The organism is Pedococcus sp. P2_E5, from assembly GCF_056403895.1.
In genome coordinates this window covers 1-53,749 of the sequence record NZ_JBFUEP010000031.1, presented here as the reverse complement: position 1 = coordinate 53,749, position 53,749 = coordinate 1, and the positions used below count along the sequence as shown (strand labels likewise).

Genomic DNA, 53,749 nt, shown 5'->3' with positions numbered 1-53,749 from the left:
CGATGACAGCGGCGATCAGGGCCACGAGCAGGCCGTACTCAACAGCGGTCGCGCCACGCTCGGAGGTGCGGGCGTGGAAGACGCTGGTCTGGAACTTCGCGATGGTCTTGAGCATTGTGAATCCCTTTCAAAGATTTGATTCCCGCGGCTCAGACCACTGCGGTACTGCGCCGAGGTAGAGACTGCCGTTCCGGGGGCCCGTGCCACATCGGCTGTTGGGGTCCAACGCGGCTGGCTGATGGTCGACGGCTCCATCAGCCGAACGGGGGATGGCACCCCGGCGGCGGGACGCTAATGGGGATTCCGCGCCGCGGCGGCGGGTCGCCGAGCTCCCGGGACCTCGATCACCTCGCGGCGACCACGAGGTCGGTGCCCTCGCCGACCCGTTGCCACCTGCTGCCGGCGCGGATGAGCACCTGGTGCTTGTCGGTCGTCACGACGAGTCCACGCTCGCCGTTGACCGTCGTAATCGACTGCGCCCCAGCGATATCCGGTCCGGCGGCTATCGCGCCACCCAGGGGGACCAGCCACGGCCTGACCACCTGTGAGGGCGTCAGCCGGCCCAGGACCGCCAGGGTGGCGTCGTCCACCCACACGAGGTCGCGGGCCAGGGTCAGCGTCGGCGCCAGTCGGAGCGGCGCCGCCAGGGAGGCCGGCAGTCCGTTGGGTTGCCGCACGACTCCGGCGACGTCCACGCGGGGGTCCGTGCCGTCCCCCTTGGTGGTGATGACCGCGAGGCGCTGCCCGTCGGGCGAGAGCCGCAGGCTCACCACCGACCGGTCCTCCAGCCAGTCGACGGCCACGACCTGCGGCAGGGCCTTGGACGCGTCCGCCGGATCGGCTGCGGCATTGATCGCCCAGACCTTCGTCGCGCCGTTGCTGCGGCCCGCCACCCACAGGACGTCCTCGCGGTCGTAGGTGGGCCGGGTGAGCCGGGTGCCGGGTGAGACGAGCTGCACCTGGGTGTGGCCACGCCACCGTGCCAGCTGGGCGCGGTCGCCGCCGACGGCCGCGACCTCCTGACCGTTGCGGGACATGGCCAGGTAGGCCCACCCCGGTTGCACGGCCGGCAAGGTTGCCGCCTCCGGCGGTGGGGTGCGCTCAACCGAGTCGCCGACGTCATCGGGATCCACGGGGACCAACGCCGTCCCCACCCGCAGGAGGGGTTTGACGTCGGGGTCGGACGGTGTGGCGAAGCCCAGGGCCGACAGGGAGTCCACGGTGCTCTCGCCATTGGGCATCTGCAGGTCGGCGCCCTCCAGCCGCAGGGCGACGCGCTCGACGCCCGGCGCCTGGGTCACCGTCGCGAGGAACTGGGCGCCGAGGTTCTGGCGTTGCCCGGGGTCGTTGCCCAGCCGGGTGGCCGCGAGGTCGACCTTGGCCGTCCCCGAGTCGATGGTGACCGCGTCGACGGCCAGCTGCGTCCCGGAGGGGATGTCGGTGCGGACCGCTCCCCTGAGGTAGCCCGGCACCCCGGCGAGCAGCGACCTGGCCAGCCGGGTCGCGAGCCCGGTGCCGAGGGGCAGCCAGCGGACGTCCGGCACCAGTCGATGGTCCCCCGCCGACACGTAGTAGATCCGGAACGGGTCGTACAGCCGGTCGAGGTCGGCTTGGCTCAGCCAGGTGCCGAAGTTGTCCGGCATCCTGCTGATCCGCCACTCACCACTGGAGCGGGCGAGTCCGAAGGTGACCCGCACCTGCGAGCTGGGCGGCAGCTCCTCGTAGCGTCCCGACCCGTCGATCCGCGCGATGGCGTTGGCGACGGCCGTGACCGTGTCGTCGGAGGACGGTTTGTAGGTGAGCTCGGAGTCGGAGCCGAAGACGACGACCGAGGAGTCGGGCCGCCAGGAGCCCTGGGGTCCGGACCCGAGGTAGGACCGGGCCGCCTGGTACCCGTCGTCGCTGGCTGCCGCAGCCCTGATGAACCCCTGCACCACCTGCTGCGGCGAGGACCCGGGCGCCACCGGGTTGACCTCCACGCGCACCTCGTTCTCCTGCACCGAGCCGACCTCCAGCCCGGGCTGGATGGCCGAGCTGGTGGACAGTCCCCCGCACGCACCCACGGCGAACACCGCACACAGGGCCAGGCTCGCGGCATACCGGCGCCTCATCGCGGGCTCCACGGCGCGGTGGGGGTATGCCGCGTGCTCGCCACGGGAGGCGAGGCACTGCCCTGCGTGGGGACGCCGTGCGGCTTCGCGGCCGCCGCCGGCGGCTCGGGGACGTCGCTCGGCCGCAGCGGCAGCGGAGCCTCGGCGATCGGCCGGTCGGCGTGCCGGGGCAGGGTGAGCCGGAAGCAGGACCCCTCCCCCGGTTCGCCCCACGCCTGGAGCCAGCCGTCGTGCAGCCGGGCGTCCTCCAGGGAGATGGCCAGGCCCAGACCGGTCCCACCGGTCGTGCGGGCGCGGGCCGGGTCGGCACGCCAGAAACGGTTGAAGACCAGCGCGCCCTCACCAGGGCGCAACCCGACGCCGTGGTCGCGCACGGTGACGGCAGCCGCAGTCTCGTTGACGGCGACGGCGATCTCCACGGGCCGGCCCTCCCCGTGCTCGAGGGCGTTGACGATGAGGTTGCGCAGGATGCGTTCGACGCGACGGGCATCCACCTCCGCGTCACACCGACCGTTCGCGGTCACGGTGATGGCGCTGCCCCAGCGGTCGGCGATGGGCTGGGCCGACTGCACGGCCCGCGCGACGGTCGCCCGCAGGTCGGTGACCTCGGAGTCGAGCGCCGCCGCTCCCGCGTCGAACCGGCTGATCTCGAGCAGGTCCGCCAGCAGCTCCTCGAACCGGTCGAGCTCGTTGTGCAGCAGCTCGGCCGAACGCGAGACCGCGGGGTCGAACGCCCTGCGGGAGTCGTGGATCAGGTCAGCGGCCATCCGGATGGTGGTCAGCGGTGTGCGCAGCTCGTGCGAGACGTCCGAGACGAACCGCTGCTGGACCCGGGACAGGCCCTCCAGCTGGCGGATCTGGGTCTGCAGGCTGTCGGCCATCTCGTTGAACGACTTCGCCAGGCGGGCCAGGTCGTCCTCACCGCGGGCGCGCATGCGTTCGTTGAGCCGCCCCGACGACAGCCGCTCGGCCACCAGCGCGGCCCGACGGACCGGGCTGACGACCTGTCGGGTCACGACCCACGCGATCACGCCGACGAGGAAGACCAGGGCCAGGCCACCGATGAGGAAGGTGCGGGTGATGAGGTCGAGGGTCGCCTGTTCGCGCTGCATCGGGAACACGGCATACAGGTCGTAGTTCCCGGCGAGGGGCACCTCGACCTGGGAGCCGACGATGACGGCCGGCACGCGCCCGCCGCCCTGCGGGTCGGTGATGCCGATGAGCATCACCTGTTGGCGACCCGGGTCGGCGCGCACGGCCTCACGCAGGGCGACCGGGACCGCGGGAAGCCCGACCCGCCCGCTGGAGAGCGTCTGCACCGACGTGTTCGACGTGTTGGCGAGGCTGCGGGTCARCACGAGGTAGCGCTCGTTGTCGCCGCCCGGCGAGGCGGCGCTCTGCACGGCCTGGCGCGCCAGCAGGTTGAGGTCGCCCTCACTGCTCGTGCGGTCGCTGTTGTCGAAGCTGCCCTGCACCTCCGTCGTCAACCGGGAGGACTCGAGCTTGGCCGACTCGATGCGGTCCTGCTCGAGCCCGTCGGAGATGGACGAGAACAGGTAGGAGCCGAGGAGCACGACGACCGCAAAGCCCAGCAGCATCGTGGAGGTGACGACGCGGAACTGCAGCGACGCCCGCCACAGGTGTGCCAGCCTCCGCGCCCAGCGCACCAGCTGGCGCCGCGAGCGCGCCAGGACGGCGCGGACCGCACGCACCCCTTTGGCGCGGTGGTCGGAGAACCGCGGTGTCGGCGTCCGACCAGGCCTCGGACGGGCCGACTCGGACATGGCTAGTTCGGGCCGGCCTTGTAGCCGACGCCGCGCACCGTCACGACGATCTCGGGGTGCTCGGGGTCGTGCTCGATCTTGGAGCGCAGCCGCTGCACGTGGACGTTGACCAGCCTCGTGTCCCCGGCGTGGCGGTAGCCCCACACCTGCTCGAGGAGCACCTCGCGGGTGAAGACCTGCCACGGCTTGCGGGCCAGGGCGACGAGGAGGTCGAACTCGAGCGGCGTCAGGGAGAGCGCGGTGACGTCCCGCTTGACCGAGTGACCCGCCACGTCGATGACGAGGTCGCCGATCTCGAGGCGCTCGGGCTCCGGCTCGTCGCCGCGACGCAGCCTGGCCCGGATGCGCGCGATGAGCTCCTGCGGCTTGAAGGGCTTGACGACGTAGTCGTCGGCGCCGGACTCCAGCCCCACGACCACGTCGACGGTGTCGGTGCGCGCGGTGAGCATGACGATCGGGACCCCCGACTCGGCACGGATCCGGCGGCAGACCTCCATGCCGTCCAGACCCGGCAGCATCACGTCGAGCAGGACCAGGTCGGGCCGGCTGTCACGGAAGGCACCCAGGGCTCCCGCCCCGTCGGCCACGTGGGACACCTCGAGTCCCTCGTTGCGCAGGACGATGCCGAGCATCTCCGCCAGCGCCAGATCGTCATCGACGATGAGCACGCGACCCTTCACCTGCGTCAACCCTCTTCCCAGCATTGAGTAAAGATTTCCTCCGAATCATCACACACGGAGTGCACGGGGTGTCCGAGCCACGAGGGTCAGCGCGGACTTTCGCGGACGAACAGGTGCCAGTCACCGATGACCTGCGCAGTCCGCCACGTCTGGTCGGCCTCGACCAGCCCGAGCGCGGGGCGCCCCTTCTCGACGGCCACCACGTCCGCCGAGTCCCACGCCCGTCGTCCGGCAGGGTCACCGGCGAGGAAGTCCAGGTAGGTCGCCTGGTCCGCCGGGGCGAAGGCGTCGATGGGGTCGCTGACCCAGACCGTGAGCCCGTCAGCCGCGAGCTGCTCGACTCCCGGCTCGGTGGCCAACACCACCCCGTCGGGGCCCGCGAGGTCGCGCACCGCGGTGACGACGGAGCCGGGCACGTAGCCGGGGACCTCCTCCTTGGCCGCGAGGACGGCCGTCCACACAGCCACCGCGACCAGGGACCAGGCCAGCCACGGCACCGGGCTCGGGCGTCGCAGGGTGGGGGTGGGCGCCCCGTCGCCCGAGGTCGACCGCACCCCCTGGGACGTGCCCGTCGCGAGGAGGAACAGGCCCAGGGCGAGCCAGACACCGTTGCGTGCGGCGATCAGCGTGGCGGTCACCAGGACGCCTGCGACGACGTACTCCCACGCGGCCCGCCGAGACCTCAGGAACAGGACCAGCAGCACCAGACCGGCGCCGAGCAGCAGGGCGTCGAAGGGGCGCCGCGGATCCGGAGCGGACCACAGCTCGGAACCACGCTTGGCGGCCTCGTTGGAGAAGACGCCGACGTAGTAGTGGAAGGTGCCGAGGCCTGCGGGAGTGAGGAACAGGGCCCCCAGGGTGGTGACGCCGACGGCGATGGTCTCCGCCGGGCGCCGGTGGAGCCGGCTGACCAGGAGGTGGCAGCCTGCGACCGCGACGCCGACGAGCACCGCCCCGTGCAGGTTCGCCCACACCGCCACCAGCGCCGGGAGCAGCCAGATGCTGCGCGTCGGCCGCTGCGCCTGCCGCGTGAGCACCACCATGAGCAGGGCGAAGGGCACCAGGGAGAGCATCTGCAGGCGCACGACCACCAGCGCCTGGAGGGACATCGTTGCCACCAGGAGCACGACCCCCGCGACTCTCGCGTCCCGCGCACCACGACGAAGCGCAGCCGCGGCCAGCACGAGCAGGGCCGCGAAGCCGGCGGCGCCCTGCAGCGCGAGCAGCCCACGATCGCTGGGGAGGGTGGCGGCGGCAAAGAGGAGCTCGGCCAGGACCGGCACGTTGTGCCACCCGTCCGAGGGCGCTGCGGCGAAGGGGATGTGGTGCGTGATGGTGCCCGTGTCGAGGATGTGCCTCCCGAGCGCGACCACCCAGAACGCGTCCGCGCCGACGATGGCCTGCCAGGCGGTGAACGCCGAGACCACCAGCAGCGCGGCGAACGTGCGCCACGACCGACTCAGCGCGCTCACGGCATCCCGTGCCAGCGGTCGATGGGTGCTCACGGCCCCCACACTGGCAGAGGAGTCACTTGAGGACCGACAGGATCGAGGAGTAGTCGTCGGTCCAGTCCACCCTGCGCCCCCTGAGCGGCTCCCATCCTCGACCGGCGGTCAGCGGAGCGAGCCGGTCCTCGTCGGACGACATGACCACCCACGTGCTCCGGGAGGCACCGGGGCCCGAACCCTTCGTCGCCACGCGTCCGGTCCAGCCCAGGGACGCGGCGCTGCCGGTCAGGACGGGCGCGAGGTCGAAGACCCTGTTGCTGATATGGACGACGAGCAGTCCGCCCGGCCGAAGGCTGTCGGCGTAGACGCGCATCGCCTCCTCCGTGAGCAGGTGCACCGGGATGGCGTCGGAGCTGAACGCATCGAGCACGAGGAGATCGAGCGAACGAGGTGCGAGCCTGCCCACCTCGAGGCGCCCGTCTCCGACGACGACGTCCACGTGGGCGGCCGAGTCCGCGAGGTAGGTGAACATCCGCCGGTCGCGGGCGATGTCGACCACGGCAGGGTCGATCTCGATGAAGGTGAGGCGTTGCCCCGGCGCACCATAGGCCGCCAGCGTGCCCACCCCCAGGCCCACCGCCCCGACGTCGGCGATCCCCGGTGTCGCGAACACGTCTCCCAGCGGGCCGGTGCGCGCGTAGTAGGTGGTCGGCTCCGTGCGCTGAGCGCCCAGCCACTGCGTGCCGTGGACGGTGGTGCCGTGGGCGAACCGGTGCTGGCCCACGGCCTCGGACACGCGATAGCTGCCGAAGAAGGTGCGGCGATGGTCCAGCGAGCCCTGGTCCAGCTTCACCTCGACACCCACGAACGTCAGCAGCAGCACGAAGGCCACGATCATCCGCCGCGTCGACAGCAGCCATCCCGCCAGGGCAGCCAGAGCCAGACCTCCCAGGGCGAGGGCAAGGGAGTCTGCCCACCGACTGAGCACCAGGCCGAGGCCGGCCGCACCGACGGTTGCCCCGAGCACGACGCCCGCTTTGCGCAACGCCGACGCGGACGCCGACACCGACGCCGACGCCGACGCCGGCCGACCACTGGGGGCCGGCTCGTCGACCCGAGACCGGTGCGCGGCCTTGCCGATGAGCAGGAGGGGTACCAGAGCCGTGACGATCGGGTACTCGAGAACACGGTCGAAGACCAGAGGGGCGAGCATGCCGTTGAGCAGGCCACCCAACGCCCCGCCCCCGGCGACCACCAGGTAGAAGTGCGTGAGATCACCGACCGGCGGACGGTCTGCGGCAAGTCGCGCATGGGCGACGAACGCGACGAGCGCCAGCATCACCATGTTCAGCACGACGCCGAGCAGGATGGGGGTGCGAGCCTGCATCATCGCGGCCGCCGCGGCGAGGACCGTGCTCGCGACCGCCAGTCGAACCGCCGTCGCGGGAACGCTGCGTGAGGTGCGGGCGAACGCGATGACGAAGGTGGCGAGGTAGATCGCGAGTGGCACCACCCAGAGCAGCGGGATGGGGGCGATGTCGGTGCTCACGTGGGCGGTGACGGCCAGCATCATCGCCGACGGCAGGAAGGCCCAGAGCGCCCATCGCCCCATCCGTCGTGGCCCGACCCCGACGCCTTTCGACTGGGAGCCACCCGAAGGACCTGCCGAACCGACCCCCCTGCGGCCGACCGACAGGCGGGTCAGTGCGGCGCACGCCGCCGTCAGCACCACGAAGCCGACGAATCCCCACGACCACCAGGTCCGTTGCTGAGCCAGCGAGAGGTGGGGCTCCACGATGAACGGGTAGGCAAGCAACCCACCGAAGCTGCCGAGGTTGCCGGCGGCGAACAGGAAGTACGGGTCGTCGGCGCGCGGGCCACCCGTCCACGAGTACCACCGCTGCAGCAGCGGTCCGGCGGTGGAGATGACCAGGAAGGGCAGCCCGATCATGACGAGCAGGATCCTGAGTAGCCAGAGCACGGGCGACGCCGTCGCGCTCGGCGCGGCATCGGGAGGCAGCGCGATCGGCAGCACCACGAGGGGAGCCAGCAGCACCAGGACGTGCACCGGGGGCTGCCACACGGGCCCGAGGCGGCGGGTCGTGGCGTGGGAGTAGGAGTAGCCGAGCAGGAGCAGCACCTGGAAGAACAGGCTGCTCGTGCTCCACACGGTCGCCGACCCACCGAAGGACGGCAGGACCAACCGCGCCACCATCGGCTGGACGACGAACAGGAGTCCGGCGCCCGCGAAGGCGGTGAGGGTGAACACGAGGACGAGCACGACGTCCCCGCGCGTCCTGGCTCGCGCCGGTCCTGGTCGGCGGGTGGGCACGACATCATGCGACGTGGTGGGGACGACAGCCATCCTGGACAACTCCGGTCAGCTCTCTGTGGGACGGACAAGGGACCACACTGGCCCAGCACTGCCCATGAGCCCACCTGGGGCTGCCTGGCCGACAGTGGAGCCGCACCGACAGTGGACAGGTGGCTGCCACCCAACCCGCCCCGTCCGCTCCTCGGTGACGAATGGGTCGCCGAGTGCCCGCACACACGATGCCGCTCTCACCTGTTCGGCCAGAATGTCCCATTCGACGTCGCCAGGCAGGTCCACGATGGACGACACTCGGCACGACGATCGAGCAGCTCGGTGGCAAGGTTTCCTGTCCGCCCAGCCAGAGTGGACTTCAACGCACGCGGCCAGTGGTGGACGACTGCCGCCCGGAGGCGCACGCCATGAGCACACGAACGCGGCCAGAGACCCGGGGCCGCCTCTCCGAGCGCCATCGGGCGATGCCGACCTTGCGCCTCCCACCCGCGGTCGCGGCCGCACGCTGGGCCCTCTTCCCCCTGGCGGTCTTTGCGGTCACCCGGGTCGTCGGGTGGGTCCTCCTGTCGCTCGGCGCCCGCGACCAGGGAGTCGTGCCCACCGACACCGGCTACCACGTCTTCCTGCCGCCCACCGCGTCGCCGGGCTACTGGGACGTGATCGCGAACTGGGACGGCCAGTGGTACGCGCAGATCGCGCAGCAGGGCTACCCCCGCGTCCTGCCGACGGTGTCCGGCGAGGTCGTGCAGAGCGCGTGGGGCTTCTATCCCGGCTATCCGGTCGTCGTGCGGGGCGTGATGACGCTGACCGGCCTCGACTTCAGCCTCGCTGCGTCGCTGGTGAGCCTGGTCTGCGGCGCCGCAGCGGTGTGCCTGCTGTACCGCATGCTGCTGCGGACCGCGTCCGACTTCAGCGCGAAGGCGTCGGTCCTGTGCCTGTGCGGCTTCATGACGGCTCCCGTGATGCAGGTCGCGTACTCGGAGAGCCTGGCTCTGCTCCTGGTCCTGACCTGCCTCAACGCTCTGCGCAGGCAGTCGTGGACGGTCCTGCTGGCGGCCAGTGTGGCGCTGGCCCTGACCCGCCCCATCGTCCCGGCCGTGGCGGCCGTGGTCTGCCTGCACACCCTCGTCACCTTCCGGCGCAGCGACCGATCGCGGGCGAGCCGCTCGAGGCTGACGCGAGGGCTGCTCGCCGGCATCGCGTGCGGGGCGACGGCCGCGATCTGGCCGGTCCTGGCAGGCGTCGTCACCGGCGAGCCGCGTGCCTACATCCGCACGATGCACGCGTGGGGCGTCTATGCCGAGACCCCCATGGGTGGCTGGGTCAAGTGGTTGAGCTCCATCGACGCAGGCGGCTTCATCGTCGTCGTCGCGGTCCTGGTGACCATCCTGGCCATCGTCCTCCGACCGGGGGCCCGGGCGTGGGGCACCGAACTGCGGCTGTGGGCGGCCGTCTACCCGATCTACATGCTGTCGGTCACGGCACCTGGCCCCAGCGTCCTGCGCTACATGCTGCTGACGATCGTTCCGCTCTGGCCGCTCCCCGATCCGCGCCCGGGTCCACGGGACCAGCCGGCTCACCTGGACCACGCCGACCAGCCGGACGGTCCGGGGCAGCCCGCCCCGTCGTCGTCCCGCAGGCTGGACCTCGTGGTCCTCGTGGCCCTGCTGGCGATCGGGCTCTTCGCCCAGTACAAGTGGGTGACCGGCACGTTCACGATCGCCGGCCTGCCCACCGAGCAGCCCTTCCCCTAGCTCCTCGTCGGACGAGGTATGCCGCCCGCTCGAGGTGAGCGGGCGGCATACGAGATGGTGCGTGGCGGGGCCGAACCGCCGGTGAGGCGCAGCCTCAGTAGCGGTAGTGCTCCGGCTTGTAGGGGCCGGCCACGTCGACACCGATGTAGGCGGCCTGCTCCTTGGTCAGCTGGGTGAGCTGGACGCCGAGGGCGTCGAGGTGCAGGCGGGCGACCTTCTCGTCGAGGTGCTTGGGCAGCACGTAGACCTGCTTGTCGTAGTCGTCGTTCTTGGTGAACAGCTCGATCTGGGCGATCGTCTGGTTCGCGAACGAGTTCGACATGACGAAGCTCGGGTGGCCGGTGGCGTTGCCGAGGTTCATCAGGCGACCCTCGGAGAGCACGATGATCGAGTTGCCACTCTCGAAGGTCCACTCGTGGACCTGCGGCTTGATCTCGGTCTTGGTGACGGCGACCTTGGCCAGGCCGGCCATGTCGATCTCGTTGTCGAAGTGACCGATGTTGGACACGATCGCCTTGTTCTTCATCCTCGTCATGTGCTCGGCGGTGATGATGTTGAAGTTGCCGGTGGTGGTGACGAAGATGTCGGCGATGTCCACGACGTCGTCGAGGCGGGCAACCTGGTAGCCCTCCATCGCGGCCTGCAGTGCGCAGATCGGGTCGATCTCGGTGACGATGACGCGGGCGCCCTGACCGGCCAGCGCCGAGGCGCAGCCCTTGCCCACGTCGCCGAAGCCGGCGACGACGGCGACCTTGCCGCCGATGAGGACGTCGGTGGCGCGGTTGAGGCCGTCGAGGACCGAGTGGCGACAGCCGTACTTGTTGTCGAACTTGGACTTGGTGACCGAGTCGTTGACGTTGATCGCCGGGAAGAGCAGGTCACCGGTGGCAGCCAGCTCGTAGAGGCGGTGGACACCGGTGGTGGTCTCCTCGGTGACGCCCTTGATGGCCTCCGAGACGGTGGTCCACTTGGTCGGGTCGGCCTTGAGGGTCTTGCGGACGAGCTCCTTGAAGACGCCGACCTCCTCGGAGTCCGACTCGTCGGTGGGGGACACCTGACCGGCGGTCTCCCACAGGCGTCCGTTGTGGACGAGCATCGTGGCGTCGCCACCGTCGTCGAGGATCATGTTGGCGCCCTCGCCACCGGGCCAGGTGAGGATCTGCTCGGTGCAGTCCCAGTACTCGGTGAGGGTCTCGCCCTTCCAGGCGAACACGGGGACACCCTGCGGGTCCTCGGGAGTGCCCTTGCCGACGACGACCGCGGCGGCCGCCTCGTCCTGGGTCGAGTAGATGTTGCAGGAGGCCCAGCGGACCTCGGCGCCGAGCGCGGTCAGCGTCTCGATGAGCACGGCGGTCTGCACGGTCATGTGCAGCGAGCCGGCGATGCGGGCGCCCTTGAGCGGCTGGGCCGCGGCGAACTCCTCGCGCAGGGACATCAGACCGGGCATCTCGTGCTCGGCCAGGCGGATCTGGTGACGGCCGGCCTCTGCGAGGCCCAGGTCGGCAACCTTGTGTTCAAAGGACATGGAAAATCGCTTCCGTTGAGTGTGTGGTCTGCGGACCCGGCGCAGCCCATCTGGGCATTCACGGTTCGAGCGGGTTATCACCCGCGCCGGCGGTGCCCCACTCTACCGGAGGGATGCCGCCCGGCCGGCCTGAGCGCGGGTGCCCGGGGTGCGCTCGGCCGCCGGCGGCACTAGGAAGGGGTTACCCACGACGAACGGAGCACCATGAGCGAGCCCAGCAGCGGGGTCCCCGGCGAGATCGCCGACGCAGCGGTCGAAGCCCCCACGAGCGAGGAGCCCACGACCGTGGAGCTCGAGCTCGACGAAGAGAAGGTCGAGGCCTGGGACGAGGTCAAGGGCGACTACCAGGTCGAGCCCGACGGGCAGCCAGTCGCCAACAGCCTGGACGGGAACGACAGCGACACGGACAGCGACAGCGACCGAGACAGGGACAGCGACGACGACAGCGAAACGGCACCCGAGGCTGACGCCGCGGAGTCCTAGCCGACGCCGCTGTCCTGGTGGCCGTCGCCGCTCGTCGGCAACGGGTCGTCGGCCGCGTCGGTGAGGGTGGCTTCGCTGTGCTGCCACTCGGGGCGCTCGCGCGTGCCGGTGTCGATGTCCGGCTCGAGGTACATCAGCAGCGTGAGGTCGGGAGCGGCCTCACGGGCCTTGACCTCCGCGGCGTTGATCGCGTCGGCGATGTCCTCGGCCGTCGTCCCTGCCGGGACCGCGACCTTGGCCGCGACGACAACCTCTTCGGGCCCGATGTGCAGCGTGCGCTGGTGGATGACGCGGTCGATGCCGTCGACCGACTCGATCGCCTGCACGATCCGTCCGATGTGCTCGGGGGAGGCGGACTCCCCCAGCAGTAGCGACTTCATCTCGATGGCGAGGAAGATCGCGACCGCCACGAGGAGCAGACCGATCAGGCCGGTGCCGATGACGTCGAAGAGCGGGTTCCTGGTGAGCAGCATGAGCCCCACCCCGAGGAAGGCGAAGACGAGGCCGAACAGCGCGGCGAGGTCCTCCAACAGGATCACGGGCAGCTCGGGAGCCTTGGCCCCACGGACGAACTCGAGCCACTTGCGACGGCCGCGGACCTTGTTGGACTCCAGGATCGCGGTGCGGAAGGAGAACGACTCGAGGACGATCGCGACCGCCAGGACCACCACCGGCACCCACCACCACTGGGCGCTGCCGCCGTGCTCGTCGCTGAACGGGTCGAAGTCGTGCATGTCGTGGGTCTCGTGCCACTTGTGGTAGGCCTCGTAGAGCGCGAAGAGGCCACCGATGCTGAACAGCACGATCGAGACGATGAAGGCATAGACGTAGCGTTCGCGGCCGTAGCCGAAGGGGTGCTCGGGCGTCGCCGCCCGCTTGGCCCTGCGGCCACCGGCCAGCAGCAGCAGCTGGTTGCCGGAGTCGGCCAACGAGTGGATCGCCTCGGCCAGCATCGAGCTGAAGCCGGTCAGGAAGAACGCGACGAACTTCGTGATCGCGATCCCGAGGTTGGCCAGCAGTGCGGCAACGACGGCTTTGGTCCCACCCTCGGTCGACATGGCCGACAGCGTATCGGTGTGGGCGCTACCGTCAGCGACATGGGCACCGCCGAAGGAAACCTGACCTGGGAGCCGGCCGCGCGGCATACCGAGCTGTTGGCCGCGCCTGTGGTGCGGGCGATCGCCAGCACACCGTCCGCACGGGTCGCGCCGATCGACGCCGAGCTCGCCGACACGGCCGCCTTCTGCGAGGCCTACGGCGTGGCGATGGAGAGCTCGGCCAACTGCGTCGTGGTCGCCGGCAAGCGCGGCGGCGAGGTCCGGTATGCCGCGGTGATGGTGCTGGCCTCGATGCGCGCCGACATCAACGGCGCCGTGCGCCGGCACCTCGATGTCCGCAAGATCAGCTTCGCCCCCATGGACCAGGCGGTCGCGCTGACGGGGATGGAGTACGGCGGCATCACCCCGATCGGCCTCCCACAGGACTGGCCCGTGCTGGTCGACGAGGCGGTCGTCGCCGCGGGGGACGTCGTCATCGGCAGCGGGATCCGGGCCAGCAAGGTCCTGCTCCCGGCCACCGAGCTGGCTGCCCTGTCCTGCGCCGAGGTCCTCCGCCTGTCGCTCTGACAGGCGTTACTTGAACATGTTCAAGATCTTCTGCTACTGTCGGGCCCATCAACTTGAACACGTTCAAAGAACGTCCGTCATGAAGGAGCCCCGTGGACAACACCGTCATCGCCTACGTGCTGTACCTGGTCATCGCCATCCCGCTCACCATCTGGGTCGGCTCGACGCTGTCCCGCAACGGCCGCGTCTTCCTGGTCGACGTCTTCGACGGCAACGGTGAGCTCGCGGAGGCGGTCAACAAGCTGCTCGTGGTCGGCTTCTACCTGCTCAACCTCGGCGTCGTCGCGCTCTACCTGCGCGTCGGCGACACGATCGAGAGCGCCCGCTCCATCGTCGAGGTGCTCAGCGTCAAGATGGGCGTCGTGCTGCTGATGCTCGGCTTCGTGCACCTCACGAACGTCTACGTCTTCAACAGGATCCGCCGCCGTGGTCGCCTCGACGCCATGGCCACTCCCCCGGTCCCGCCCCAGGGCTGGACCCAGCCCTTCCCCGCCCCACAGGGCTGACGGTCGTGAGGACGGTCCGGATCGCGCTGGCGGGCGCCTCCCTGTGGAGCCTCGCGCTGGTCGTGGCGGCGCTCACCCTCCCCGCCTACTCCGGGGGTTCGGCCAGTACGGACGCGACCGGCACCGTCACCACCAGCTCGACCACGGCCACCCTCGTCCAGGTCAACGGGTGGTGGGGGCTGGTCGTGGCGAGCCTCCCGCTGGGCGCCTGCCTGGTCGTCGGGGCGTTGCTGCTCGGGCCCGGAGGTCGCGCGGCCAGGGTCGCCGCTGTGGTGGTCGTGGCCCTGCTCGGCGTGCTGACCGTCCTCAGCCTGCTCAGCATCGGCGTGTTCATCGCCCCCGTCACGGCCGGTCTGGGTGTGGCGGTCCTCCTCGCCCTCGGCGCCCCGAGCGAGCGCAGCTCGCACACCAACGGCACGGACCACGCCATCGGCAGCGGGACCGCCCCGTGAACCGGCTCGTCGTCCTCTACGACGGGGGGTGCCCGATGTGCTCGCGGTTCCGGTCGTGGCTCGTCGAGCAGCCGCACCTCGTGCCGGTCATCGCGGTGCCTGCCGGATCCACCGCCGCACGGGAGCTGCTCCCCCACCTGGACCACGACGCCACCCTCCGGGAGATCACGGTCGTGGCCACCACCGGGGCGGTGTGGACCGGCGCCAGCGCGTGGGTGACCTGCCTGTGGGCCACCGTCGAGCACCGCGACCTCGCCCTCCGCCTGTCCACCCCGCTCGGCCTCCCGGTCGCCAGGGCGATGGCGTATGCCGCGGCCGGGCTGCGCGGGTCCCTCACCACGACGCACGTGCCCGAGGCGCGCAGCCCCGGCGCGACCGGAGGGGGTGGCTACGCTGACGACTGTGACGGACTCTGCCAACCGGTCTGACCCTGCCAGCCGGTCCGACCGTGGCGAGCAGACACGCACGGCCATCGCTACGGCCGCCCAGGAGCTCTTCCTCGAGCGCGGCTACGACAAGACGACCATGAGGGCCGTCGCCGACCGGGCCGACGTGAGCATCGGCAACGCCTACTACTACTTCGCCTCCAAGGAGCACCTGGTCCAGGCCTTCTACGACCAGGTCCAGGTCGCCCACGCGGCCGCTGCGGACCAGGTCCTGGCCAGCAACGACAAGTTCGCCGACCGGCTGGGCGAGGTGCTGACCAGCTGGGTGGACGTGGCCGAGCCCTTCCACGGGTTCGCCGGCAAGTTCTTCAAGATCGCGGCCGAACCGACCAGCCCGCTGTCACCGTTCAGCAGCGAGTCACGCGGCGCGAGGGAGGCCAGCATCGACCTGTTCCGCCGCGTGGTGGACGGGTCAGACCTCAAGGTGCCGGCAGCCATCCGGGCGGAGCTGCCCGAGCTGCTGTGGCTGCTGCAGATGGGGGTCGTGCTGTTCTGGGTGCACGACTCGAGCACCGGCCAGAAGCGCACCCGCGCCCTCGTGCGCCAGGTCGTCCCCCTCGTCGACAAGCTCGTCCGGCTGAGCCGGCTGCCCGGCATGCGGGGCGTGGTCGGCGACGTCGTCGCCCTGATCCGCTCGGTGCGTCCCTGAGGCCACCGAGAAACCCTCGCAGGCCGCTCGGGTCAGCCGCCGGCCCGGCCTCGCAGGTCCGCCACGTGCGGCGAGACGGCAGGATCCAGCCCCAGGCCCAGGGCAAGGTAGGTGGCCGCGAAGTCCGTGGTGGCGATCTGACCCGCAAGACGGGTCAGCGGGTGCCCTGGCTGCGCCGTCACCTCGCTGACCCTCACCCCCACCTCACGAGCCGCCGAGGTCACGGCTTCGGCCAGCGCCCGCGCCTCGTCCGCTTCTCGGGTCATCGGGTCGGGCAGGACGTCGCGGAGCATCAGCAACGACAACCGTGGTGCAGCGGGGCCGTCGAGGAACGGATCGGTGAAGATGTCGTCCACCGCCCCGGAGCCCCGGCCACCCGGACGAGAGTCTGCTCCACCGGAGTAGGCGGCCGTGAACGGCCCGTCGAAGCAGGCGACCACCTGCGCCGCGTCGTCAGGGAGCTCGCCGGACGTCGCCGGCACGCGCGCGGTGCGGGCGAGCATCGACGTGGCACGTCCCGCAGCCACTCCGTTCAGGGGACCGTCGCCCAGGACCACGGGGACGCCTTCGGCGAGATCGGCGGCCAGCACCTTGGCCGGGTTGACGAACGACTCCGACGACGGACGGCAGGACTCCGCGACCTCGTCGAGGCGGTCGGCGGCCTCGGTCAGCACGCGGGCGTCGACGTCGACGATGCCCAGGTGGCCGGCGCCCAGCAGCACCGGGGCGAGCAGCGACCACAGGGCGGTGCGGGACGTCGTGCGACCGCGGCCGATGCCGATGTGGACGCCCCGCGCCTGGGCTGCGACGTCCGCGAGCGGTGAGTCGACGGCCCCGACCGTGAGCAGGGCAGCCCCTCGGCGAGCCGCCTCGGCCGCGAGCGCGAGAGGGCCGGGAGCGCGCCCGGACAGGGAGACGGCGATGACGAGGTCGAGCGGACCGACCCAGCCGGGCAGCGGCAGGTTGCGTCGCACGCTGACGGGGACGGGCGAGCCCGGCTCGGCCAGCAGCTCGAGCACGTCACAGACGACGGCAGACCCGCCGAGCGAGGCCACCAGGACCGACCGGGGCCGCTCGCCCCCGGCCACTCGCTGGATCCCGCCCTCGGCGGACAGCTCGATCGCCTCGCGCACCTGGGCACCGGCCGTGGCCAGCCCCCTCAGGGCCTGCCGGGAGTCGAGGGTGGCCAGCGTCTCGTCGCTGTCGATCCGCGACTCGTCGAAGAACTGTGCCATCGCGCGACCCCCGCCGTCCGTCAGACCGGCTTGCGGGCTTCGTCGACCAGCAGGACCGGCACACCGTCGTCGATGCGGTACTGCAGGGCGCAGGCCGTGCTGGTGCAGTGCAGCTCGGGCTTGCCCTCGACGGTGGCGTCGGTGAGCTCTGAACGGCACGCCGGGCACCTCAGGATCTCCCGCAGCCACGGCTCGATCCGGACGTCCTGCCCCTGTCCTTGCGACATCAGCGTTCTCCTCTCACCAGCGCGAGAACATCGTCCCGCACCTGGGTCATCGTGTCTTGGTCAGCCGCCTCGACATTGAGCCGAAGCAGGGGTTCGGTGTTGGACGCGCGCAGGTTCAGCCACCACATCGGGGCACCGCCGGTTCCCGCGTGGGTCGCCGTCAGCCCGTCGAGCTCGTCGAACTCGGCGCCACGCTCGGCAGCCCACTCACGCACGGTCGCGGTCGCGGCCACCGCGTCGGTGACCGTCGAGTTGATCTCGCCGGACGCGGCATACCGGCTGTAGGCCGCGGTGAGCCGGCTCAGTGGCTCACCCTGCTCACCGAGGGCGGCGAGGACGTGCATCGCCGCGAGCATGCCCGTGTCGGCGAACCAGAAGTCGCGGAAGTAGTAGTGCGCGCTGTGCTCGCCGCCGAAGACCGCGTCCTCGCGGGCCATCTCGGCCTTGATGAAGGAGTGGCCGACGCGGGTGCGCACCCCGCGAGCGCCCTGCTCGGCGATGATCTCGGGGACCGCGGCCGAGGAGATGACGTTGTAGACGACGGCGACGTCGGCCGCGGCGGCGCCCGCGGCGACCTGCTTGGCCACCTCACGCGTGGCCACCAGGGCGGTGACCGCGCTGGGGCTCACGGGTTCGCCTCGCTCGTCGATGACGAAGCAGCGGTCGGCGTCGCCGTCGAACGCCAGGCCGAGGTCGGCCCCGTGCTCGAGCACGGCGGCCTGGAGGTCACGCAGGTTCTCGGGTTCGAGCGGGTTGGCCTCGTGGTTGGGGAAGGTGCCGTCCAGCTCGAAGTAGAGGGGGACGACCTCGAGCGGCAGCTCGGGCAGCCCGGTCTCGGTGCCGAGGACGGCAGGCACCGTGTGGCCGCCCATGCCGTTGCCGGCATCGACGACGACACGCAGGGGACGACCACCGGAGAGGTCGACCAGGCCGCGCAGGAAGGCCGCGTAGTCACCCAGCAGCTCACGCTCGGCGACGTGTCCCGGGGTCGTGCCCGGGGGCCCGGCGCTGACGCCCGCGTCGAGCAGCTGCTGGGCCAGGGCGCTGACGTCGGCGAGACCCGAGTCCTGACCCACGGGGCGCGCTCCCGAGCGACACAGCTTGATGCCGTTGTACTGGGCCGGGTTGTGCGACGCGGTGAACATGGCGCCCGGGAGGTCGAGGGCGCCACTGGCGTAGTAGAGGCCGTCGGTGCTGCACAGCCCGATCAGGGTGGCGTCGAGGCCGTGGGCGGTGACCCCGGCGGCGAAGGCGCGGGACAGCTCGGGTGACGAGGGACGCATGTCGTGTCCGATGACGACACCTGGCGCCCCCTCCGGCCCGACCACGGTCAGGGCGAAGGCCGCGCCGAGGGCCCAGGCCACGTCGACGTTGAGCTGTTCGGGGACGAGGCCACGGACGTCATAGGCCTTGACGAAGTCGGAGAGGACAGGCTTGGGCACGCCCGAAACCCTAGCGGTGTCAGTTGTCGCGCAGGACGCGCAGGTGCCCGCGGCGACCCGTCTCGATCGCGCCGGAGGCGTCCTCGTCGGCCGGCTGGCGCCGCGTCTGCGCGGAGCCCTGCATCGGCCTGGGGGCCTCACCCAGCCGGGGCCGGCCTGCCTCGCGCACGGCGTTGGCCAGGGCCAGCAGGTCGTCGTGCGACGGCTCGGGCTCGACGTACTCGCCCGACAGCCGCACGATCTCCCAGCCCCGGGGGGCGGTCAGGCCCTCGGCGTGGATCGCGCACAGGTCGTAGGTGTGCGGTTCGGCATACGTCGCCAGTGGTCCGACCACCGCGGTCTGGTCGCCGTAGACGTAGGTGAGCGTCGCGATGGCGGGCTTCGAGCACGCGGTGCGGGAGCACCTCCTGGACAGACTCACGTCGCGGACTCTATGCCAGCAAGGCGAAGCCCCCGGTTCGGCACGCCGTAGGCTGGTCTGGTGACTTCGACCGGCCCGCAGGCAGGGGGCTCCCGGCCGGCGCGACGGGACCGTCGAGGCCGAGGCGTCCGGGGTCCCCTGGCGTGGCCCGCCGTCCCCGCGATGGCCACCCGCCGGCAGCAGTTCGACGACCTCGTCCTCGACAGTGCCGCCCGCCTGGAGACGCGGCTGGGCACCCGCTTCCAGGACGTCGAGTTCGCCGTCGAGGACGTCCCGCCGACCGACCCCGCCCCGTGGGAGCGTGAGGGGGCGCCGCTCGCGCGGGCCTTTCCCTCTCACGGCAGGACCCCCGCGCGGATCGTCATCTACCGCAGGCCGATCGAGGCCCGTGCCGACAACCAGCGCGAGCTCACGGCCATCGTCCAGGACGTGGTGGTGGAGCAGGTGGCGGCCTTGTTCAACCTGCCGCCGGGAGACCTCGACCCCCGCTACGACGACCGCTCCTGACCCCTGTCGAGGTCCTGAGGCGGCGTCGAGCTCCTGACCCTGCGCCGAGCTCCCGACCCTGCGTCGAGAGCTAGCGGGTGACCTCGCGCAGGCCCACGGTCGTGGTGCGCACCGCCGCGTCGTGCAGGGGGGTCGTCGTGATCAAGGTGCCCTGGGCGTCGGCCACCCACGCCACGACCCCGGCCCGCACCTGGCCCTTGCCGGACACGCGGTGCACCCACACCGAGGTCGCGCCGGTGAGGTCGACGGTCACGGCCGCGTCGACCCCGATCTCGGGACGCCGGGAGGTCTCCACGCCGGACGCGTCGACCGTGACGACCTCAACGCCGGCGGTGTCGCCGGATGACGTCAGCGACAGCAGCCGCGTGATGGGGGTGGTCGTGCCCGCGGGGTCGGCGAGCGGCATACCCGCGACGCCGGTGATGGCAGGCGTGGAGGACGTCCACGCGAAGTCTCCCGGCTTGCCCGGGGCAGCCCGGGTCACCACGGCTGCCGCCACGACGGGAACGTCCGCTCGCACCTGGAGGCCCACGGCGCCGGCCGGGAGCGCCGAGATGTCGATGTCGCGCACGGCGCCCCCGTCGATCCGGATCACTCCACCGGCGGGCAGCGCGCGTGGCCCCTGGGCGGTCAGCACCCGCGCCTGGACCACGGCCTCGTCGCCACCGGGTACCGCCACGCGCAACACGGACTGGCCATCCACGGCGACCGCCGGGATCACCTGGTCACGCGACGGTGCGGCAGTGGGCACCGAGTCGTCGGACCCACCCGCGCGGGTGCCGTCGAGCCACAGGTCGTTGACGACCGCACCGACCACACCACCGTCGGCGACGACGTGCACGACGGGGTTGGCCAGCTCGCTGTTGATCGAGTCCAGGAGGAAGGCCGTGCGTCCGTGCGCCGGCACGACGATGCCCTTGCCGTTCGGGGACGAGACCGCCCCCTTGGCGCCGTACAGGGTGACGTCGACGCTGACGGCGTTGCCGCCGGGGTTGGTGAGGAGGAGTCGCTCCTGGCGACCGGGGGCTCCCCCGCCGGCCATGATCCAGAACTCGGCACCCGGCGGCGCGCACGCCGCCCCGCCCAGCGACCGCTGGTCGCCCGAGGGCACCAGCCAGCTCTGAGCCGCGGCGACACCGGCGGCCATGGACTCGGTGCCCGAGACCAGCACACCTTCGGCCCCGGCCTGGTCGCCGACCACGGTGGCACCGCGGACGGTCGCGGCCGTGCCGAGCTGTCCGCGCGGCATCCGGCTGAGGCCGAGCCGACCGGGGGCGGTGGCCGGCGTGGCGCCTGTCAGGGCCCGGACCGGGGCCGCCGCCGCGGCAACCCGCACCCCGACGTCGAGGTCGTCGACGCCCTTGACGCCCTTGAGCTCTGGACCCGGGCACAACAGCGAGGAGCTGCGCACCGGGTTCGAGGCCGAGGTGGTGGCCGTGTCCACGACACCGGTCGACGCGACCGCGAAGGCTCCCTGGCTGTGCATGGCCCCGGCGACGATGCCGGCGCCTGCGGCAGCCACGAGCGAGGTGCGGACGAGGCCGCTCACGGAGAGGTTCACGGGCGCCTCCGCCTCGAGGAGCGGTTGCCGAACGGCACGGCGAGGAAGACGACCACCAGCAGCAGGAAGCCCTGGGCGTACCGCCAGATGGCGTTGGTCGGGAGAACGTCCACCGAGATCGTGGCCGGCCCGGCCGGCAGGGCGTATGCCGCGGCGTCGCCGTTGGGTGCGAGCACCTGGCCGTCGACGGTGACCCGCGCGTGCCGGACCCATGCGCCAGGCTCGGACAACACGAGCGAAGCGCCTTGCGGGACAACGGACTTGACTTCAAGCTGCGAGTGAGGACCCGAGACGGGGATGGCCTGTTCGGACGTGCGGGTCACCAACCGGGCGCGGGAGGGTGCGACTGCGTCGTCGCTCGCGCCCCCTCCTCCGGGCAGGACCCGCCAGAACATCACGCCATCGTGCTCGCCGAGCCGACTGAGCCCGGCCGTGGCGTCGAGGGAGCGGATCCGCGGGTCGGTGGGTTCGGCGCTCAGGCCGATGAACCCCACGGCCTGGTCCGCCAGGTCGGCTGCGGGGGTGAGCGCGCCGGGCGCGGCCCCCTGCTCGAACAGCGCACTCACCGAGGCGGCGAGCGCCGCCGCCGTGGGTCGGTCGCTGGTCAGTGGGGGCAGGGTGCGGGCGACATCCCCRACCTCGCGGCCGAGCAGCTCGTAGGTCAGGGCGTCGCCCTCTGGCCGCAGCAGCAGCATGCGGTTGCCGAGGCCACTCTCGGCCTGGTCGATGGCAACGGCCGGGCGCGGGTCCCGCCAGGCCTGCAGCTCGTCGCCGACGGTCCGGACGGTGAGCCATCCGGAGCTGAGCAGCACGGCACCGATCAGCGCGACGGCCACGGGCCAGCGAGCCAGCGCCTGCCACCCGCCGCGCGCCCGGCTCACGGCGAGGCCGTCGGCGCCCAGCAGGGCTGCGGCCACCAGTGCGAGGGCCAGGACGAGCAGTCCGACACCCGACCACGCGGTCACCGGCGCTCCGGCCTCGGGCAGTCCCTGCGGCACGACGCCGAGCTGGATCCGGGGTGCCGCGACGGCATAGGCGAGGCCCAGCAGGGCCACGACCCCGAGGACGCTCGCGGCGCGACCGCGCCGGCCCGCTCGCAGCAGGCCGAGGAGTCCGGCGAGGACCAACGGCGCCGACAGCAGCACGGGGTAGGACCCGGGGCCGCCGGGGTGGAGGAGCGCGATCTGCCAGGGCTGCGCCTGGGTCGTCCCCCAGACCGACAGACCAGGGCCGGTGAACAGGAGTGCAGGGCGCTCGACGAGCGCGGGCACCCAGGACCCCAGCAGCAGGGCCGGGCCGACCACGATGGCCAGGCCGCGCACCCGCGCCCAGCCGCGACCGACGACCGTGACGGCCAGGGCGGCAACCAGCACGAGGGCGAGCAGGGCCGGGGCGAAGGCTCCGAGGGCGGTGGCGGCGAGGACGGTGGCGGCGGTGACCGTCGCGCTCCCGCTCCGGCGACCGGCCAGCGCGACCCCCGCCGCCACCAGCGGGAGCAGGATCGCGGCGACGATGCCGCCCAACCGACCAGAGCCCACGGCCGTGGCCAGGACGGCCGTGGTCGACCAGGCCAGGGCGGCGACGGCGCGCGGCCACCGCGAGTGCGTGACGACCCGGGCGCCGAGGTATGCCGTGAGGGTCGCCATCGGCAGGGCGAAGGTGACCAGCAGGGTGGTCACGGCGCCGACCGGCGAGGCCGGTGGAGCCAGGAGAGGGAGGTGGGCCACCAGCCACGACAGACCCGACAGGATGACGAGGTGCGGTCCYTGCTCGCCGACCCCGCCGAGCCCCGCGCCGTGCCAGCCGTCGAACCAGGCGTGCCACAGGGTGTCCGCGCCGGCCCTGACCCCGAGGGTCTCGCCGCCGGTCAGGCCGTTGTCCAGCCGGTCGACGAAGCTGCCCCCGAGGCGACGGCTGGCCAGGGCTGCGACGACGGTCATGACCAGGGTTGCCAACAGGCCGGGGTTCCGCGCGGCGTGGGACGCCCACGTCGCACCCAGGGTGTTGAGGTCCTGTGCTTCGTCCGCGACCGGGCCGGACTCGAGGGCGTCCGCGCGGGCGGTGTCGACCTGCCCGGGCTCGAGCGCGACCTCGTCGTGGATGAGGTCGGTGGTGTGCCGCAGCACGGTGCGCGACGGGACGAACAGGCCCTGCAGGTCGCGCCGGCGGACGCGTCGGGTGCCGCGCGAGCGCCACCGCGCCCCGAGCACTCGCCCGGGAGTCAGCACCGCACCGATGTCGGAGAACTCCGCCCACGCGGCGCGGGGTCGCTTGGCCAGCAGCAGCGCGAGGGCGGCAACGGTGCTCGACAGGACGATCCAGGCCGCGAGCAGCGGCAGCGCCCACCAGGCACACCTGGCGAGGGCCACGCGCCTGGCCTGGCGTCGCATCCGCGGGGCAGAGTCGCCGAGGACGGCGTCGTCCGGCTCCGCCCCGGCACCGGTGCGCAGGGTCGCGCGGGGCACGACGACGACGCGGCGGCCGGACTGCTGGGCACGCCAGGAGAAGTCCACGTCGGCGCCGAAGTCCCCGAAGGCGCGTTCTGGACCACCGAGCTCGTCGAGCATCCCGCGCTCGACGAGCATGCCGGTCGCCGGGACGGCCAGGACGTCGGTGCGGCGGTCGTACTGACCCTGGTCAGGCTCACCCGGGGCCGGCGAGGGGATCACCCGGCCACTGCGGGTCAGCTGCACGCCGACCGATCGCAGCGCGCCCGGACGCGTCCAGTCGAGCAGCTTGGGGCCGGCGGCACCGACCGACGGGCTGCGTCGCACGGCGTCGAGCAGGCGCGCCAGCGTCATGGGGGCGGCGGCGCTGTCGGAGGTGAGCACCCAGACGTGGCTGACTCCGGGCGCGGGGGCGCGCTCTGCCGTCGCGGCCTGCTCGGCCTGGTCGGCATGGTCGGCCTGGTCGGCCTGGTCGGTCTGTGCGAGGGCCGACCGCACGGCATACGCGAGGGAGGCTGCGCCGGGGACGGTGACGAAGGTGATCGAGTCGATGGCTTCGGCCACACCTCGGTGGGCCCGCACCGTCTCGACGGCGTTGCCGTCGCGCTCGTCCCTGCCGGGGTCCACGACCACCAGGCGTTCGGGGCTGCGCGTCTGGCGCGCGAGGGAGTCGAGGGTCTCCCGGAGCGCCGAGGTCGGCCCACGGAGGACGAGAACCGCCGTCACTGCCGCGACCGACGCAGGCGATCCTGCGGGGTCTGTCAGGTCATGGGGCGGGGCAAGCGTCATGTGCTGGTCACGGAGTCGCCACGCGGGCGACTAGACCGCACGCTTCTTGAGCTTGCGGCGCTCGCGCTCGGACAGCCCACCCCAGATGCCGAACCGCTCGTCGTGGGCGAGGGCGTACTCCAGGCACTCGGCCCGCACCTCGCAGCCGACGCAGACCTTCTTGGCCTCACGCGTCGACCCGCCCTTCTCAGGGAAGAACGCCTCGGGATCGGTCTGGGCACAGAGCGAGCGCTCCTGCCACGACATCTCCACCTCTTCGCCACCTTCGAAGGTGACCAACTGAAGTTCCTGCACGGCTTCCTCCTCGACCCGGTTCGCCGCTGCGTGTGACCTTGCTTGGTCACAACAATGGAATTACACGCGTGTCATACGTGGTTCGTCAAGCGGAAGTCTGATATTTGCCCGATCGGATGAACCTTGATAACGCCGCTTCACAGGACGCTAGAGGTGCGCTAGAAGGCTCGGTGTCCCGCCAGCGCCCCTGACTGCGCCTCGACCGCGCCCCGACCGCACCCCGACGGCGCCCCCGGTGCCGGGCCGTCGGACGGGCTGCAAGACTGCGGAGCATGAGGATCACGGCACTGGCCGGCGGCGTCGGAGGTGCCCGCTTCCTGCGCGGCCTCCGCGCCCACCTGGACCGCTCCCCCGACCTCTCGGGCACGGAGCTGACCATCATCGGCAACACCGGTGACGACATCAGCCTGTTCGGGCTGCGGGTCTGTCCCGACCTCGACACGCTGCTCTACACCCTCGGCGGCGGCATCCACGAGGGCCAGGGCTGGGGCCGGGCCGACGAGAGCCACCGGGTCCAGGGTGAGCTCGCGGCCTACGGTGCCGTGCCGCAGTGGTTCGCCCTCGGCGACCTCGACTTCGGGACCCACATCATCCGTTCCCAGTGGCTCGGCCAGGGGGTGTCGCTCACCGAGGTGACCGCGCGGCTGGCGGCGCGCTGGGGCCTGCCCGACCAGCGGATCACCCTGCTGCCCATGAGCGACTCGCCCGTGGAGACGCACGTCGTCGTCGAGGACGAGGAGGGTCAGCGCGCGATCCACTTCCAGGAGTGGTGGGTTCGCCACCAGGCCTCGATCCCGGCCCAGCGGTTCCAGGCGGTGGGCATGGACCGTGCGACTGCGGCGCCGGGGGTCCTCGACGCCATCCGGACCGCGGACGTGGTGCTCCTCCCTCCCAGCAACCCCGTGGTCTCGATCGGCATCATCCTCGGCGTGCCCGGTGTGCGAGATGCGTTGCGGGGCAGCGCAGCTCCCGTCGTCGGCGTCTCACCGCTCATCGGAGGTATGCCGGTTCGCGGCCACGCGGACGCGTGCCTCCGGGCCATCGGGGTGGAGTGCACGGCCGCGGCCGTGGCCGGGCTGTACGAGGACTTCCTCGACGGGTGGCTGGTGTCAGCCGAGGACGAGGCGTCCGTGCGACTGCCCCGAGCCACGGTGCGCAGTCGGCCGCTGCTCATGTCCGACGCCGATGCGGCGGCCGACATCGCCGGCGCCGCACTGGAGCTCGCGCTCGAGCTCAAGGACGCCTGACCGTGTCGGTCTCGCTCTTCCCCCTGACGGGGATGCCGGAGGTGGCGGCGGGCGACGTCCTGGTCACCCTCCTGCTCGACGCGGCGGCCTCGGTGGACGTCTCGCTGGTGGACGGCGACGTCCTGGTCGTCTCGAGCAAGATCGTCTCCAAGTCCCTTGGCCTGTGGGCGGATTCGGCTGACAGGAGTGCCGCCGTGGTGAGCCAGACGGTCAGGGTGGTCGCCGAGCGCAGGTCCGACGACCGGATCACCCGCATCGTGCAGTCGACGGCGGGTCCGATCATGGCCGCGGCGGGAGTGGACACCTCCAACACGGGGAGTCGCGACGACGTGCTGCTCCTCCCGGCCGACCCCGACGCGGAGGCCGAGCACCTGCGGGTGGCCCTGCTCGCGGCGACCGGGCTGCGGCGCCTGGGTGTGGTCCTGAGTGACACGGCCGGACGGCCCTGGCGCTTCGGGCAGACGGACTTCGCCCTCGGGGCCGCCGGAGTGGCGGTCGTCGACGACCTGAGGGGGGCGGTGGACGCCGACGGCAAACCGCTCGCGGTCACGGCCAGGGCGGTCGGCGACGAGCTGGCCGCCGCGGCCGACCTCGTGAAGGGCAAGGCGGACGCGATCCCCGCCGCCGTCGTGCGCGGCACCGACCTGGCCATCGACGGACCTGGGGCAGGAGCGCGGGCGCTGGTCCGGGTCGGCCGCGAGGACTGGTTCGACCTCGGACGCGCCGAGTCCATCCGGGCTGCCCTGGGTACGGCCCCTGGCAGCCCCGAGGCGATCGAGGACGGCATCGCGGCGACCGGCCCCGAGGACGTGGCGTCCCGACTGCGCCGGGCGGTGGCCGTCGCACTGCGCGGAGCCCCCGAGGCCGGCGTGGACGTCGGTGGTGAGGTGGTCCACGTGAGTGCGCCCACGGCATACCAGCTCGGGGTGGCGGTGAGCCGCCTGCAGGTCGCCCTCTGGGGCGAGGGGCTGGCCATCGAGGTGCCCGACGAGGTGAGCGGGCTGGACGTGCGGCTCGAGGTGCACGAGGGGCACCCCCGCTGACCGCACTACGACCTGGTGCCGGCTGGGCTCAGCGGCGGGTGGGCAGGTGGGTGCGCGGCGCCATTCGCGGACCGCGTCGTGGCCGGCCGGCTCCGGACAGCTCGAGGAGGTGCTGCACCCGGTAGCGGTGGCCACGGTAGGGCTCGAGCAGCTCGGCCAGCACGTCGTCGTCCCGCACCTCGCCCAGCAGCGCCCACGTGAGGTCCTTGGCCACGTGGTAGTCGCCGAAGCTCACGGCGTCGGGATCGCCGAGGGCGCGCTGGGCCACCTCGGCGGCCGTCCACACCCCCACCCCGGGCACCGAGCGCAGCCGTCGGCGGGCCTCGACGAGCGGCAGTGAAGCACCCTCCTCCAACCGACCGGCCACCCGGGCCGCCCGCATGACCGTCCCGGACCGGGCGCCGTCCACGGAGGCGGCCAGCCACTCCCACGAGGGGATGCCTGCCCACTCCTGGGCCGTCGGCGCCACCCAGAGCCGCCGCTGCTCCCCCGGCCCCGGAGCGCGGGAGCCGAACCGGTGGACGAGCCTGCGGTAGCCACCGAACGCCTCCTGCCCGGTGACCTTCTGCTCGATCGCCGCCGGCACCAACGCGTGCATCACGAGCCCTGACCGCGGCACGTGCCAGGCGGCATACCTCTTCCACGCACTGGCCACCTGAGGGTGGTGCGCCACGAAGTCGCTGTCGTCGTCACCCTCACCGAGGAGGGCAGGCACCTGGTCGAGGGCCCACTGCGCGCCATCGCCCCATGCGGTCGCGACCACCTCAGCGACCTCGCTGCGCTGCACCAGCCGCAGCGTCGCCGGCCCCGACGGCGTGGGGAGGCCGAGCCACCAGCCGTCCCCGCGGTCGGACTGGAACGTCGGATCCGCGCCCCCACGACGGAATGCCGAGACGATCAGGCCGACCGACGTCGGGCGTCCGGGCTGCCAGACACGGGTCGTCTCGGCCGTCGGGGACATGCCGCCAGTGTTGCGCGTAGGGGTGACACAGTCCGCAGGCGGGCCACGTAGACTCTGCGCGTCCCGACCCCGAACCACCCGAGGAACCCGTGGCAAACAAGCGCGTGAGCCAGGACCGCAAGGCCCGACTGGCCGAGATCCAGAACCAGCAGAAGGCGAAGGAACGCAAGGTCGTCGCCGGCATCGTCGTCGGCTGCCTGGTGCTGCTCGCGGGTCTCACGGGGGTCGTCCTCTACGCGATCAACGACGCCAAGGCCAAGCAGCTGCCCAACCTGGGTGTCTCCGTGGCAGCTGCCAAGTGCGCACCGGTCACGACCGACGCCGCGACCGGGTCGGGCGAGCACGTCGGGCCCGGCACCCAGAAGCCCGACCAGACCTCGGTGACGTACTCCACCGTCCCCCCGAGCAACGGCCCCCACTTCGTCAGCCCCGACGTCAGCGGCCGCGACTTCTACACCGCGACCGACCGCCCCGTCCTCGAGACCCTCGTCCACAACCTCGAGCACGGCTACACGATCCTCTGGTACGACGCCGCCAAGGTGAAGGACACCACGCTCCTCAAGGACATCGCGGACCAGGCCAACAAGCTCCCCGAGGCCAGTGGCAAGTTCAAGGTCGTCGAGTGGGATGCCAGCCGCGGGGCCTTCCCGGCCGACAAGCCGTACGCCCTCGCCCACTGGGCCAAGGACGCCGGTCACCGCCAGCTGTGCGGCGACGTCTCCGGTCAGGTCATCGTCGACTTCGTCAAGAAGTACCCCAAGACCGACACCCAGGAGCCCGGCGCAGCCTGACGGGGCGGCATACCTGTGTCTCGGGCTCAGAGGTGGACGGGGCTGACACGCAGCGCGGGGCCGGAGGGGGAGGCGTCCTTGAAGGCAGCCCAGATGTACGTCGGGGCCATCGGCGCGGCCCTCTCCAGCACGGGGGCGGGCACGCGCGACACCCACTGCGGGATCTGGTCGGTGCCGGCGAACGCCTTGCTGTCCGCGAGCACCGGCAGGGTGTAGTCCCAGACGTCGAAGGCGCCGAACAGCCTGCGCAGCCCGGCTCGGGAGTAGTAGTGCTCGTAGTAGTGCTCGCCTCGTCCGGTGAGCCGCATGTAGCGGTCGGCCGCTCGCTGGGGCAGCCAGGACAGGAACGGCAGCCGGTAGTGCGGCTCCACCACCTGGTGGCGGTGTCCGACGCCGAGGTAGAGGACGCCGGTGGGGCTGAGCACCCGGTGGATGTCGGCGACGACGGCTTCGGGGTCGACCACGTGCTCGTAGATGTGGTTGAACACCACCACGTCCATCGAGCCGTCCTCGAAGGGCAGGGCCTCACCGCGGGCGAGGCTGAACTCGACCCGCTCGCCGAAGCGCTCCCGAGCGGCCACGAGTCCGGGCTCGTCGATGTCGACGCCGGTCGTGTGCGCGCCCGCCAGGGCGAGCTCGTCGGCGATGAAGCCGGCCGAGCAGCCGACGTCGAGGGCGCGCAGACCGGCCAGGTCCTCGCGGCCCAGGGCGTGCCGGACGACGGCCAGGATCTTCAGGGCCTTCTGCCGCCGCTTGCGCTCGTCGAGCATCGCGTCCATGAGCTCGGAGTAGGCGAGCTGCTCCTCGCGTCCGACGGGCTCGCCACTCATGGTCGGGCCTGCCTCGGGTCGGGCGTCTGCTCCCCTGGCGCACCCTCGCCGGCTGCGTCACCGACGGGGTCGACGACGATGTGGTCGTGCTCGCGTTCCTGCGGCGAGGTGAGCAGGTGGTGCGACCGCGCGTAGGCCCAGCCGAGGAGCGCGAAGAGGACGTCGGCCGCCACGGTGAGGAACCGCGAGATCACGACCACCGCCGTCGCCGCGGACGTCGAGGTGACCGGCCCGAGGATGAGCACCAGCACCCCCTCGCGGACGCCCACTCCCGCGGGCAGGACCACGCTGAACATCGCCAGCGACGACGCGAGCGCGAAGCCGGACAGGGTCGCGAGGAGCAGCTCGCCGCTGTCGTAGTCCGTGCTCGTGGCCCGGGCCAGGACGAGGACGTGCAGACCGGAACACAACCACGCGCCGATGAACAGCAGCGTCGCGGACAGCACGGCACGGCCCGAGAGCTCTCGCTCCAGGGGCTCGCGACGCAGGACCCTCAGGACGGTCGCGATGGCCCAGTTGAGCAGCCGCGGCCAGAGCACCACGGCCAGGAGCGGCATGGCGAGCAGCACCATCCAGCCCGCCGCCGCCGACGAGTCGTCGCGGGTGATGAGCAGGGGCAGTGCCGGGACCCCGACGATCAGCCCGCAGATCGCGGCGATCGCGACCGTCACGAACGCCACCACGGCCGAGCGGCGGCGGGGGATGTGCAGCCTCGCCCCGATCTCGGCCTGCGCGACGATGCTCCACACGGCGCCGGGCACGTACTTGCCGAGCTGGCCGACGAAGAAGACTCCACCGGCAGGCGCGACGTGCAGCCGCGACCCGAGGTCGGCCATCAGGATGCGCCACCCGAGCACCGTGAACAGCGGTGGCAGGCAGACCAGCACGGCCGCAAGCGCGAACGACCCGGCGTCGATCCGGTCGATGTCGGCCGACACGTCACGCCAGTTGCGCGCCACGGCGATGGACACCGCCGCAACCACGAGCAGTGCCAACAGGATTCGCAGCAGGGTGAAGACGCGGGATCGGGTCATCGTGGGCTCTCCGTCATCTCAGCCTCTCCGCAGGGTCAGCATGTCAGCGTCGCCGCAAAGTCAGACGGAGCAGCCCGTATGCCGCGTCGGTGCGGGTGGAGGTGTCCGAGGCCATCCGTATCCGCCCCGCGATGTCGCCGTCGAGGTCGCCGACCAGGACGAAGCCGAAGTCGTGCGAGCGGGCCAGGACCGCGCGGACGTCGGCGGGGCCGAGTGCACCCTCGGCTCCGGAGTGGCCGATGGGCAGGGTCACGCAGAGCAGCCCACCGGACTTCAGCGCCCAGGACGCCTGGCTCATCGCCTCGTCGATGTCGTCGGCGTCGCAGCCGCCCGGGTGCAGCCGCACGATGACGTCGAGCGACGCGGTGTCGACGTCGAGGACCTCGACCGACGACCGACGGCCGGTGAGCTCGAGCTCGACCGGCACGAACCCGATGGCGCGGGCCCACTTGGACAGCGGGGAGCGGCTGCCCGACTCGTCGACGATGACGGCGCTGCGGCGGCCGTCGTCGCGGACCCGGACGATGGCGGCGAGCGCGCCGAGGGCTGCCCAGGCCGCGATCGCGTCGCTGCACCGAGGCAGTCCCAGGCTGCGGGCGAAGGCTTTCGCCTCGTCGGCGTCGTGGCCGTCGGCGAGGATGTCGGACGCGTGGATCCATTCAGGCAGGTCACCGCGGCTGAGCTCCACCTCGGGCCGCGAGGCGGCGATCACGGTCCGTGCCGCGCTCGACGCCCGGTGCCTCAGGTGGCCGACGACAGCAGCCGCCCCGGTGGCCGCTGGCTCGGCCCCGGGGTCGCCGTCCGGCTCGTCAGCCTCGGCGGCGGGCTCGACGGCGGCGAGGGCCTCGATCGTCCCGACGTACCGCGCCCACGGTCCGGAGAGGTCGGGGGGACGGACCTGGGCGCGCAACCGGTCCGTGCAGCCGGGCTCCGCCAGGCGCTGCAGGGCCTCGACGAGCGCCTGCTTGTCCCCGGGCGGCACGAGCAGCCCGTCGACACCGTCTCGCACCTGGCCGCCGAACGTGCCGACGTCGGACGCCAGGACCGGCAGTCCGTGGTGCTGGCCGAGCAGGGCGTTCTGCGAGGCCGTGGCGCTGCGGTAGGTCAGGGCCAGGACGTCGTGGCTCGCGAGCAGCGGCGCCAACCGGTCGGCCGGCACATAGCCGCCGTGGACCTCGACCCGGTCGCGCAGCCGTGGGTCCTGGGCCAGCTCCTTGACGCGCTCGCCGCTGGCTCCCCACATCTCGCCGGCCACGGTCAGGGTCGGGCCGGGCACCTCCGCGAGCGCCTCCATGAGCAGGTCGACACCCTTGTAGTCCCGCACGATCCCCAGTGCCAACAGGCGCGGCGGGCCGTCGTGGGCCACGCGCTCCACCGGTGCGCCGCCGGGCAGGTGAGGGGGAAGGTCGGTGACCGAGACCCGGGGGGCGCCGAGCTCGTACGCGATCCGGGCCTGCGAGTCGCTGTGCACGAGAACCGAGTCCACGCGTTCGAAGAAGCGTTGCATCAGCTCGCGGTCGCCCAGGTGCGTCTCGTGCGGCAGGACGTTGTGGGCGATCACGACCGTGCGGGGGCCCGCGTGCGCCACGCCCCGCTGGGCGTTGCGCCGACCGACGCCCGCCGCTCGGAGCAGTGCCAGGTGGGCGGGGACGACGGCCGGGATGACGTGCACGACGACCACGACGTCGAAGGCGCGCAGCCGGCGACCGGTGCGCACCCACGTGTCCGGCCGGGCCCAGCTCAGCGCGCGGACCGTGCGGGGAAAGGGCTCGACGTCCGGGGCGCCGCCCGGGACGGCCTGCTCACCGGGATAGAGCTTGGAAGGGTAGAGGTGCGACCAGGACACCAGCGTGACGTCGTGACCGGCCTCTGCCAGCTCGTGCGCCAGGCTCGTCGTGTGGGACGCGACCCCGCCCTTGTAGGGGTGGGTGGGCCCGACGACCGCGACCCTGAGCGCGGCACTGGGGGTCACCGGACACGCCCCAGAAGGCGCCCCGGCAGCTGCACCGGCCACGCGGCATACCGGACCGTGGTCACACGCCCGTCCGGGAACGCACGACAAGGTCTGACAGCAACGCCAGCGAGCCGATCATGATGCCGCTGACGATGAGCAGCACGGTGCTCGCCGGGAAGTAGAACGGGTGCCGCACCATGTCCACGATGCCCTTGAGCAGACCGATGACGATGAGCCACAGGGCCGGCGGCATGAGCACCTTGAGCGGGTCGAAGTACATGACCATGCGCAGGACCTGGAGGATGTAGCGGTAGGCGTCGCGGACGAAGTGGAACTTGCTGACGCCCGCGCGCTTGGCATAGCTCGTGGGCACGTACTTGATGTCGTGCTGGTTGCTCAGGAACGCCAGCGTGATCGTCGTGACGCAGCTGAATCCCGGTGGTAGCAAACGAAGATAGGGCAGCGAGACCTCGCGCCGGAACGCCCGCAGCCCGCTGTTGAGGTCGGGGATCGTCTGGTTGGTGAGCTTCTCGGCGATCTTGCGGATCAGCCACTTCGCCGGGACGCGGGCCCACTTGTGGGTGCCCTCCTCGGTGGTTCGTGCGCCGACGACCTGGTCGTAGGAGTCGTCGTCGCGCAGGATCCGGACCAGCTCGGGGATGCGCTCGTTCTCGTAGGTCATGTCGGCATCGGTCCACACGACGATCTCGCCGTGGGCCTGCTGGGTGCCGATCCGGCGGGCGGTGCCGCTGCCGCCGTTGCGGCGGAACGGCATCACGCGGAGGTTGGCGTAGTCGCGACCGGCCTGCTGGAGCACCTCGAGGGTGTCGTCGGTGGAGGCGTCGTCGATGCAGAGCACCTCGTAGGTGAACTCGCTGGCGTTCATCGCCTCGGTGATCCGGTCGATCTCCTTGAGGACGTGCGCAGCCTCGTTGAAGCACGGCAGGACGATGGTGACGTACGGCTTGCCGTGGCCGGGTTCGCCGGGTCGGGCAGCGGGTGCCGGCTCACGTGCCGGCAGGTATGCCGCGTCAGCCGGGTGCACGGGCGCCTCACCGACGGGGGTGGTTGGGGCTGCCTGCTGACCGGTGCTGATCTTCTCCGTCGCGGGCGCGCTCACCTGCGGGGGCGCGACGGGAACGCGCTCCGTGGCGCTGTGGCTCGGCTCGGCGTCGAGGGGAAAGCGCTCGGTGACGGGGCTGCCCGCCTGCTGGGGGTCGGTGGGAATGCGCTCCGTGGCGGGGGCGGCTGGACCGGTGCTGGGGTGCTCATTCATCTCGCGAGGAGCCTACCCGCCGGGAACCTCCCCCGTGCTCACCCTCGGTGTTCCCCCTGCGGCGTTGCGACTGTCCGCGACTCTGAAGGATCGTGCGGGGCTGGGCCCGGAGGATCCTTCAGGGTCGCGGGGTCCCAGTGGCGGACCGGCTGCCCACCGGCCGCCGCGGTGTGGAACGGTGGGACCCGTGGACACCCAACAGGTGCTTGACCTCATGAAGACCGTCGCAGCCGAGGTCATCACGCCGCGGTTCCGGGCGCTGGCCGACGGCGAGGTGATGGAGAAGAACCCCGGTGACCTGGTCACGATCGCCGACCACGAGTCCGAGGCGATCCTCACCCGGGAGCTGTCGGGGGCATTCCCCGGCGCGTTCGTCCTCGGCGAGGAGCTCACGTCCGCCGACCCCACGACCCTCGACCGCTACGTCGAGGCGGAACACGCCTTCACGGTCGACCCGGTCGACGGCACCAAGAACTTCGTCCACGGCTCCCCCGACCACGCCGTCATGGTCAGCGAGGTCCTGCGTGGAGAGACGGTGCGGGCCTGGATCTGGCAACCCGAGCACGAGGTCGCGTGGGTCGCCGAGAAGGGCGCCGGCGTCTACCGCAACGGCGAGCGTGTCACCCGCGAGCCGGTGGAGGACGACGTCCCCCCGCACGGCGTCACGTCGATCTGGCCCCTGCGCGGTCACTCGCTCGGGAAGCTGCCCGCACTGGTCGGCTCATGGGTCTGCTGCGGCGTCGACTACCCGCGGCTGATGGAGGGGGCGACCGACTACATCCTCTACGCCCGCAACAGTCCGTGGGACCACGCGCCTGGTTCGCTGATGGTCACCGAGGCCGGCGGTTTCGTCGGCCACACTGACGGAACGCCTTACGCACCAACGGTTCTCACGCCGGGGATCATCGCGGCCGCCGACCACGGGACGTATGCCGCCGTGCGTCGCCATGCCGCCGACGCCTTCGCCAGGCGCTGACCCGCTTCCGGCGCGTTCGCAGACCACAGTCCCCGGCCCTAGTCTGACGCGGTGGACTTCCCGCACCAGCTGGTATGCCGCGTGGGCGCCCTGAGGGGCGACCCGGCCGCTCTCGGTGGTGCCGTGACCGTTGCCCTGTGTGGGCACTGGGAGCACGAGCCGCCATGCCGCTGGCCCCACCACACGTCGAGCGACCCGGACCCGGCGACGGCCGGCTCGTGGCTCGTGACGGTGCGGTTCGATGCCCCGGAACAGGACGAGGACGGTGTCCGGCGACGGATCCGCGATGCGCTGGCGACCGGCGCCCTCACCGGCCCCGACGGGACCGTCACCACCTGGGCACTGACCGGCTGACCCAGCCGAGCCTCGACGACTCAGCCGAGGCGGCCGAGCCAGACCTGGATGGGCAGCTCCACCAGCGAGTCCGGGCGTTGTTCGAGCAGCCGGGCGTCCTCCTCGACCCGCGCGTCGACCCCGACCACCGCGGAGGTCAGCCCCAGCCGGCTGAGCGCCTCGGTCGAGTCGGCTGCCACCAGGACCAGACGTCCTCCGCGGGCGTCCACCGCGCGACGCACCCGGTCGACGGCGGCGGCCAGGCGGACCGGGTCGTTGCGCAGCGCCGACGTGGTCGACAGGGCCCCCACCCCGCAGTAGCCGCGCAGCACCTGCGGCCACTCGTTCGCTGCCCGCGAGTCGACCATGAGGGCGACGTCACCGGGTCGCAGGGCCGCGCACACGTGGTCGACGGCCGCCCACTCCCCTTGTTCCACGCGCTCGTCCACGTGCGGCCAGGTCGCCAGGCCGGTCGGGACGAGCAGGGCCACGGACACGGCACAGCTCACGGCGACGTTCACGGCATACGGGAGCCGGCGGGTGGACCAGCGGGAGACCACCGCCGCACAGGCGACGGTGAGCAGGACGACCGTGGGCAGGGCGATCAGGAGGCGCCGGGCCGCCCACGGGTGGTCGGGGGTGATGCCGGGCCGGTAGAGGGTGAGCAGGGTGGAGCCGATCCCCACGACGGCCGGGCCGGTCCACCCCGGCAGCTCTCGGCCGTCCACCCAGGCCAACGCGGCGCGGTGCGCGAGAACTCCTGTCGCCAGCAGGGCCAGCCCGAGCGCAACGGGACCGAGCCACCACGACAGCCACACGACGGACTGCTCGGCGTAGGTCCGGCCACCGTCGACCGCCAGGCCCTGACGCGCCTGCAGGCCCGCGACGACGCGCGCCCCCGGGTCTGCGGCGGACTGGCGCACGACCTGCCACCACGGGCGGCTGGCCAGCACCAGTCCGACCAGCACGAAGCCGGCCGCCAGCACGCGCGGCAGCCAGGCCTGGACCAGAGCGGGCATGGTCCGGCCCCGCCGCGCACCGAACAGCAGGAGCGCCCCGAGGACGCACACCGCCGCGCCGAGGGCGACCAGTGGCAGGAGCGACCCGGCAATGCTGCCGAGGTACTCGCTCGACGTCAGCCAGGTGAGCGCGAGGGCGACGGCGGCGGAGACGGCTGTGGCCACGCCGAGCACCCGGGCGTGGGCCTGCCGCTGCAGCGCCGCCAGGACGACGACCGGCACGACCAGGACCACCTCGCGCAGGGCATCGACCCGGATGAGGACCGCCCCGCCCATGAGGACGCCGGCGAGGAGGGCAGTGCGGCGTGCGACGACGATGTCAGGGACCGCTGCGCTCCGAGCGGCCAGGACCATCGTCAAGAGCCCGGCCGCCAGCACGGGAAGGGCCACCGGTTCGGAGTAGGTCGCGCGGGCGACGTGGACCAGGGGGAACAGCAGAGCGGTGCCCAGTGCCGCGAGCGGCCCCCACCGGGGGCCGACGACCGTCGAGGCCAGCAGGCCGACGCCCAGCACCGTGAGGCCGAACAGGATGGCCGGCGCCCAGGCCGTCGCAGCGGGCCCTCCGACCCACCAGGCGACGGAGTACCAGGCGGAGGCGCCGATGGGGAACTGTGGCTGGATGCTGGGGTCCTGGGCGGTCCCTGTCGCGTAGAACGCCGGACTCGCCAGGGTGATGCCGTCGATGGCCAGCACGTCGGCCGCCCCGACGGACTCTGGCGGGATGACGATGGGTCGCGCGTGCCCGGACGCCAGCTGGACGGCCGACTGGAGGTAGGAGCCGGAGTCGCGCCTGGGCAGCACCTGCTCCGAATGCGTGACACCGGCCCAGACCACGGCGGCCAGCGACATCACCACCAGCAGGGTGGCCGACCACACCGGGAGCGGGCGCACCGGCACGAGCGACGTGGCGAGCCCCGCCACCACCGCCAGCACCAGCAGGACGGGGATGGCGACCAGCGGCGACCACAGTCCGCCGAGCGCGAGCAGGGCCGCGGCGACGGACCCGAGCACCAGCCACAGTCCCGACCAGACGACGGTGCGCGTGATGAACCAGCCGCCCCACGCCTCGCCCCGGAGCAGCGGGAGGTCGCCGGGGTCTGGGGCATACGGGTAGCTGCGGGACTCGCGGCTGCTCACAGTCGGCAACGCTACTGCTCCGCCGTCAGCTGGCGGTGCACCGGTGCGCGCCGTCGGTGCGCGCCATCGCCGCGCGCCCCTGCGATGGTCGAGGCGGTCGACGATGCGGGTCCAGCACGGGTCTCGCGATAACCTCACGGCCATGCCTGCTGCCGACAGCGCCGAGGACGACGCCACCCCCCGCACCGTGATCACCTTCGGGACCTTCGACGTGCTGCACGTCGGGCACATCCGGATCCTCAAACGGGCTGCCTCGCTCGGCAACCGGCTGGTCGTGGGCGTCTCGGCGGACGCGCTCAACGAGGCCAAGAAGGGTCGCGCGCCGGTCTTCTCCCAGGACGAGCGGGTCGAGATCATCAGCAGCCTGAAGTTCGTCGACGAGGTCTTCATCGAGGAGAGTCTCGAGCTGAAGCGCGACTACATCATCGAGCACCGGGCCGACGTCCTCGCGATGGGTGACGACTGGAAGGGACGCTTCGACTTCGTCTCGGACCTGTGCGAGGTCGTCTACTTCCCCCGCACCCCTTCGGTGTCCACGACCGAGCTCATCGAGCACATCGCCAACACGGCCTGATGCCGGCCACACCCGCGGAGGTCCTCGCGGCGATGCTGGGCTCCGACCCGGCCGGCCCGCGGGTCACCTTCTACGACGACACCCCCGGACCCACCCAGGGCGAGCGCATCGAGCTGAGCGCCAAGGTGCTCGCGAACTGGGTGAACAAGGCAGCCAACGCGTTGCAGGAGGAGTGGGACATCGCTCCCGCCAGGCGGGTGCGGCTGGCCCTTCCGCCACACTGGCGCTCCCTCTACTGGGCGCTCGCCGTCTGGTCCGTGGGTGCCACGGTCGTCCTCGACGACGACGTATCCGACGAGGCGTGCGACCTCGTGGTGACCGACGACGCCACGGTGGCCGCGGCCAGCACCGGCCCGACCGTCCTCGTCACCCTCGCCGCCCTCGCGCGCGGCGCGAGCAACCCCGTCCCCCTCGGCGCCATGGACGAGGCCCGCGAGCTGTCCACGTATGCCGACCAGTTCAGCCCGTGGGAGGAGCCGGACCCCGGCGACGCCGCCTTGAGCGACAAAGGCACGGACACGGCATACGGGGACGTGGTGCCGGAACGGAGCTGGGCGCGCGGCGTCCGCATCCACACGTCCACCGACGACCTGCGGACGGCGCTCGAGCTGGCGCTCGCGGCGTGGGCGGCCGGCGGCTCGGTGGTGCTCTCCCGCGGCCCCGAGCCGGTGACGGGTCGCGCGGGTCGGCTGGCCTCGGAGGGCGTGACCCTCGAGCCCTAGCGGCGACGCAGCTCTGCTTCGAGCGCCTGCCAGGTCAGCGTCGCGACCACCCCGGTCCGGGCCAGCCTGGCCCGCCCCTGCAGGGCCTTGACGGCCGACTCGTCGCTCGCTCCGAACGTCCCGTCCGCGGGGATCCGGAGGGCCTTCTGCAGCGCCGTGACAGCGGTCCCCCGCGAGCCTGAGCGCAATACGGTGCCGTAGAAGGCCCGCAACGGGTAGTCGCGGTTCTCCAGTGCCTTCCAGACCTTGACGTCCACGACGCCGGTCTGCGGCAGCTGCCTGGCCTTCTGGAAGGCCTTGACCGCCGCGGCGGTGCGCGCCCCGAAGGCCCCGTCGACGGAGAGGCCGCCGAGGGCTCGCTGCAGGGTCTTCACCGCTGCGCCCTTCGAGCCCGACGTGAGGACGGTGGACATGAGGGCGGTGTAGGGCGTGGTGACGCGTGGGGTCGAGGTGCTCCGCGATGCGGTCGTCGTCGCCGCGCCGGTCGCCATCAGGGCGGCCCAGGTGGTCGGGCCGACGATGCCCGTCGCCGGCAGGTTGCGACGGGTCTGGAACGCCTTGACGGCCGCCAGGGTCTTGACGCCGAACGCCCCGTCGGGCGGCGTGACACCCAGTGCCTTCTGCAGCGCCACGACGGCGGGGCCCTTGGCACCCTGCGCCAGGGTGAGCTTCGCGTAGGGAGCGAGCGGGCTGGCCGGCGTCGACGTCGGCGGCTTCGCAGGCGTGGTCGGCTGGGTGGGCGTGGTCGGTGCCGCTGCGCCGCGAGCCGGGATGAGCTTGAGGGCAACCATCTTCGCCCACGTGGCCAGGTCGAGCTGCCCGGTCACCTTCAGGCCGTGCTTGCCCTGCCAGAGGCTCAGCGCGGCTGCCGTCTTCGGCCCGAACACCCCGTCCGGTGTGGTCCCGATGACCTTCTGGGCCAGGGCCACGTCAGGGCCCGTGGCTCCCGGCATGAGCACCGAGTAGACGGCCGACGGCGTCTGCGGCGGAGTCGTGGGCTTCGGCGTCGAGGACGGGCCCGGGTCGACCTTGGTCAGCGCCTTGCCCGTCCACCACGACGTGCGGCCGTAGGCGCCGTCCCAGGAGAAGGAGAAGTGGATGTGGTCGGTGTGCGGGACCGGTCCGGTGTAGGTCGCCCAGCCCCGGGCGGGGTCGTAGGCGCGCCACATCTTGTGGTTCCAGATGATGTACATGATCCCGAACCGGCGGGCCATCGCGCCCGGACGACCCTGCGCATCCGGTGCCGACAGCCACTGGGTCACGGCGTCGGCGACAGCCTTCTCGCTGGGCTTGCTGGCGCTGAGCATCCAGTCCCAGGCCCGCCCCTCGGAGTGCTCGGTGAGGCCACTGTTGCAGTTGCGGACGATGCCCCAGTCCGCGCTGCCGACCTTGTAGTGGCTCGACATCAGCTTCGCGAAGGAGACCACCCCGGGCTTGGCGTTGGGGTCGCACAGCCGCTGCGCCTGGTAGGGCGAGGCGATGTCCAGCGCCGAGGGGAGCGCCTTGGTCGGGGGCTTCGGCGACACTGCCGTCGCGGCATCCGCGGTCGCCGCGCCCACGGGCACGGTGAGCACCGGGATGGCCAGGACTCCAAGGGCACGCACGACACGCGACACGGAACACTCCAGAGGGGGGATGGCGGCTCGGATCCCGAGCCGCGGTACGAGGTGGACACCAGCCCCAGGGGTCACTTCCTGCAGCAGGCAGGACATTTGTCCCACCAGTGCTCACCCGTCACAAGGGCAACGGGTGAACTACAACCACGGAATTCGTTCTGCCCTCCCCCGATCGGCCGATGGCCACGCTCGACGCCCCGGCGGGCCGGCCATGTGGGGTCACCACGCGGCATACCCGGAACGGTGGGGAGGGACCACGCAAGGGGACCGGAGCCGTCCGGCTAGAGTCCACGCCATGGACAAAGTCGTCTCCACCGCGGCCGCAGCCATCGACGGGATCGTCGACGGCTCCTCCCTCTCGGTGGGCGGGTTCGGGCTCTGCGGCATCCCGAGCGTGCTCATCGCGGCGATCCACGATGCGGGGGTGACCGGCCTCGAAGCCATCTCCAACAACTGCGGCGTGGACGACTGGGGCCTGGGCATCCTGCTCAAGGACAAGCGGATCCGGCGGATGGTCTCCTCCTACGTCGGGGAGAACAAGGAGTTCGAGCGCCAGTACCTCTCCGGCGAGCTCGAGGTGGAGCTGACGCCGCAGGGCACGCTCGCCGAGCGACTGCGTGCGGGGGGCTCGGGGATCCCTGCCTTCTTCACCGTGACCGGCGCCGGCACGCAGGTCGCCGACGGCGGACTTCCGTGGCTGTATGCCGCGGACGGCACCGTCGCGAAGGCCTCACCTCCCAAGGAGGTCAAGGTGTTCGAGGTCGACGGCGTCGAGAAGGAGTTCGTCCTCGAGCGCGCCATCGTCGCCGACTTCGGGCTGGTCCGGGCCTGGAAGGGCGACCGCCACGGCAACCTCGTCTTCAACCAGAGCGCCCGCAACTTCAACCCGCTCGCCGCCATGGCCGGCCGGATCACGATCGCCGAGGTCGAGGAGCTGGTCGAACCCGGCGAGCTCGACCCCGACCAGGTCCACCTGCCCGGGATCTACGTCCACCGGGTGCTGCCCCTGACGGCCGACCAGGCCAAGGACAAGCGGATCGAGCGCCGCACCGTCCGTCCTGCCGAGAGCCAGCCCGAGACCACCACCGAGGAGGCCTGACATGGCACTGACCCGTGAGCAGATGGCCGCCCGGGCGGCCGCGGAGCTGTCCGACGGCTCCTACGTCAACCTCGGGATCGGCCTGCCGACCCTGGTCCCCAACTACGTCCCCGACGACGTCGAGATCGTGCTCCAGTCCGAGAACGGCATCCTCGGCGTCGGCGCCTATCCCGTTGACGGCCAAGAAGATCCCGACTTGATCAACGCCGGGAAGGAGACGGTCACGCTGCGTCGTGGGTCGTCCTTCTTCGACTCCGCCACGAGCTTCGSGATGATCCGCGGCGGCAAGGTGGATGCCGCGATCCTCGGCGCCATGCAGGTCTCCGCCAAGGGCGACATCGCGAACTGGATGATCCCCGGCAAGATGGTCAAGGGCATGGGCGGCGCGATGGACCTCGTCCACGGCGCCAAGCGGGTCATCGTCCTGATGGAGCACAACGCCAAGGACGGGTCCTACAAGATCGTCGACGAGTGCTCGTTGCCCTACACCGGCCGCGGCGTCGTGCAGCGGATCATCACCGACCTGTGCGTCTTCGACGTGACGGCAGACGGCCTCGTGCTGCGCGAGCTCGCGGAGGGTGTCACCGAGGACGAGGTTCGGGAGAAGACGGAACCCGACTTCACGACCAGCCTGGTGTGAGCGGCGCGACCGCCGCCGCCTCGCGCGAGAGGGTGCCCGGCGGGTCGCATTCCGTCCTTCAGGCTGCGCCCAACAGCGCGGGGGATACTCAGCACGTGTTTGTCCCATCCAGAGCGCAGCCCGTCGGTCACGTCCTCCTGGGGGTGGGGCTGGCGATCCCTCTGGTCGCCTATGCCTGGGCTCAGGTGGCGACGGGTGTGGACCTCGTCGTGGTCCTGCGGTGGCTCGGGATCTTCGTCGGGACGGTCATGCTCCCGGGCTTTGCCCTGGTCCGGGCGGGGCGCCCACGTCCCGCCGCCCTCCTCGACGACGTGGCCTGGTCGACTCCGGTCGGTCTGGTGGTCACCCTCCTCGGATGGCTGGCAGGGCAGGTACTCGGTCGGGAGGTCCATCCGGCTGGCGGGACCGCGGTAGCCCTCGCGGTCGTCCTCGCGATCCCCTGCACCCGCCGGCGGCTGTTCGGCCGACCCGCGCCCGGTTGGGGCCTTGGCGCCGGCCTGGTCGTGGTCGTGTCGATGCTGGTCACGGTGTTGTGGACCGCGACGATGCTGCTGGCTGCCATGCCGGTCGTGCCCTCCGGCGCCGGGTTCGCCTACACCCCTGACTCGGTGTTCCAGGTCGCCATGACCGGCGAGCTCACCCGGGGCGTGTCGCCGTCGTACCCGATGGTCGCCGGCGCCTCCAGCAGCTACCACTGGTTCTTCCACGCCGCGTCCGCCCACCTGGGCCAGGGCCTGGACACCACGACCGTGGTCGCCCGGCTGTTTCCCGTGTGCCTCCTGCTCGCCCTGGTCCTCATCACGGCCTCGGTCGCGCGCCAGATCGCGGGACGCAGCTCGGCAGCAGCCATCGCCGCCGTCCTGGTCGGTGTGGTGGGCAACACCCTCACCACCGCATGGGTCCAGCCGACCGGTATCGCGGGCCGGTACGACGCCGACGGAGGGGCGCTGACCCTCGACCCCTTCCGGCTCTACTGGCAGGTCAGTCCGACCCAGACGATGAGCTGGGTCGCCGGCGTCGCCTGTCTGGGCCTGGCGATCGAGATCTTCCGGGCGACCGGCCACCGCTGGGTCCCCGCGCTGGGGGGCCTCGCCGTGATGTCGCTGGTCACCGCGGGCTCGAAGTCATCGGTACCTCCGGTCATCATCTGCGGACTTGCGGGAGCGGCGGCATACGGCCTCGTGCGTCGCGAGTGGTCGTGGGTGCTGCGAGGCGCCGCCGCTGCCGCCGTGAGCCTGGCCACCTGGGTGTTCGCCATGCTGTTCATCTACCCGGGCGGGTCCTACGGGCTGCGGCTGCAGCCCGGCGGTCACGCGTACTGGCTGGTGGGTCGGATGATGCCGGACCTGGCCACGTGGGACGCACAGGACCGCGCGGTGGCCGCCAGCCTTCCCGTCGCCCTGGCTGCGGTCGCCGTGGCGATGCTGCCCCTCCTGCCCCGGCTGGCCGGGCTGTGGTGGCTCAGTCGGCTCCGACCACAGGATCCGGCCGGGATCCTCTGCACCGGGGTGGTCCTCGCCGGCCTCGCGGGAACGTTCCTGACCAGCCACCCCGGCCAGAGCGAGGTGTTCTTCATCGTGGGGGCCTACCCGCTGGGGCTGGCCGGGTCCGCAGCAGGTTTCTCCGACGCCCTGGCCGGCTGGGCCGCGGCTGGCGTGCGGCGTGCGGCCGTCGTCATGACTGCGACTGCCGTTGCCGCCGTGGTGGCGACGACGGCAGTGACGGACTGGGCAGGGCTGCGCTCGCCCCTCGTCGTGTGGCGCCAGACGACGCCGCCGCCGGGCGGACGGCGGCTGGGCTTCGGCGTACCGGCGCGCGACGAGCTGCTCGCGTGGGGTGGCCCCGTGCTGTTGCTGACTGGTCTCGTCGCAGCGATCACGGCCCTGGTGGTGCTCGTCGCACGTTCCCCCCGGACGGGTCCCCCTCAGCGGGTCCTCGGGCGCCTCGCCACCGTCTTCGCCTTCGCGCTCGTCGCCTGTGGCCTCGTGCCGACCTGGCTCGCGGTCACGGGCGCCAACCACCAGTCCCCGGACGAGCGCCAGCACGCCTGGGAGAAAAGCGCTGTCTCGCGGAAGGCGAGCCTGACCACGGCCGCCCTCATCGAGGGCGCGCAGCGCATCCACACCGCCGCCCACCCCGACGACGTCGTCGCCACCAACCGCGTGTGCGCCCAGCAGTGGCGGGTGATCAGCAAGACCCGGCTCTGCAACCCCACCGACTTCACGGTCGCCGCCTACACCGGTCTGCGCGTCGACGTCAGTGGATGGGCTTACGCCGACCCGTCTCTTGCGCAGGCCTGGACCACGCGCGGCGGCTATGCGCGCATGCCCTTCTGGGATCCTGCTCGCCTGCGCTCCGAGCAGGAGCTGATCACGGCGCCCAGCCCAGCCCTCGCCACCCAGGCCTGGGCGAGGGGGGTGCGCTGGATCCTGGCCGATCAGGCCGCAGGTCCGGTCTCAGCGCGCCTGGGGGACTACGGCGCGGTGGAGTACAGCGGTGGCGGAGTCACGGTGGTGCGCCTGCGCGCCCCCCAGGCGCAGCCCACCGGCTGACCCGGAGCGGAACCTGGGGGCGATCGTCGGCGACGTCAGCGCAGGATCGTCATGGCGGAGACGTCGCCGGAAACGCTCAGGCGGGCTCCGAACGTCCCGTCTCCCCTGCCCGGGTACAACCAGGTGTTGCCGGCGTTGTCGCGGGCGAGCAGGTCGGCTCCGCCACCACCGTTGACGTCGCCCACAGCCACGAGGTCGGTCATGGCGTTCCAGCCACCCCCGGCGTTGGTACGGCCCAGGATCCGGCCGGCACCGTCGAGCTTGTAGGTCCACAGCACTCCACTCGCGTCGCGAGCCCAGAAGTCGGCCCGTCCGTCGCGGTTCGCGTCCGCGGCCCCGACGATGATGCCCATGGGGTTGAAGTTCCCACCGAGGCTCTTGGGTGACGACGCGACGCCGCAGGCGCCGTTGCCGGCATACAGCCACATCGTGCCCGTGGCGGGGTCCACGCCCACGATGTCGCTGCGCCCGTCGGAGGTCACGTCGCCTACGCCAGTGATCCGGCCCAGCGTCGCCGGGACGTTGGTCACCTCGGTGCGTGTCCCCAGGCTTCCCGTCTGCGGAACCGGGTAGCACCACAAGCGGTCTGTGGAGTCCCGGGCGAGGAGGTCGCCCGAGCCGTTCCCGTCGAGGTCGCCCGCATAGCCGATGAGCTTCATCGTGCCCCACCCGGTGCCCATCGTCGCCGGGGCGCTCAGCGCCGTTCCGGTCAGCGTCATCCGGGAGAGGGTGCCGTTGGCGCTGCGCCCGAAGACGCTCGCCTTGCCGTTCGCCGTCGTGTCCCTGCGCAGGAAGTCACCGTTGGTCACGGTGAACCACTCCGACTTGAGGCCCAGCCGGCTGCGCAGCTCGTCCCAGGGAAGGGTGGCCGTGCCACTGCTGCCCACCAGGACCACGCCTCGGATCCGGCCACCCCACTCGCCGTTCCCGTTCCGGGTGACGACCACGCTGTGGAGGGTCCCGATGGCGGGGCGGGCGTTCTGCAGGTCGGTGCGCAGCGTCGTGTCGGAGACGGTCCAGGAGTTGGCGTTGTTGGCCACCGCCCCGTCGTAGGGGTCGGCCTTCGCCACCAGGTAGGGAACACTCCCCGCGGCCATCCAACCCCCGTTGGCGGCCGAGAACTGCGTGAACGCCGCGGCACGCTGGTAGCTGATCATCAGTCCTGCCGTGGCCTTCACGGCAGCGTCGGTGTTGGGGTGCGTCCTCGTGGCGGTCAGGGTGCCGCTGGCGCTGTAGTCGGCGTAGCCGAAGTAGACCTGGCACGATGTCGTGTCGCAGACGTCGTAGAGGGCACTCGTGGCGTGCTGCTGCTCGTAGGCCGCATACGTCCTGGCCGCCACGGACTGACTGCGCAGCGCGGCTGCCGGCCAGGACGCGGGCATCTCGTTGGGGACGACGCCGCGCAGGTAGTTCTCCATGAAGGTCGCATTGACCGAGACGACGGAGGACCCGCTCAGAGTGGTCTGCACCCGGTCCGGGTAGTCGCGCAACGTGCCGTCGCTGCGCTCGACGCGAACCGTGGTGGCCGTCGGGTTGGTGAACCCCGGAGTGCCGGTCAGGCCGCTGTAGGCGCCGCTGGTGCTCCACACCCCGCCCGAGCGCCACTGGAGGTTGAGCGCACCGCCGCTGACCAGCAGCCTCCACCGGTCGACCGGCTGGCTCGCCGTGCCGCCGCCCAGCGCGACGACCGTGCTGCCGGTCACGAACTTCAGACCCGGGCGCATGGCGACGGTGAGGCTGGAGGTGGACACCCCGCTGAGGCGGGCCCGGAGCGGGCCGGGAGCGGTGGTGACCTGAGTGGTACCCGGGTAGTAGAAGGCCAGGATCTGCTGGTGGGTCAGACCCTTGGTGGCCGCGCCGTAGGCGCCCCACTGCGACATGCCGTGACCGTGGCCGTAGCCGTGACCCGAGATCAGGGACGGACCCGTCAGCGGGATCGGCAGCGCCTCGGCACCCGCAGACCCGGCGGACGCCAGTACCGCGGCGCCGGTCAGGGCGACGAGAGCACTCGTCGCCCAACCACGACGCCTCCCCACCAACGGCATGCGCAGCACGCTCCTCATGGCTCCCATGGTCACCCCAGTTCCTGTCCTGCGCCAAGGCCGCCCGAGAGCGGCATCCGTCCGGCGAGCAGCGTGCCGTCGCCTCTGCCTGCATAGAGCCACAGTCGCCCGGAGGTCCCCGCCGCCATCATGTCTGCTGCGCCGTCACCGTTGTAGTCGCCCACGCCGAGGATCTGGGTCAGGTCGGTCTGGCCCGACCTCAGGACGGTGAAGTCGAAGAGGGGGTTGGGACCCGAGCCCCGGAAGAGCTGGAGCGTGCCGTCCGAGCGGAGGGCGACGACATCGCCGTTCGCGTCGGCGTTGAAGGCGCCGACACCGGCGAGGCTCACGACGTCACCCCACCCCTGTTCGAGCTCCTCGACCCGCGGCATCGTGAAGTCGCGCTTGAACGAGTACCGGAGGATGAGTCCGGCTTTGGTGATGACCAGGACGTCAGGGACTCCGTCGTAGTCCTGGTCGCCACCCGCGGCGATCTGGCTCATCGCCGCCCAGCCCCGGGCACCGATCAGGATCGGGGCCCCGAACCCTCCACCACTTCGGCCGGGAAGCGCCTGGAGCGCGTCGCCCACCCGAACCACGGCGTCGACGTAGCCGTCGCCGTTGACGTCACCCACCAGCTGGATCAGGTCCGCTCCGGCGGGAGCCTCGAACGTCGGACCTACCTGGAGATCTCTGCGCCCCGTGCCGGGGTAGACGCGCAGGCTGCCGTTCGTGAGAGTGGTTGCGACGCCGAGCAGGTCAGGGTGGCCATCGCCGGTGAAATCCACGCCGCTGGTCATCTGCGCCATGCTGTTCCATCCGCTGCCCCACCGGTTCCACCGCGCGGAAGGGTTGCTCCCGTCGCCGTAGTACACCCGCATCGCACCGCTCGGCTCGCGGCCGAAGATGTCGCCGTGGCCGTCGCCGTCGAGATCGCCTGCCGCGAAGACTGCGGTGAGGCCGCCCCAGCCTGTGGCCAGCCTGCGCAGCGTGCCGAGGTGCCCGTGACCATCGCCCGGCGCGAGGATGAGGGCGCCGTCACTGATGCGCACGGCGAGGAGGTCCGGGTGGCCGTCACCCGTGACGTCGCCGGCGCCGCTGACGAACCGGTAGGCCCCCCACCCACTGGCCACGACGGAGCGCGCCGTGAACGTGCCCTTCCCGGTCCCCGGGTAGAGCACCAGCTGGCCCGTGCTGCTGATGGCCATGAGGTCTGCGAGGCCGTCGCCGTTCTGGTCACCGGCCGCGATGAGCGACCGGACGGAGTTCCAGCCGCTACCGGTCGATGTCATCCTCGCGATCCCGCCACGGCCGTCACCGCTGTAGATGCGCAGGTTGTTGGCCCCGGGGTACTGGGCGACGATGTCGGGCCGACCGTCACCGGTGAAGTCGGGCGACAGCGTCGCGAGCCGCACCGTGTTCCAGCTGCCGCCCAGGGTTCGCTGCGCGGTGAAGGGGTTCGTGGTGGCCGAGGTCAGGAGGGTCACCGGGCCCAGTGCCGCCCCCGCCACCGTCGCTGCATGGGTCAGCAGGTCGGCCTGCCCCGCCCGGTCGACATCTCGCGACAACCTCGTGGTCGCAAGGCTACCCATGCGGGCGGCAACGTTCTTGCGGATGGTGGGGAGCAGCGCGTACAGCTTGGCTCCCGGACACGCGGTGTTGACGGCGTCGCGGTGCCCGGAGATCCGGTTGAAGTACTTGTCCTTCGCGAAGACGGTGCCTGTGGCCGGCATGCCGTCGAGGGCCATCTTCCAGGCGATGACGTTCGTGAGTGCCGTGGTGACGGCCGCGGGCACCGCAACGGTGTTGTAGTCCCCGATGACGCTGGTGCCGAAGGACCACGAGTTGTACCCCAGCGTGTGTGCTCCCACGACAGCCTTGTCCACCCCGCCGTAGCGGCCCTCCCAGGTCCGGCCGAACTTGTCGACCAGGAAGTTGTAGCCGATGTCGGACCAGCCGTTGCCCTTCACGTGGTACGCGTAGATCCCCCGGATGATCGCCGGCACCTGCGCCTGCGTGTAGCTGTTGGAGCCGGCCGTGTGGTGCACGAAGGCGACGTGCGCCTGGGAGTACCCGGGGCTGCCCTGGCGGATCGACTCGTCGGCTCCCCACTGTGCCCGCGTGTAGATCGTGGGCTTGGCTGCCGCCGCAACGGCTCCGCCACCGGGAGTCGTTCCCACGCTGGCGTCCGAGTCGGACGTGCCCGGATCCACGACGGTCAGCGCCAGGCTCGTCGGGACGGTGGCATCGGAGCTGAGGACGCGGGCCTGCACCCCGTCGCCCTGGACGACGAAGGGGTCGCTGCCCGCCCGGAGCCCTCGTGCCGACTCGGCCTCGGCCGTGCCCGGATCGGGACCGTGGTCCGCCTCCGCATGCACCTCTTCCCAGGCCCCCCACACCCCCTTGCGCTGCACCCGGAGCTCGACGCGGTCGCCACTCGAGAGGTCGCCCGGTCGCCACGTCACCCCGGCTACCGCGAGTCCCGACGGCACTGCGGCGGGGTCGCTCAGGCCGCCACTCCTGGCCGCGGCCAGCTCGCCGGCGCTGCCGGTCAATCCGGCGCTGCCGGAGTCCCCCGGCGCAGGGCTGGCGTCGTCCGCGTCCAGGCTCGACCGGGCGTCCGGGGCGGACTGCGCCCGCTCCAGCGCGCTGCGTGGTGCCGCTCGGAGGGCAAGTACCTTCGCGGTGGCCTTGACCTGGTGCGGTGCTCGGGGGCCTCCGAGGTCGGTCAGACCGGTCAGACCCGGAGTCATCAGGGGTGCGGCGACGACGGTCGAGAAGATGGCCAGGAGCGCGGCGGGCGGGGCAGTGGTCCGGCGTGTCTTCGCGGTCAGCACGGCAGGGCTCTCAGACGTCAGAGGAATCGCAGCCCTCACACGGTGCACCAAAGACAGGCGCAATGCCACACAAACGCACCAACTTCCCCACTGGCACCACAGATCGTTACCCACCCGCAACCCCTGGACGCCCGACCACCCGTGCCGCGAGGCACGTCCCCTAGGCTGCTGGCGCTGGACTGCCCAGGGCTGCAGTTCCACTCGACGCCCACTCGAACCGGAGCAGTGATGAGCCACCCCCCTGCCGACAACTCACCGAGCGGGTCCCACCGTGTCTGAGCCCGCGTGGGAGGCAGAGGTCCGCTCCCCCGGAGCGGACGCCTCACGGATGGTGCTGGGCAGGGGACTGATCTACACGATCGGCGCCGCGGCGCCGATCCTGAGCAATGCCGTGGTCACTCCGGCCGTGACGCGCAGCGTGGGGTCCGCGGCGTACGGCGCGGTGGCCACCGCGTTGGTCATCATCCAGGTGGGGATGATCGTCGCCGGTCTCGGGCTCGCCGCCGCAATCATGAGACACGGCATACTCGAGCGCACCGGTGTCGAGGGTGCGCGGAGTCTGCTGCTCAGGGGCGCCCTGGCCTCGACGGTCCTGTGCGGCGTCGGCGCCGCGGTCGCACCATGGGTCCACCGCGCGTTCGCGCTGCAGGAACCCGTCGTCCTGGCGCTCGCGCTGGCTGCCTCGGCGGGCTTCGCGACGATCGTCAACGTGCAGGCCTACCTGCGGGTCATCGACCGCCCGGGCGTGTTCGTCGCCCTGGCCCTCACGAGTGCCCTGGGCGGGCCGCTGCTCGGCCTGCTGCTGGTGCGCCTCGTCGCCCGGACGGCGGAGGCCTACGTCACGGGCCTGGCCCTGGGCCTGGTGGTGTCGGGTCTGGCCGGACTCGCCGTGGCCTTGCGCGAGGGACACCTGCAGCACGCCAGGGGCGACACCCGTCGAGCCCTGCGCATCGGCCTGCCCACGGTGCCACACCAGGTCGCCATCTTCCTCGCCAGCGGTGCGCTCGTCCTGGTCGCGGGGCGCGTGTTCGACAGCACCCAGGCTGGCCGGCTGCAGCTGGCGGTGCTCATCGGCTCCGCGCCCGGCATCGTCTCCGCATCCCTGAACAACGCCTGGGCCCCCATCGTCTACCGGGCGCCGGAGAGTGACCGGGCCGAGGTCCTCGAGCACACCGGTCAGAACATCGCCTTCCTGACCGCCCTGGCCGCGGGGTTCGTGGCCTGCGCCGCACCGTTCCTGCTCGCGATGGTCGCGCCACCCTCCTACGACCCCGGAGCGCTGACGGCCGCCGTGGGCGTGGTGGCAGCGGGAACGGTGCTGTCAGTCCCCTACCTGTGCAACGTGCACCTGGTCTTCGTCTCCGGTCGGATCGGCGGCCTCGCGCTCGTGACGCCGGTCAGCCTGGCAGTCGGCACCCTGGCCGCCTGGGGCGGAGCCCAGGTGTTCGGCTTGTCGGGGATCGGCGTGGGCATGCCCGTCACGTACACCCTCATGGCCCTCGGCACAGGCGTGCTGGCACGGAGGGTCTCGAGCACCCGCTGGCACTACCGGGTGCTCGTGACTCCCACTCTGCTCGGTTTCGCCCTGTGCGCGCTGGGGGCCGCCCTGCCGACCACGGGCGCGGCCATGATCGCCCGGCTCGTTCTCACCGCGGGCACGGTGGGATTCAGCCTGCTCGTCTTCCGCCGCGCCTTCGCCTCCTGACGCGCGGGCTGTTCGCTCAGGCGACGGCGATCGGTTCGCGCGTCTCCCCGGGGGCCGGGATCGACGCCGGCATACGTCCGGGCAGGTAGCTGGTGGCGGCCCGCAGCCAGGCGCCGAAGCGCATGGACTCATGGGTGTCGGCCACGGGGGTCGCGGGCGCCGCGCGCCGGCGCAGGTTGATGATGGCGCGTTGCGCCGGGGAGGTGGTCCAGTACTCGACGGCGGCCACCGTGGTCGAGCCATCCCAGCCCAGGACGTGCTCCAGCTCCTGCGGCGGCCTCAGGTGCTGGACGCCGAGCTCGAGCTCGCACAGTGCTCTGGCGGCCTCGCGGTCGAGGTGCTCCCCATACAGCTCGGGCCAGACCCGCCGGTACTCATCGGCGGTCGCCGTCTGCTCGCCGTCCACTCGCAGCCCGTCGCCGTAGATGGCGATGTCGGCACCGAGGTGCGCCGCATAGAGGACAGGGGTCGAGAGTCGGTTCGAGACCACCCGATCGGCACGGCCGAGCATGGTCCACAACCGCCACAGGAAGGCCGGGTCGAGACGCTCGCCGAGCATGACGATGCGGTGCCCCGCGGAACGGTAGGCGGAGACGATCTCCGGGTCCTGTGCGTCGGCGGCATACAGGCACGCCGTCGCGGGTCCCTCCTTCTCACGCCACATCCGCGCCAGGCCCGCATGATCGCCGCGGACCCGCTGGGTCTGGATACCGTGCAGAGGCATGAGCACGACGCGGTCGTGTTCGTGGCGCGGCTCCGGCGTCGGGCCCGCCGCGGCGGCGAGATAGGCGAACTGGGCGCCGATGGCCGTCGTCATATGGGGCTCGTCGGACGGCGACCACGCTCGTGAGGAGTGGGACCAGACGAGGAGCTTGCGACGACCGTCACCGTGCAGGTTCGGGAAGTCCCTGAAATGCGATCCGACCGGCGACACGGCCGTCCAGCCATGCTGGACCAGCCCGTTGATGTGGCTCGGGCGGGCACGGTTCAGGTAGGCCGCCAGGCCTGCGCTGTGCCCGTAGAAATGGTTCTGGGACTCCATGTCGAAGAGGCTATCGGCATGTCCGTCGAGGGCATGCAGCCAGCCACCTCGAGCCGGACCCGCGGCAGGCCAGCGTGGCGGGGGATCGGGCGGTGAACCGAGCCGTTACGCTGGGCTGCGATGGAAAATGATGACGTCTGGCTCGTGGTCCCCCTCTTCAACGAGGCGCAGGTCATCGGGGACGTGGTTCGTCATGCCCGCGAGACCTTTCCGCACGTCGTGTGCATCGACGACGGGTCCAAGGACGACAGCGCCCAGGAGGCCGCAGCCGCGGGGGCCGTCGTGGTGCGCCACCCGGTCAACCTCGGCCAGGGAGCGGCGCTCCAGACGGGTTTCGAGTATGCGCGCAGCGTTCCGACCATGCGCTGGGTGGTCACCTTCGACGCCGACGGGCAGCACCAGACCTCCGACGTGGTGGAGATGCTCGTCAAGGCCCGCGGCGAAGGACTCGACGTCGTGTTCGGGTCGCGGTTCCTGGACGACCGCACGGATGCCGGCGCCCTGAAGAAGCTCGTCCTGCGCATGGCCGTGGGCTACACCAACCTCACCACGAACACGCGCCTCACGGACGCCCACAACGGGCTGCGTGTCCTTTCGCGCGACGTGGTGGAGCGCATCGAGATCACCCAGAACCGCATGGCGCACGCCTCGGAGCTGGTCCAGCAGATCGGCGCCCTCGACGTGCGCTACGCCGAGAGCCCGGTGCACATCCTCTACACCGACTACTCGCGCGCGAAGGGGCAGTCCCTGTGGAACGCCGTGAACATCCTCGCCGAGCTGATCCTCCGATGAGTCCGACGACCAGGAACCGATGACATGAAGATCGTGCTGATCCAGGTCCTGCTGATCGCCGTGGTGGTTGCCGTCGCTGCGCGGCTGTTTCGCTCACGCGGGGCCCGTGCCCAGGCGGTGCGCCGACTCGGACTCCTGCTCTTCGCGGCGTTCGCCGTCGTCTCCATCCTGTTTCCCGACCTGTGGAACAAGATCGCCCGGGTGGCGGGTGTCGGGCGCGGCACGGACATGGTGCTCTACGCCCTCGTCGTCGCCTTCCTCAGCTTCACGGTGACGACGTATCTGCGGTTCCGCGAGTTCGAGTCGCGCTACACGCGGCTCGCACGACGCCTGGCCCTGGACGAGACCCAGCGGGACTTCCCGCAGCCCCCCGAGGGTGGTTCTGGCGTGCCGGGTCAGCCCACCGACCAAGCCTGACGACGCAGGTATGCCGTTGCGGCACCCACGGTGGCTGCGTGGCCGCCGTCATGGGAGGGCTCCGCACAGCCGGCCGGCGATCCCGCCGCGTCGTCACCCCTGGGACGACATCGCTGCCAGGGCGGCATCGAACAGCGTCGTGGCCGCCAACCCGTCGCCATCGCTGACCCGGCCGCCGTACAGCACCGCCGCCGCAACCTCGGCGACCCCGGCGCCGCTCAGCTCCACGCCGGCGGGTCGGGGCGAGGAGTCGGTGGCGACCACTCGGGCGCCGGCGGCGAGGGCCTCGCGCACGACGACCGAGTCGCCGTCCCAGGCCGTTGGCCGCAGGAACACGCCCGTGCGGCGCAGCACCTCGTGGACCTCGTCCGCCGTGGAGTCGAAGCTCAGCTCCACCC

General features: G+C 71.8%; 46 protein-coding genes and 1 pseudogene. 21 read left to right on the top strand and 26 right to left on the bottom strand.

The window, feature by feature from the left end; translation table 11 throughout:
• From AC1DVZ_RS12270 to AC1DVZ_RS12245, 6 genes are all read right to left on the bottom strand, one after another.
• Positions 1-115: Flp family type IVb pilin (locus tag AC1DVZ_RS12270; protein WP_477618477.1), on the bottom strand; the 115-nt coding region annotated here is incomplete at its 3' end.
• A gap of 229 nt (positions 116-344) precedes the next feature.
• Positions 345-2,111: an LpqB family beta-propeller domain-containing protein gene (locus AC1DVZ_RS12265; RefSeq protein WP_477618476.1), complete on the bottom strand. Its 1,767-nt coding sequence runs from the start codon at positions 2,109-2,111 to the stop codon at positions 345-347.
• Complete coding sequence (mtrB, locus tag AC1DVZ_RS12260) at positions 2,108-3,895, bottom strand: MtrAB system histidine kinase MtrB (RefSeq protein ID WP_477618475.1); 1,788 nt, start codon at positions 3,893-3,895, stop codon at positions 2,108-2,110. Before mtrB ends, AC1DVZ_RS12265 begins: the two co-directional genes overlap by 4 nt.
• Positions 3,896-3,897: 2 nt before the next feature.
• Positions 3,898-4,575 carry an MtrAB system response regulator MtrA gene (mtrA, locus tag AC1DVZ_RS12255; protein WP_477615010.1) on the bottom strand — a complete coding sequence of 226 codons (678 nt, stop codon included), beginning with the start codon at positions 4,573-4,575 and terminating at the stop codon, positions 3,898-3,900.
• 86 nt (positions 4,576-4,661) lie between these two features.
• Positions 4,662-6,080 (bottom strand): hypothetical protein, encoded by a 1,419-nt coding sequence (locus AC1DVZ_RS12250; protein WP_477618474.1) that lies wholly within the window; start codon positions 6,078-6,080, stop codon positions 4,662-4,664.
• A gap of 22 nt (positions 6,081-6,102) precedes the next feature.
• Positions 6,103-8,355: a spermidine synthase gene (locus AC1DVZ_RS12245; RefSeq protein WP_477618473.1), complete on the bottom strand. Its 2,253-nt coding sequence runs from the start codon at positions 8,353-8,355 to the stop codon at positions 6,103-6,105.
• A gap of 401 nt (positions 8,356-8,756) precedes the next feature.
• Between AC1DVZ_RS12245 and AC1DVZ_RS12240 the strand changes: the two genes are divergently transcribed.
• Positions 8,757-10,103: a hypothetical protein gene (locus tag AC1DVZ_RS12240; protein ID WP_477618472.1), complete on the top strand. Its 1,347-nt coding sequence runs from the start codon at positions 8,757-8,759 to the stop codon at positions 10,101-10,103.
• A gap of 94 nt (positions 10,104-10,197) precedes the next feature.
• Here the strand turns inward: AC1DVZ_RS12240 and ahcY are convergent, their stop codons facing one another.
• Positions 10,198-11,628, bottom strand: coding sequence for an adenosylhomocysteinase (gene ahcY / locus AC1DVZ_RS12235; RefSeq protein ID WP_477618471.1), 1,431 nt, complete (start codon positions 11,626-11,628; stop codon positions 10,198-10,200).
• Between the two features lie 204 nt (positions 11,629-11,832).
• On the opposite strand from ahcY, the gene AC1DVZ_RS12230 reads away from it, so the two are divergent.
• Positions 11,833-12,111: a hypothetical protein gene (locus AC1DVZ_RS12230; protein WP_477618470.1), complete on the top strand. Its 279-nt coding sequence runs from the start codon at positions 11,833-11,835 to the stop codon at positions 12,109-12,111.
• On the opposite strand, the gene AC1DVZ_RS12225 is transcribed toward AC1DVZ_RS12230, so the two are convergent.
• Positions 12,108-13,169 (bottom strand): cation diffusion facilitator family transporter, encoded by a 1,062-nt coding sequence (locus AC1DVZ_RS12225; protein ID WP_477618469.1) that lies wholly within the window; start codon positions 13,167-13,169, stop codon positions 12,108-12,110. The two genes, AC1DVZ_RS12230 and AC1DVZ_RS12225, sit on opposite strands and share 4 nt — an antisense overlap.
• Positions 13,170-13,208: 39 nt before the next feature.
• Here AC1DVZ_RS12225 and AC1DVZ_RS12220 point away from each other — a divergent pair, with 39 nt between their 5' ends.
• The 5 genes from AC1DVZ_RS12220 to AC1DVZ_RS12200 all read left to right on the top strand — a co-directional run bounded on the left by AC1DVZ_RS12220 (position 13,209) and on the right by AC1DVZ_RS12200 (position 15,789).
• Positions 13,209-13,736 carry a YbaK/EbsC family protein gene (locus AC1DVZ_RS12220; RefSeq protein ID WP_477618468.1) on the top strand — a complete coding sequence of 176 codons (528 nt, stop codon included), beginning with the start codon at positions 13,209-13,211 and terminating at the stop codon, positions 13,734-13,736.
• 92 nt (positions 13,737-13,828) lie between these two features.
• Positions 13,829-14,242, top strand: coding sequence for a hypothetical protein (locus tag AC1DVZ_RS12215; protein ID WP_477618467.1), 414 nt, complete (start codon positions 13,829-13,831; stop codon positions 14,240-14,242).
• 5 nt (positions 14,243-14,247) lie between these two features.
• Positions 14,248-14,694: a hypothetical protein gene (locus AC1DVZ_RS12210; RefSeq protein ID WP_477618466.1), complete on the top strand. Its 447-nt coding sequence runs from the start codon at positions 14,248-14,250 to the stop codon at positions 14,692-14,694.
• On the top strand, positions 14,691-15,122 hold the full coding sequence (locus AC1DVZ_RS12205; RefSeq protein ID WP_477618465.1) for a DCC1-like thiol-disulfide oxidoreductase family protein: 432 nt from the start codon (positions 14,691-14,693) through the stop codon (positions 15,120-15,122). The genes AC1DVZ_RS12210 and AC1DVZ_RS12205 overlap by 4 nt, the downstream gene beginning before the upstream one ends.
• Positions 15,097-15,789: a TetR/AcrR family transcriptional regulator gene (locus AC1DVZ_RS12200; RefSeq protein WP_477618464.1), complete on the top strand. Its 693-nt coding sequence runs from the start codon at positions 15,097-15,099 to the stop codon at positions 15,787-15,789. The genes AC1DVZ_RS12205 and AC1DVZ_RS12200 overlap by 26 nt, the downstream gene beginning before the upstream one ends.
• 32 nt (positions 15,790-15,821) lie before the next feature.
• On the opposite strand, the gene AC1DVZ_RS12195 is transcribed toward AC1DVZ_RS12200, so the two are convergent.
• The 4 genes from AC1DVZ_RS12195 to AC1DVZ_RS12180 are packed head-to-tail and all read right to left on the bottom strand — an operon-like array spanning position 15,822 to position 19,114.
• A complete protein-coding gene (locus AC1DVZ_RS12195) occupies positions 15,822-17,024 on the bottom strand; it encodes an SIS domain-containing protein (RefSeq protein WP_477618463.1) in 1,203 nt (400 codons plus the stop codon).
• Positions 17,025-17,044: 20 nt separating this feature from the next.
• A complete protein-coding gene (locus AC1DVZ_RS12190; RefSeq protein WP_477618462.1) occupies positions 17,045-17,251 on the bottom strand; it encodes a Trm112 family protein in 207 nt (68 codons plus the stop codon).
• Positions 17,251-18,693, bottom strand: coding sequence for a phosphomannomutase/phosphoglucomutase (locus AC1DVZ_RS12185; protein WP_477618461.1), 1,443 nt, complete (start codon positions 18,691-18,693; stop codon positions 17,251-17,253). The genes AC1DVZ_RS12190 and AC1DVZ_RS12185 overlap by 1 nt, the downstream gene beginning before the upstream one ends.
• A gap of 19 nt (positions 18,694-18,712) precedes the next feature.
• Positions 18,713-19,114: a DUF3499 domain-containing protein gene (locus AC1DVZ_RS12180; RefSeq protein WP_477618460.1), complete on the bottom strand. Its 402-nt coding sequence runs from the start codon at positions 19,112-19,114 to the stop codon at positions 18,713-18,715.
• A 60-nt stretch (positions 19,115-19,174) separates the two neighbouring features.
• Here AC1DVZ_RS12180 and AC1DVZ_RS12175 point away from each other — a divergent pair, with 60 nt between their 5' ends.
• A complete protein-coding gene (locus AC1DVZ_RS12175; protein ID WP_477618459.1) occupies positions 19,175-19,621 on the top strand; it encodes a metallopeptidase family protein in 447 nt (148 codons plus the stop codon).
• Between the two features lie 70 nt (positions 19,622-19,691).
• Here AC1DVZ_RS12175 and AC1DVZ_RS12170 read toward each other — a convergent pair whose 3' ends face one another.
• The 3 genes from AC1DVZ_RS12170 to AC1DVZ_RS12160 all read right to left on the bottom strand — a co-directional run bounded on the left by AC1DVZ_RS12170 (position 19,692) and on the right by AC1DVZ_RS12160 (position 24,664).
• A complete protein-coding gene (locus AC1DVZ_RS12170; RefSeq protein WP_477618458.1) occupies positions 19,692-21,182 on the bottom strand; it encodes a DUF5719 family protein in 1,491 nt (496 codons plus the stop codon).
• The gene (locus AC1DVZ_RS12165; protein ID WP_477618457.1) at positions 21,179-24,355 is read right to left on the bottom strand and encodes a glycosyltransferase; all 3,177 of its coding nucleotides are present in this window, start codon (positions 24,353-24,355) and stop codon (positions 21,179-21,181) included. Before AC1DVZ_RS12165 ends, AC1DVZ_RS12170 begins: the two co-directional genes overlap by 4 nt.
• Before the next feature lie 93 nt (positions 24,356-24,448).
• The gene (locus tag AC1DVZ_RS12160) at positions 24,449-24,664 is read right to left on the bottom strand and encodes a WhiB family transcriptional regulator (protein WP_153269213.1); all 216 of its coding nucleotides are present in this window, start codon (positions 24,662-24,664) and stop codon (positions 24,449-24,451) included.
• Between the two features lie 320 nt (positions 24,665-24,984).
• Here AC1DVZ_RS12160 and cofD point away from each other — a divergent pair, with 320 nt between their 5' ends.
• Both cofD and AC1DVZ_RS12150 read left to right on the top strand, forming a co-directional pair.
• Entirely contained in the window at positions 24,985-25,959 is a 975-nt protein-coding gene (gene cofD, locus AC1DVZ_RS12155; protein ID WP_477618456.1) for a 2-phospho-L-lactate transferase, read from the top strand.
• A 2-nt stretch (positions 25,960-25,961) separates the two neighbouring features.
• Entirely contained in the window at positions 25,962-27,002 is a 1,041-nt protein-coding gene (locus AC1DVZ_RS12150; protein WP_477618455.1) for a coenzyme F420-0:L-glutamate ligase, read from the top strand.
• 28 nt (positions 27,003-27,030) lie between these two features.
• On the opposite strand, the gene AC1DVZ_RS12145 is transcribed toward AC1DVZ_RS12150, so the two are convergent.
• Positions 27,031-27,963: a DNA-3-methyladenine glycosylase family protein gene (locus AC1DVZ_RS12145; protein WP_477618454.1), complete on the bottom strand. Its 933-nt coding sequence runs from the start codon at positions 27,961-27,963 to the stop codon at positions 27,031-27,033.
• Positions 27,964-28,052: 89 nt separating this feature from the next.
• Between AC1DVZ_RS12145 and AC1DVZ_RS12140 the strand changes: the two genes are divergently transcribed.
• A complete protein-coding gene (locus tag AC1DVZ_RS12140) occupies positions 28,053-28,754 on the top strand; it encodes a DUF3105 domain-containing protein (protein ID WP_477618453.1) in 702 nt (233 codons plus the stop codon).
• Positions 28,755-28,780: 26 nt separating this feature from the next.
• On the opposite strand, the gene AC1DVZ_RS12135 is transcribed toward AC1DVZ_RS12140, so the two are convergent.
• The 4 genes from AC1DVZ_RS12135 to AC1DVZ_RS12120 form a co-directional block, all read right to left on the bottom strand.
• Complete coding sequence (locus tag AC1DVZ_RS12135) at positions 28,781-29,584, bottom strand: class I SAM-dependent methyltransferase (protein WP_477618452.1); 804 nt, start codon at positions 29,582-29,584, stop codon at positions 28,781-28,783.
• Positions 29,581-30,618 (bottom strand): lysylphosphatidylglycerol synthase transmembrane domain-containing protein, encoded by a 1,038-nt coding sequence (locus AC1DVZ_RS12130; RefSeq protein WP_477618451.1) that lies wholly within the window; start codon positions 30,616-30,618, stop codon positions 29,581-29,583. The genes AC1DVZ_RS12135 and AC1DVZ_RS12130 overlap by 4 nt, the downstream gene beginning before the upstream one ends.
• Positions 30,619-30,661: 43 nt before the next feature.
• Positions 30,662-32,590: a glycosyltransferase family 4 protein gene (locus tag AC1DVZ_RS12125; protein WP_477618450.1), complete on the bottom strand. Its 1,929-nt coding sequence runs from the start codon at positions 32,588-32,590 to the stop codon at positions 30,662-30,664.
• A gap of 61 nt (positions 32,591-32,651) precedes the next feature.
• Positions 32,652-33,848 carry a glycosyltransferase family 2 protein gene (locus AC1DVZ_RS12120; protein ID WP_477618449.1) on the bottom strand — a complete coding sequence of 399 codons (1,197 nt, stop codon included), beginning with the start codon at positions 33,846-33,848 and terminating at the stop codon, positions 32,652-32,654.
• Positions 33,849-34,035: 187 nt separating this feature from the next.
• On the opposite strand from AC1DVZ_RS12120, the gene AC1DVZ_RS12115 reads away from it, so the two are divergent.
• Both AC1DVZ_RS12115 and AC1DVZ_RS12110 read left to right on the top strand, forming a co-directional pair.
• Positions 34,036-34,824: an inositol monophosphatase family protein gene (locus AC1DVZ_RS12115; RefSeq protein WP_477618448.1), complete on the top strand. Its 789-nt coding sequence runs from the start codon at positions 34,036-34,038 to the stop codon at positions 34,822-34,824.
• Between the two features lie 51 nt (positions 34,825-34,875).
• Positions 34,876-35,178: a hypothetical protein gene (locus AC1DVZ_RS12110; RefSeq protein ID WP_477618447.1), complete on the top strand. Its 303-nt coding sequence runs from the start codon at positions 34,876-34,878 to the stop codon at positions 35,176-35,178.
• Between the two features lie 20 nt (positions 35,179-35,198).
• Here the strand turns inward: AC1DVZ_RS12110 and AC1DVZ_RS12105 are convergent, their stop codons facing one another.
• Complete coding sequence (locus AC1DVZ_RS12105) at positions 35,199-37,313, bottom strand: hypothetical protein (protein ID WP_477618446.1); 2,115 nt, start codon at positions 37,311-37,313, stop codon at positions 35,199-35,201.
• 142 nt (positions 37,314-37,455) lie between these two features.
• Here AC1DVZ_RS12105 and AC1DVZ_RS12100 point away from each other — a divergent pair, with 142 nt between their 5' ends.
• Entirely contained in the window at positions 37,456-37,887 is a 432-nt protein-coding gene (locus AC1DVZ_RS12100; RefSeq protein ID WP_477618445.1) for an FAD synthase family protein, read from the top strand.
• Complete coding sequence (locus AC1DVZ_RS12095) at positions 37,887-38,609, top strand: TIGR03089 family protein (protein ID WP_477618444.1); 723 nt, start codon at positions 37,887-37,889, stop codon at positions 38,607-38,609. Before AC1DVZ_RS12100 ends, AC1DVZ_RS12095 begins: the two co-directional genes overlap by 1 nt.
• Here the strand turns inward: AC1DVZ_RS12095 and AC1DVZ_RS12090 are convergent.
• Positions 38,606-40,225, bottom strand: a complete 1,620-nt coding sequence (locus AC1DVZ_RS12090; protein ID WP_477618443.1) for a peptidoglycan-binding domain-containing protein — start codon at positions 40,223-40,225, stop codon at positions 38,606-38,608. The genes AC1DVZ_RS12095 and AC1DVZ_RS12090 overlap by 4 nt on opposite strands.
• Positions 40,226-40,520: 295 nt before the next feature.
• On the opposite strand from AC1DVZ_RS12090, the gene AC1DVZ_RS12085 reads away from it, so the two are divergent.
• The 3 genes from AC1DVZ_RS12085 (at position 40,521) to AC1DVZ_RS12075 (ending at position 44,516) form a co-directional block, all read left to right on the top strand.
• The gene (locus tag AC1DVZ_RS12085) at positions 40,521-41,324 is read left to right on the top strand and encodes a CoA transferase subunit A (RefSeq protein WP_477618442.1); all 804 of its coding nucleotides are present in this window, start codon (positions 40,521-40,523) and stop codon (positions 41,322-41,324) included.
• A gap of 1 nt (position 41,325) precedes the next feature.
• A complete protein-coding gene (locus AC1DVZ_RS12080; protein WP_477618441.1) occupies positions 41,326-41,964 on the top strand; it encodes a CoA transferase subunit B in 639 nt (212 codons plus the stop codon).
• 95 nt (positions 41,965-42,059) lie between these two features.
• Positions 42,060-44,516 carry a hypothetical protein gene (locus tag AC1DVZ_RS12075; RefSeq protein WP_477618440.1) on the top strand — a complete coding sequence of 819 codons (2,457 nt, stop codon included), beginning with the start codon at positions 42,060-42,062 and terminating at the stop codon, positions 44,514-44,516.
• Positions 44,517-44,551: 35 nt separating this feature from the next.
• On the opposite strand, the gene AC1DVZ_RS12070 is transcribed toward AC1DVZ_RS12075, so the two are convergent.
• Complete coding sequence (locus AC1DVZ_RS12070) at positions 44,552-46,579, bottom strand: SpoIID/LytB domain-containing protein (RefSeq protein WP_477618438.1); 2,028 nt, start codon at positions 46,577-46,579, stop codon at positions 44,552-44,554.
• Between the two features lie 11 nt (positions 46,580-46,590).
• Entirely contained in the window at positions 46,591-49,395 is a 2,805-nt protein-coding gene (locus tag AC1DVZ_RS12065; RefSeq protein ID WP_477618437.1) for an FG-GAP-like repeat-containing protein, read from the bottom strand.
• Positions 49,396-49,666: 271 nt separating this feature from the next.
• Here AC1DVZ_RS12065 and AC1DVZ_RS12060 point away from each other — a divergent pair, with 271 nt between their 5' ends.
• The gene (locus AC1DVZ_RS12060; protein WP_477618436.1) at positions 49,667-51,100 is read left to right on the top strand and encodes a lipopolysaccharide biosynthesis protein; all 1,434 of its coding nucleotides are present in this window, start codon (positions 49,667-49,669) and stop codon (positions 51,098-51,100) included.
• Between the two features lie 16 nt (positions 51,101-51,116).
• Here AC1DVZ_RS12060 and AC1DVZ_RS12055 read toward each other — a convergent pair whose 3' ends face one another.
• Complete coding sequence (locus tag AC1DVZ_RS12055) at positions 51,117-52,142, bottom strand: hypothetical protein (protein WP_477618435.1); 1,026 nt, start codon at positions 52,140-52,142, stop codon at positions 51,117-51,119.
• A gap of 120 nt (positions 52,143-52,262) precedes the next feature.
• Between AC1DVZ_RS12055 and AC1DVZ_RS12050 the strand changes: the two genes are divergently transcribed.
• Both AC1DVZ_RS12050 and AC1DVZ_RS12045 read left to right on the top strand, forming a co-directional pair.
• On the top strand, positions 52,263-52,934 hold the full coding sequence (locus tag AC1DVZ_RS12050; RefSeq protein ID WP_477618434.1) for a glycosyltransferase family 2 protein: 672 nt from the start codon (positions 52,263-52,265) through the stop codon (positions 52,932-52,934).
• Between the two features lie 24 nt (positions 52,935-52,958).
• Positions 52,959-53,351, top strand: a complete 393-nt coding sequence (locus tag AC1DVZ_RS12045; protein WP_477618433.1) for a DUF2304 family protein — start codon at positions 52,959-52,961, stop codon at positions 53,349-53,351.
• Positions 53,352-53,444: 93 nt separating this feature from the next.
• Here the strand turns inward: AC1DVZ_RS12045 and AC1DVZ_RS12040 are convergent.
• Positions 53,445-53,749 (bottom strand): annotated as a pseudogene (locus AC1DVZ_RS12040) (hypothetical protein); the annotation flags it as partial.

What these genes read in the sequence shown, in the direction of transcription:
- AC1DVZ_RS12265 (WP_477618476.1), bottom strand. Translation starts at nt 2,111, where the DNA reads ATGAGGCGCCGGTATGCCGCGAGCCTGGCCCTGTGTGCGGTGTTCGCC.
- AC1DVZ_RS12240 (WP_477618472.1), top strand. Translation starts at nt 8,757, where the DNA reads ATGAGCACACGAACGCGGCCAGAGACCCGGGGCCGCCTCTCCGAGCGC.
- ahcY (WP_477618471.1), bottom strand. Translation starts at nt 11,628, where the DNA reads ATGTCCTTTGAACACAAGGTTGCCGACCTGGGCCTCGCAGAGGCCGGC.
- AC1DVZ_RS12230 (WP_477618470.1), top strand. Translation starts at nt 11,833, where the DNA reads ATGAGCGAGCCCAGCAGCGGGGTCCCCGGCGAGATCGCCGACGCAGCG.
- AC1DVZ_RS12225 (WP_477618469.1), bottom strand. Translation starts at nt 13,169, where the DNA reads ATGTCGACCGAGGGTGGGACCAAAGCCGTCGTTGCCGCACTGCTGGCC.
- AC1DVZ_RS12220 (WP_477618468.1), top strand. Translation starts at nt 13,209, where the DNA reads ATGGGCACCGCCGAAGGAAACCTGACCTGGGAGCCGGCCGCGCGGCAT.
- AC1DVZ_RS12195 (WP_477618463.1), bottom strand. Translation starts at nt 17,024, where the DNA reads ATGGCACAGTTCTTCGACGAGTCGCGGATCGACAGCGACGAGACGCTG.
- AC1DVZ_RS12190 (WP_477618462.1), bottom strand. Translation starts at nt 17,251, where the DNA reads ATGTCGCAAGGACAGGGGCAGGACGTCCGGATCGAGCCGTGGCTGCGG.
- AC1DVZ_RS12160 (WP_153269213.1), bottom strand. Translation starts at nt 24,664, where the DNA reads ATGTCGTGGCAGGAGCGCTCGCTCTGTGCCCAGACCGATCCCGAGGCG.
- cofD (WP_477618456.1), top strand. Translation starts at nt 24,985, where the DNA reads ATGAGGATCACGGCACTGGCCGGCGGCGTCGGAGGTGCCCGCTTCCTG.
- AC1DVZ_RS12145 (WP_477618454.1), bottom strand. Translation starts at nt 27,963, where the DNA reads ATGTCCCCGACGGCCGAGACGACCCGTGTCTGGCAGCCCGGACGCCCG.
- AC1DVZ_RS12135 (WP_477618452.1), bottom strand. Translation starts at nt 29,584, where the DNA reads ATGAGTGGCGAGCCCGTCGGACGCGAGGAGCAGCTCGCCTACTCCGAG.
- AC1DVZ_RS12130 (WP_477618451.1), bottom strand. Translation starts at nt 30,618, where the DNA reads ATGACCCGATCCCGCGTCTTCACCCTGCTGCGAATCCTGTTGGCACTG.
- AC1DVZ_RS12120 (WP_477618449.1), bottom strand. Translation starts at nt 33,848, where the DNA reads ATGAATGAGCACCCCAGCACCGGTCCAGCCGCCCCCGCCACGGAGCGC.
- AC1DVZ_RS12100 (WP_477618445.1), top strand. Translation starts at nt 37,456, where the DNA reads ATGCCTGCTGCCGACAGCGCCGAGGACGACGCCACCCCCCGCACCGTG.
- AC1DVZ_RS12095 (WP_477618444.1), top strand. Translation starts at nt 37,887, where the DNA reads ATGCCGGCCACACCCGCGGAGGTCCTCGCGGCGATGCTGGGCTCCGAC.
- AC1DVZ_RS12085 (WP_477618442.1), top strand. Translation starts at nt 40,521, where the DNA reads ATGGACAAAGTCGTCTCCACCGCGGCCGCAGCCATCGACGGGATCGTC.
- AC1DVZ_RS12070 (WP_477618438.1), bottom strand. Translation starts at nt 46,579, where the DNA reads ATGAGGAGCGTGCTGCGCATGCCGTTGGTGGGGAGGCGTCGTGGTTGG.
- AC1DVZ_RS12055 (WP_477618435.1), bottom strand. Translation starts at nt 52,142, where the DNA reads ATGGAGTCCCAGAACCATTTCTACGGGCACAGCGCAGGCCTGGCGGCC.
- AC1DVZ_RS12050 (WP_477618434.1), top strand. Translation starts at nt 52,263, where the DNA reads ATGGAAAATGATGACGTCTGGCTCGTGGTCCCCCTCTTCAACGAGGCG.
- AC1DVZ_RS12045 (WP_477618433.1), top strand. Translation starts at nt 52,959, where the DNA reads ATGAAGATCGTGCTGATCCAGGTCCTGCTGATCGCCGTGGTGGTTGCC.